Source organism: Pseudonocardia sp. GCM10023141, assembly GCF_042653605.1.
Window position 1 is genome coordinate 1 of record NZ_JBHSIR010000049.1, and the last position, 56,685, is coordinate 56,685.

The window sequence follows — 56,685 nt, forward strand, 5'->3', positions numbered from 1 at the left end:
CTCCCCGCTGCTACGCTCCCGTCAGCCGCGTAATCACACCCCGTGTCCACGTTCCGGGGGTAAGGCCCCCTGTCGGGCTCGGGTCCGTGCGCGAGTTGGGATGGATGGACCCGCGAGTTGGGATGGATGGACCCGCGAGTTGGGATGGATGGGCCGGCGAGTTGGGACGAACGGCCCGCGAGTTGGGACGGATCGACCCGCGAGTTGGGACGGATGGGCCCGTGAGTTGGGACGAACGGGTCGTGTCGGGTCGCGTTGGGTGGGGTGCCCCGGCTTTGTCGCCGGTCAGGTGCAGTTGGGTGGCGTGCCCCGGCTTGCCGCCGGTCAGGTGCGGGTGGGTGGCGTGCCCTGGCTTTCGTGCCGCCTCGCCGGCGGGGCAGATCTCCGAGAGGGGGTCGTGCCCTCCCGTCGACCTCCCAGAGGGCTATCACGCGACCGCCCCACGGGCAGGCTTTGGGAACAGTCCGACTGTGGGTCGTGGCTGCCCGCGGGGCGGTCGCGTGATCGGGCTTCGCCAGGTCGACGGGAGGGCACTTTGCACCCGGTGTGCGCGCTGCGCGCGCACGGCCGATACGACGCGCACAACGGCTCTGAGCTGCAGAAATACTTCTCGAAACACTGGATGTCGAACATATGTTCGAGTATGATTTGGGGTATGTCCAGCACGGTCGCCGATGCGCATCGCCTCCTTCGCGAGGCGACCGTTGCGCTGCGATCCGTGGTCGAGAACGGCAGTGATGACGAGCGACTCGCCGCCTTGCGGGTCGGTGAAGGGGTCGGGCGGCAGCTCACCGTGTTGACGGTCGACACCGTGGCCGAGCTGCAGCGGCGGGATGCGTTCGTCGAGCGCGGCTACAAGTCGGTCAACCGGGCCCTGGTGGATCAGCTCGGGTTCGAGTGGGCTGAGGCCCGACGCCATACCGTCGCCGTGGAGCAGGTCTGCCCGCGCGTTTCCCTTGATGGCGCCACGCTGCCGGCGTTGTTGCCCGCCACCGCGGAAGCGTTCCACGCCGGACGCGCCACCTTGCGCCATGTCGAGGTGATCGCGAAGGTCCTCGCCAGCTCGGCCGCATCGCGGATCAGCGCCGCGGACCTCGCGGTCGTCGAGGCCGAGTTAGCCGCGACCGCGGCGGAGACGACGCCGGATCGGTTGTTCCGCCACGGAACCGAGCTGATCAATCTGCTGGATCAGGATGGCCCTGAGCCCGACGATCGCGATCCGGAACCCGTTGATGATCTGCAGATCCGGCCGCACAAGGACGGGTCTGGTGGCACCATCTCCGGGCGCTTTGACAGTGCGTTGAAGTTCGCCACCATCGCCGCGTTGCTCGACGCGAAGTCCAAGCCCCTCGGCAAGGAAGACCTCCGCACGATCGGGCAGCGTCAGGCCGATGCGCTCGCTGATGTTTGCGGGTTCGTGCTCGACCATGGCGACGTCCCGCAGCGGGGCGGGCACCGACCGCACGTCAACGTCACCATTTCCTTGCAGGACCTGGAGAACCGGGCCCACGCCGCGGTGCTCGAGTTCGGCGGCGCACTCACCGCCAAGGAGCTCCGGCTGCTGGCCTGCGACTCCGGGATCATCCCCACCGTCCTCGGTGGATCCAGCCAACTACTCGACATCGGCCGCTCCACCCGCACCATCCCCGACGCCATCCGCAAAGCGTTGATCATCCGCGATCAAGGGTGCGCGTGGCCGGGCTGCGACCGACCACCGTCCTGGTGCGACGGCCACCACATCCGCTACTGGGAACACGGCGGTGACACCAGCCTCGACAACTGCGTCCTGCTCTGCAAAGCCCACCACCGCCTGCAACACGACAGCGACTGGATCATCCGCATCCGTGACGGGCTACCCGAGTTCATCCCACCGGTCTGGATCGACCCGCAGCAGGTCCCGCGCCGAAACCCGGCCACCCATCTGCGGCGCGCGGCATGAACAAGGAGCGCGCTCTAGCTCACTCCGCCTCCTCCGCCCGCACCACCATCTCCTCCAGGAGGGGGCCGCCGAAGGTGGTGGCCATCGCGACGTCCGAGGCGTCGCGGCCGCGGCCGATCAGCACCCGGCCCATGCGCGGGGTGTTGTTGCGCGGGTCGAAGGTCCACCAGCGGTCGCCGAGCCACACCTCCATCCAGGCGGCGAAGTCCATGATGAACGGGTCGCGCTCCCCCTCCAGGTCGGGGAGGTAGCCGAAGACGTAGCGCGCCGGGATGTTCAGGGCGCGGCAGAACGAGATCGCGAGGTGGGTGAAGTCGCGGCAGACGCCCAGGCGCGTCTGGTTCACGTCCGCCGCGGTCGTCCAGGCGGTGGTGCTGCCGTACTGGAACTCCAGGTGGTCGTGCACGTGCTGGCAGATGGCCTGCACGCGGCGGTAGCCGGGGGGCATGCCGCCGAAGCGCGACCACGCCTCGTCGCCCAGCACGTCGGGCAGGCAGTAGCGGCTGGGCAGGATGTAGAGCAGCGTGGCGTCCGGTAGCGCGTCGGGCAGGATCTCCGGGGCGTCGAGGTCGACGTCCTCGGTGCCGTCGGGCACCACCGCGACGGCGTCGTAGCTGAAGCTGGATCGGCCCGCCGGAAGGATGGCGCGGGTACACGGATTGCCGTACAGGTCCGCGTACGTCCGCACGGACAGTGACGGATTCGACGTCCACCTCTCGTTCTCGATCGTGACATCGGTGGCGTCACTAGGTTGCACCTGGAAGATCACCGGCGTGTCCACCTCTGCCAGGTAGGTGAAGTCACATCCCACCCGAATTCGTCGCATCCGCGCACTCTGCCCGACGCGCGCTCCGCTGTCGTCCTGTTGACGCGCGCGAAACAAGTCCGATACATCCCGCGCCGATCCTGGTCCGGGAGGTGATGCGGCGAATGCCGAGCCGTGATCGTCCGGTCCGAACGACCCCTCGACCCGAAGCACCGTCCGAGCTGCTGTGGGCGCGCTACCGCAGTCCCGGGTTCTGGGACGAGATGCTGGTGGACGGGCGGGCCCGCCACGCGAGCGACGGCGTCGTCAGCTACCTCGCCTCGCTCGGCGTCGGGCTCCTGGAGCGCCAGCAGGCCGCCGAGCTGGCCGTCAAGGCCATGGGGATCACGTTCACCGTGTACTCCGACGCCGACAACAACGACCGCGCCTGGCCCTTCGACATCATCCCGCGGGTGCTCTCCACGCAGGAGTGGAGCGGGATCTCCGACGGGCTCGTGCAGCGGCTCACGGCGCTGAACATGTTCATCGACGACCTCTACGGCGACGCCCACTGCATCGCCGACAAGATCCTGCCCGCCGAGGTGCTCGCCGGCTCCCCGAACTTCCGGCCCGAATGCGTCGGCGCCCGGCCCCGCGGCGGGATCTGGGCGCACATCTGTGGCAGCGACCTCGTGCGCGACGGCGACGGCACGGTGTACGTGCTCGAGGACAACCTGCGGGTGCCCTCCGGGGTGTCCTACATGCTCGAGAACCGGATGGTCACCAAGCGGGTCTTCGCCGACCTGTTCCGCGACCTGGAGATCCACCCCGTCGACAGCTACCCCCACCGCCTGCACGAGATGCTGGCCGGGCTGTCCCCGCGCGGCACGGCCGACCGCCCCACCATCGCCGTGCTCACCCCCGGCATCCACAACTCCGCCTACTTCGAGCACGTGTTCCTCGCCGGGCAGATGGGCGCACACCTCGTCGAGGGCGGCGACCTCGTCGTCGACGCCGACGACTGCGTCCACATGCTCACCATCGACGGGCCGGTCCGCGTCGACGTGATCTACCGGCGCATCGACGACCTGTGGCTCGACCCCGAGTGCTTCCGGCCCGACTCCACGCTCGGCGTGCCCGGCCTCATGCGGGCGTGGCGCGCCGGCAACGTCGCCATCGCCAACGCGCCCGGCGCCGGGGTCGCCGACGACAAGGCCGTCTACGCCTACGTGCCGGCGCTGATCCGCTACTACCTCGGCGAGGAACCGAGGATCGCCAACGTACCCACGTTCCTCTGTGACGACGCGACGCACCGCAGCCACGTGCTCGCCAACCTCGACGAGCTGGTCGTCAAGCCCGCCAACGAGTCCGGCGGCTACGGCGTGTTCGTCGGGTCGGCGGCCACCGCCGCCGAGAAGGACGACCAGCGCCGCCGCATCGAGGCCGACCCGCGCAACTACGTGGCCCAGCCGATCCTCGCCCTGTCCACCGCGCCCACCCTGTGCGGCGGCCGGGTCGCGCCGCGCCACGTCGACCTGCGCCCGTTCATCCTCTCCGGCGAGCGCCCCTACGTGACGCAGGGCGGCCTCACCCGGGTCGCGCTGACCGAGGGATCGCTGGTGGTCAACAGCTCCCAGGGCGGCGGCAGCAAGGACACCTGGATCCTCGACCCGACCGTGCTCACGCACTCGAACCGAAGGGAACCCTGATGCTCCTCTCGCGGTTCGCGGAATCGCTGTACTGGGCCGGGCGCTACCTGGAGCGCGCCGAGGCGACGGCCCGCATGGTCAAGGTCCACACCGAGCTGTTCCTGGACCTGCCCAGCTCGGCGGGGGTGGGCTGGTGGCCGCTGCTGGCCGTCACCGGGGCCAGCGACGAGTTCCTCGGCCGCAACACCGGCACCGACGAGGAGGCCGTGATCGCGTTCCTCTCCGACGACCCGAAGAACCGCGGGTCGATCCTCGCGAGCATCGCCCAGGCCCGCGCCAACCTGCGGGTGAGCCGCGTCGTGCTGCCGCGCGCAGCGTGGGAGGTGGTCAACGACCTGCACGGGTGGGCCGTGTCCAGCTCCCGCGCGGCGATCGACCGCCGCAGCCGGTTCGACTGGATGGACGCCGTCATCGCCGACTGCCAACTGCTCACCGGCACGCTCGCCGGCACCATGAACGACGACGAGGCCTACGCGTTCCTGCAGATCGGCCGGCACATGGAACGCGCCGACATGACCATCCGGGTGCTCGACGTGCAGGCCGGCATCCTCATGGCGTCCGGCCTGTCCACGGCGGCCGACCAGGACGTGCCCTACGCCGACGTCACGTGGATGAGCGTGCTGCGCTCGCTGTCGGCCCACGAGATGTACCGGCGCATCGCAGGCGGTGGCATGTCGGGCCCGGAGGCACTGCGGTTCCTGCTGCAGGACCCGCGCTTCCCGCGGTCGGTGGAGTTCTGCCTCACCACGGTCTCGCGCGCGCTCGTGCGCCTGCCCCGCGCCAGCGCGGCCCTCGCATCGGGCACGCAGGTGCGGGCCCACCTGGGCAACCTCGTCATCCCGGACACGATGCTGCCCGGCGACCTGCACGACCTCGCCGACGACCTGGAGCTCGGCATCGGCGCGCTGCACGACGCGCTGGCCCGCAGCTACTTCCGCACCGCCGCGGCCGACGCCCTGGCCGAACCGGCCGAGGACACCGATCGCACGAGCCTGCCGGCGCAGGCCACCGCCGACGCCTCCTGACCCCGAGCACGACCCGAACACGACCCTGAAGGGGTGGGGCTTGGCTGTTCACGTCGCCCTCGAACACCGCACGACCTACGACTTCGACCGCCTCGTCCGGCTCTCCCCGCACGTCGTGCGCCTGCGCCCGGCACCGCACTGCCGCACCCCGATCCTGTCCTACTCGCTGCGGATCGAGCCGGCTGAGCACTTCATCAACTGGCAGCAGGACCCGTTCGGCAACCACCTGGCCCGGCTGGTGTTCCCGGAGCCCACCCGGCGGCTGTCGATCACCGTCGACCTCGTCGCGGACATGACCGTGATCAACCCGTTCGACTTCTTCGTCGACGAGGCCGCCGAGCACTACCCGTTCACCTACGAGCCCGACGTCGTGCGCGACCTCGCGCCCTACCTCGCGGCGCGGGAGCCCGGCCCGCTGCTCACCGCGTGGCTCGCGGACCTGTCGGCCACGCATGCCGGCAAGATCCCGATCAACGACTTCCTGGTGGGCATCAACCAGCGGCTGCAGTCCGACATCGGCTACCTGACGCGGATGGAGGTGGGCGTCCAGAACCCCGAGGAGACGCTGGAGCGCCGGCTGGGCTCGTGTCGCGACAGCGCCTGGCTGCTGGTCACGATCCTGCGACGGCTCGGGCTGGCGGCCCGGTTCGCGTCCGGCTACCTCGTGCAGCTCGTGGCCGACCAGAAGCCGGTCACCGGGCCGTCGGGGCCCACCGCCGACTTCACCGACCTGCACGCCTGGGCCGAGGTCTACCTCCCGGGCGCCGGCTGGATCGGACTCGACCCCACCTCGGGCCTGTTCGCGGGCGAGGGCCACATCCCGCTCGCCTGCACCCCGGAGCCGTCGTCCGCAGCCCCGGTCAGCGGCGCACTGGAGCCGGCCGAGGTCACGTTCTCGCACGTCAACGCGGTGCGCAGGCTCCGGGAGAGCCCGCGCGTCACCCTGCCCTACAGCGACGAGCAGTGGTCGGCCATCGACGCGCTGGGCACGGCCGTCGACGCCGAGCTCACCGCGGGCGACGTCCGGTTGACCCAGGGCGGCGAGCCGACGTTCGTCTCCGTCTCCGACATGGAATCGCCGGAGTGGACCGTCGCACCCGACGGGCCCGGCAAGCGCGAGCTGGCCTGGCGGCTGTCCGAACGGCTCGCCGAACGCTTCGCACCCGGCGGGTTCGTGCAGTTCGGGCAGGGCAAGTGGTACCCGGGTGAGCCGCTGCCGCGCTGGGAGATGCGCGTGCTGTGGCGCGCCGACGGGAAACCGCTGTGGCGCGATCCGGCGCTGCTGGTCGACCCGTGGACGAAGGGCAGCGCCACCGCCGAGGACGCCCATCGGCTCACGCTGGCGCTGGCGGCCCGGCTGGGCATCCCGGCCGAGTACTGCCTGCCCGCCTACGAGGACCCGCTCGACCGGCTCGCCGCCGAGGCCCTGCTCCCGGACGGTTCTCCACCGGGCCACGACCTCGATCCGACCGATCCCGCGCTCGCCGAGCCTGACGTCCGGGCGCGGATCATCGCCCAGCTCGACGCCCACCGCGGCGAGCCGAGCGGCTGGACGGTGTTCGTGCACCGCGTCCACACCGACGGCGGCGGCTGGGCCACCACCCGCTGGTCGCTGCGCCGCAAGCACCTCATGCTCCGACCCGGCGACTCCCCGCTGGGCCTGCGCCTGCCGCTGTCGTCGATGACGTGGCGGGCGGCACCACCGGAGCCGGAGCGCTCCACGTTCGACGAGCGCGCCGAGCTGGCGGTGCCCACCGGCGAAGCCACCCGGCCCGCGATCGTCGCGGCACCCGAGGACTCGCCGCCCACCGCACTCGCGGTGGAGGTGCGCGACGGGCGGCTGCACATCTTCCTGCCGCCGATGGAGTACCTCGAGCACGCCGTCGAGCTGCTGGGCGTCGTCGAGGCGGCGCTCGCCGAGACCGGGCTCGCCGCGGTGCTCGAGGGCTACGCGCCGCCGGGCGACCCGCGGCTGCTGCGCCTGGTCGTGGGCGCCGACCCCGGCGTCATCGAGGTCAACGTGCAGCCGGCCGCGAGCTGGCCCGAGCTGGTCACCATCACCACCGAGCTCTACGAGGAGGCCCGCCAGATCGGGCTGGGCACCGAGAAGTTCGACCTCGACGGCACCCACACCGGCACCGGCGGCGGCAACCACGTCACGCTCGGCGGGACGTCGGCACCGGACAGCCCGCTGCTGCGCAGGCCGGACCTGCTGCAGAGCATGGTGACGTTCTGGCAGCACCACCCGGCGCTGTCCTACCTGTTCTCCGGGCGCTTCATCGGTCCGACCAGCCAGTCCCCGCGCGTCGACGAGGGCCGCGACGAGACGCTCTACGAGCTGGAGATCGCCTTCGCCGAGTTGCAGCGCCACGGAGACGCCGCCGCGCCGTGGCTGCCCGACCGGCTGCTGCGCCACCTGCTCGTCGACATCACCGGCAACACCCACCGCGCCGAGTTCTGCATCGACAAGCTGTTCAGCCCCGGCACCGAACGCGGCCGCCTGGGACTGCTGGAGCTGCGCGCCTTCGAGATGCCCCCGCACCCACGGATGGGGCTGGTGCAGGCGCTGCTGGTGCGGGCGCTGGTCGCGCGGTTCTGGAAGGAGCCCTACTCCGGGCCGCTGGTGCGGTGGGGCACCGGGCTGCACGACCGGTTCCTGCTGCCCGCGTTCGTGGCCGCCGACATCGCCGAGGTCACCGCCGACCTGCGCCGCCACGACCTCCCGTTCGACCAGGCCTGGCTGGCGCCGTTCCTGGAGTTCCGGTTCCCGCTCATCGGCACCGCCACGGTCGAGGGCGTCACGATCGAGCTGCGCAGCGCGATCGAGCCGTGGCCCGTGCTCGGCGAGGAGGTGGGCCTCACCTCCCCCGCCCGCTACGTCGACTCGTCGGTGGAACGGCTGCAGGTGCTGGTGCGCGGCATGACCGCCGGGCGGCACGTCGTCACCGTCAACGGGGCGCGGGTGCCGCTGCAGCCGACGGCGACGGGAGGCGAGTTCGTGGCGGGCGTGCGCTATCGGGCCTGGCAGCCGCACTCGGCGCTGCACCCGACGATCGGCGTGCACGCCCCGCTGGTGTTCGACCTGGTCGACCGGTGGAACGGCCGGTCCCTGGGCGGCTGCACCTACCACGTCGTGCACCCGGGCGGCGTCAACTACGAGCGGTTCCCGGTCAACGCCAACGAGGCAGAGGCCCGCCGCGCCAGCCGGTTCCGCGCCGAGGGCCACACCCCCGGCCCCGTCGACGTGACCGGGCCCGCATTCGCGGCCGATCGCGAAGGTGGTGAGTACCCTTGCACCGTGGATCTCCGGCGGGCTGTCGTCCAGGCGGCGTCCGAGGCCCAGCCGGTGCCCGGGCGCGCCGGCTGACGTGACCTCCACCGCCGACCAGATCGGACTCCTCGCTGGCTACCGGCCGTTGCCGGGCGTCCGCGACGAGATGGTCGACGCCCATGGCCGGGTCCGCGAGGAATGGGCGCGGGTCGGGCACGTGCTCGACGGGCTGGGGCAGCGCGAGCTGGGCCGCCGCCGAGCCGAGGCCGCGCGGCTGCTCGCCGACGACGGCGTCAGCTACCAGCTGTCCGGCGGCACCGACATCGTGGCGCGCTGGGAGCTCGACCCGCTCCCCGTGCTGCTCAGCAGCGCCCAGTGGGCCGAGATCGAGCGGGGCGTGATCCAGCGCGCCGACCTGCTCAACATGATCCTCACCGATCTCTACGGACCGCGACAGCTGCTGCGCCGGGGCCTGGTGCCGCCCGAGCTGGTCTTCGGGCACCCCGGGTTCCTGCGGGAGGCCGACCAGATCCGCATCCCCGGCTCGCAGCAGCTGTTCACCTGCGCCGTCGACCTCGCGCGCGACGCCGACGGCACCTACTGGGCACTCTCGGACCGCACCCAGGCCCCCTCCGGCGACGGGTACGCGCTGGAGAACCGCGTGGTCGTCTCGCGGGTGTTCCCCAGCATGCACCGCGACGCCCAGGTGCACCGGCTCGCGCCGTTCTTCCGGACGCTGCGCTCGGCGCTGCAGTCGGCGGCGCCACCGCGGGTGGACGACCCCCGGATCGTCGTGCTGACGCCCGGACCGTGGAGCTCCTCGGCGTTCGAGCACGCCTACCTCGCCTCGTCGCTGGGGTACCCGATGGTCGAGGGCGCCGACCTCACCGTGCGCGACGGCCGGGTGTGGCTGCGCTCGCTCGGGCGCCTCGAACCCGTCGACGTCATCCTGCGCCGCGTCGACAGCGCCTACTGCGATCCGCTGGAGCTGCGCTCGGACTCGCTGCTCGGGGTGCCCGGGCTGGTGGAGGCCGCCCGGTTGGGCTCCGTGTCGGTCGTCAACACCCTCGGCAGCGGCGTGCTGGAGAACCCCGGGCTGCTCGCGCTGCTCCCCCGGCTGTCCGAGCAGCTGCTCGGCCAGCCGCTGCGGCTGCCGTCGGTGCCCACCTGGTGGTGCGGGGAACCCGACGGCAGGGCCCACGTGCTGGCCCACCTCGACCGGCTCGTCATCAAGTCGATCACGCGCGAGCCCGGCGCCGAGACGTTCGTGGGCTGGGAGCTCAGCGCCGGGGAGCGCGACGAGCTGCGCCGCCGGATCGAGGCGCGCCCCTACGGCTGGGTCGGCCAGGAGCGCCTCGACCTCGCCACCGTCCCCACCCTCACCCCAGACGGGTTGGTGCCGCGCCGGTCGGTGATGCGCACGTTCCTGGTGGCTCGCAACGACTCCTACGTCGCGATGCCGGGCGGGCTGGCCCGGGTCACCGCGGAGCGCGACGGCGCCTTCATCGCCGACAGCGGCGGTGCGCTCAGCAAGGACATCTGGGTGGTCGCGTCGGAGCCGGAGGACCTCGCCGGGTTCTGGCTGCAGCCGAGCACCCCCGTCACCGCGCCGGCCGCGTCCGACGAGGCGATGTCGTCGCGTGCTGCCGAGAACCTGTTCTGGATGGGCCGCTACGCCGAGCGCGCCGAGGCCGTGGTGCGGCTGCTGCGCGTCGTCGGCGACCGGCGCAACGACTTCCCGGCCGCGGCAGGCGGTGTGAACCCGGCCGGCGCGGCGACGCTGCGGTCGCTGCTCGCCGCGCTGACCCAGATCACCGGCACCCATCCCGGCTTCGCCGACGGCGGCACCGATGTCGAGGCGATCGATGTCGGCACCGAGTTGCACGCCCTCACCACCGACGCCGAACGTCCCGGCACGCTCGCCTTCGCCGTGCGCAAGCTGCGCGACGCCGCCTACCCCGTGCGCGACCAGCTCTCGGCCGACACCTGGCTCGTGATGGGCGCGCTCGAGCGGGAGCTGCTCGAACCGGCCGAACCCGCGGGACCCGCACCCGGACCGCTGGCGCGCGTGCTCACCAGCCTGCTCGCGCTCGCCGGGCTGGCAGGCGAGGCGATGGTGCGCGACCAGGGCTGGCACTTCCTCGACGCCGGTCGCCGCATCGAGCGCGCGCTGCAGCTGTGTGCGCTGCTGCGGGCCACCGTCACCGAAGCCCACGACACCGCCACCGACAGCCTGCTGTGGGAGTCGGTGCTCACCACCGCCGAGAGCGTGATCACCTACCGCCGCCGCTACCGCTCCCACGCGCAGCTCAGCACGCTGCTGGACCTGCTGCTGCTCGACGCCGACAACCCGCGCTCGCTCGCCCACCAGGTCGACCGGCTCACCGCGGACCTGGCCGCGGTCACCGAGCGCGACGGCGGCGACCGGCTCACCGAACCCGAGCGGTTGCTGCTGGAGTGCTCCACCGCGCTGCGCCTCGCCGATCTACTGGCCCTCACCGAGGGCGACGGGCCGGCGCGCCCCGACCTCGCGGCGTTCCTGGACCGCATGATCGACCTGCTGGAACGCGCGGGCGACGCGATCGACGCCGCGCACTTCACCCGCCTGCTCCCCCAGTACCCGCTGCCGGCCGCACCCGGGCCCGGCGAGACGCCCTACCTGCGGCTGGTCTGAGACATGGCGTACCGGGTCACCCACACCACGGAGTACCGCTACGCGTCCACGGTGTCGTCGAGCTTCGGCGAGATCGTGATGCTGCCGCGTGAGCTGCCGCGCCAGCACTGCGTCAGCAGCGCGCTGACGATCCAGCCGCAGCCCCACGACCTGCGGGAACGGCTCGACTTCTTCGGCAACCGCACCGTCTACTTCGCGGTGCTCGATCCCCACACCCGCCTCGCGGTCACGGCCACGAGCCTGGTGCGGGTCACGCCGGAAGCCTCCGACCGGCCCGCCGGACCGCCGTGGGAGCAGGCCAGGGAGCACCTCAGTGGCGAACCGGGCGACAGCGACGCCGCCGACGCCTTCGACGCCCGCCAGTTCGCGCTCGACTCCCCACAGGCCGCCGCGTCACCGGCACTGGCCGCGTACGCCGCGCCGTCGTTCACCCCGGGACGTCCGGTGCTCGACGCCGCCGCCGAACTGTCGTCGCGCATCCACGGCGACTTCGCCTACCTGCCCGGCGTCACCCGGGTCACCACCACCATCGACGAGGTGCTCGAGCGAAGGGCCGGGGTGTGCCAGGACTTCGCGCACGTCGCCATCGGCTGCCTGCGGTCGGTCGGCCTGGCGGCGCGCTACGTCAGCGGCTACCTCGAGACCACCCCGCCGCCGGGCCGGGAACGGCTCGTCGGCGCTGACGAGTCGCACGCGTGGCTCTCGGTCTTCGTGCCCGGCACCGGGTGGGTCGATCTCGACCCGACCAACAACAAGGTCGTGGACGGCCGCTACGTCACCACCGCGTGGGGGCGCGACTACACCGACGTGCCCCCGCTGAAGGGCGTGATCTTCACCGAGGGCGCCAAGCACGATCTCAAGGTCAGCGTGGATGTCGAAGCCGTGGACGGGTAGTCATCTAGCATGCTCTCCTTCCGCTGTCCCCGCTGTGCCCAGCTCGTCTTCTTCGAGAACACCACCTGCCTGCGCTGCGGGCTCCCGCTGGGCTTCGACCCCGGCAGGTTGGAGCTGGTGAACGCCGAGGGGGCGCTGCACTGCGCGAACCAGCGGGAGGCGGCCTGCAACTGGCTGGTGACCGAGGCGGGCACGCTGTGCCGCTCCTGCGTGCTCACCCGCACCCGCCCCGACGACGCCGACCTCGCCGCGATGGCCGCCTTCGCCACCGCCGAGTCCGCGAAGCGACGGCTCGTGTTCCAGCTGCTCGACCTGGGCCTGCCGCTGCGGTCGTGGGAGGACGAGCCCGGCGGGCTGGCCTACGACCTGCTCTCCAGCCGCGACAGCCCCGTGATCACCGGCCACGTCGACGGCGTGATCACCATCGACCTCGCCGAGTCCGACGATCCGCACCGCGAGCAGATCCGCCAGGACATGGGCGAGCCCTACCGCACGATGCTGGGTCACCTGCGCCACGAGACCGGCCACTACTACTGGCCGGTGCTCGTGGAGCGCAGGGGCAAGCTCGACGCCTTCCGCGCGCTGTTCGGCGACGAGCGCGCGGACTACGGCGACGCGCTGGACCGGCACTACGCTGAGGGCGCGCCCACGGGCTGGGAGAACAGCTACGTCAGCGCCTACGCCACCATGCACCCCTGGGAGGACTGGGCCGAGACGTTCGCCCAGTACCTGCACATCCGCGACACCCTGCAGACGGCCGCGGCGTTCGGGATGCGGGTGGAGGTGGCGGAGGAGGCCCTGTCGGCCGAGCCCGCCGTCGACGTCGACGGCGAGCCGTTCGAGGCGATACTGGCCGACTGGCTGCCGCTGACCTACGCGCTCAACGCCGTCAACCGCAGCATGGGCCGCGACGACCTCTACCCCTTCGTGCTCAGCGCCGCGGTCGTCCACAAGCTGACCTGGGTGCACCGGCTCACGGTCACGCCGGCATGAGGGCGTCGAGCACCGGGATGAGCTGCTCCTCCTCGTAGGTCAGATGCGCCTCCAGCGCGTCGACGAGCCGGTCGACCTCGGCGAGCAGCCGGGTCGGGTCGGCGGCAGGGGCGTCGAGCACGGCCTGCAGCTGCGCGAGCAGCGCGGCGATGCGCTCGTGCTCGCCGGAGAGCCGGTCGATCGTCGGCGCCAGCTCCGGACAGCTGCGCGCGAGCGCCGGGAACATCGCGATGTCCTCACCGCCGTGGTGATTGCTCAGGCCCTGGCACAGGGTCAGGCAGTTGACCCGCAGCTGGGTGCCGAGCCCGGCACCGGACGCGGCGACCTCCGCGCGGATCAGCGCGAGCTCCCGGCGGAAGGCGTCGTGCAGCAGCGCCAACCCGCGTCCCGGGGTGGTACGGGCGGTGGGCTGCGGCGGCCCCGGCACCGCGTAGAGCGCGACGACGGGCAGCGTGCGCCCGGAGCGGACCTCGTACTGGCCCCAGCCGGGATCGGCCTCGACCGCGCGCGCGAACAGCCGGTCCCGCTCGGCCCCGGTGATGACGGCCGCGTCGGCGGCGTAGTGGAACGCGCCGGACTCGACCTGGACCCGGGGGTCGGCCAGCACGTTGTGGAACCAGGCCGGGTGCCGCGGCGCCCCGCCTGCGGAGCCGATCACCAGCGTCCGCTCGGCGCCGTCGGGCAGGTAGCCCAGCGGCACCGTGTGCGGGCGGCCCGTCCGGGCGCCGGTCGAGGTGAGCAGGAGCAGGCGAGCGCCCTCGAGCCACCCTCCGACCCGGCCCTCATTGGCGCGGAACTCGTTGATGACCTGCTGCGTGAAATCGAACGTCATAGGTTGCTTTCTCCTGTGGGTAGGTTTTTCGGGCATGCCGAAGAACCGCCCCGTGGGCGGCACGGCACAAATCGAGGAAAGAGGGTCAGGCGCGCCGAAATGCCGGCTGGTGGCGAATATTCGCCTGGCAGCGGCGATGACGGCGCGCGTGATCGACGGGATACGACACCGTCGGGAGGAAAGGAGAACATCGCGCGTAGCGCGGCAGGAATGCGATGCGGCGGCCCACGGGCCGACCCGGCGATCACGCCGTGGCCGGGTGCCTCAATCGCTCGTGGCGCAAGGCCGACCCGGCAGTCATGACGCCGACACTATCGGCGGATCAGCCACAGGGCAATGCAATGAGCGGCACTGGATCGAGCCGCGCTGGATCGAGCGGCTCAGCCCTGCAGGTCCTTGATCGGCGACCGGCCGTAGCGCTCCCGGTACAGCGCGGCGAAGCGGCCGTGGTGGGCGAAGCCCCACCGCGTGGCGATGTCGGCCACCGTTGCGCCGGTCGTGGGGTCGGCGGTGACCAGGTCGCGGTGCGCGCGGGCGAGGCGCACCTCGCGCACGTACGACATCGGGGTGGTCTCGAGGTGGCGGCGGAAGGCGTCCTGCAGGCTGCGCGGGCCGACCCGGGCCGCGGCGGCGATCTCCGCGAGTCCGATCGGGTCGCCGGCATGGTCGTCGACGAAGGCGGTGGCCCGGCGCACCGCGCTCGCGTCAGCGTTGCCCGGCCGGATCGGGTCGTCGGCCATCGTGGTGTTGGGGAAGGTCTCCAGCACGGTGGCGGCCAGCAGCCGCATCGTCTGGGAGTGGATCAGCGGGCTGCTGTAGGCCATCTCGTTGCCGCAGAAGTCGCGCGTGAGGTACCGGACGAGGTTCTGCCAGTTGGCCGCCCGCGTCGGCGAGACCGCCTTGGACAGCGCGAACCGGACCCCGCCCCGCGCACGCTGTCCCATGACCTCGGCGGCGACGCGGTCGACCACGTCCAGGTCCAGTCGCACCAACCCGGCCTGGAAGTCGTCCCAGTTGATGACCATGGGCGCGAGGGGATCCAGCATGAACAGCTCGCCCTTGGCCGGGCTCAGCTCCTCGCGCCCCGTCGAGAGGCGCAACCGGCCGCTGAACATCTGCCCCATCAGCAGGTAGCCGAACGGCTCGGTGTCGACCCGGCAGTTCATCGAGTGCTCGTAGCGGGCGACGAAGAAGTTGCCGCCGTCGGTGAGGTGGTGGCGGAACCGGAACCGGTCCTGGCTGCCCGACAGCGTGACGGAGTGGTCGACGTACGTGGCCCGGAGATAGCCATGAGCCTCGTCGGGATCAGCAGTGTCGATGCTGATCCGCTGCGGCGACGTCGACGGCTCCATCTCCCACCTCCGGGCGGGTTTTGACACACGGTAGTCCGGCGGTCACCGTACGACGATCCTCGCCTCCTGGATAGTGCCGAGGCGCGCTCAACTCCGGGGGACGGTTGTCCGTTTGGCGACGCTGGGTGTCCAGAAAGCGCGGACCCGACCCGTCACGTTGCGCCGAACGTGGGCCATGTCCTGTACTACTCAAGTACTCCCAACTGGAGCTGGCTCCACCTGAACCGAGAGAAGCCCGCCATGTGCACAGGCAATGGACGGCCGCAGCACCCCCAGCCACCGGCGCGTCCCGGAAAGGGCCGCTGAGCGCACCCGAACCCCAGCGCCGAACCCGCGCCGCTGACCCCGCACTCGCCGATCCGGCCGGGCCGGGTCAGCGGCGCGCCGCGTCCCGGGTTGCTGTGTCCCGGGGTGCTGTGTCCCGGGGTGCTGGGGCGAGTGCCTGCTCCGCGTGCTGCCGGGGCAGGGGCAGCGCGACCGGGAGGCTGTCGACCGCCTCTGCGACGGGCTCCGCCGCCTCTTGGGCGCCGGCGAGCATGTGCGCGGCCACCCACTGGTAGACCGCGATCCAGGACGAGCTCAGCGAACCCGAGTACGTGGATCCGGCGACGTCGCGCACGGCGCGGGTCAGCGCGTGGCCGATGTAGAGGTAGTGCTCGGGAAGCACCCCGTAGTTGACGTGCGCGGCCCCCAGCCGGCGCAGCGTCGCCTCCATCTCGGCAGTGTCGAACTGCTCCAGGTAGGCGATCGCACCCAGCAGGGTGTCGGTCATCTTCTGCATCTGCTCCGACATGTCTGCGGGGAACATCGCCCGCGTGTTGGGAGCCATCTCGAACAGGTGCTCGTAGAACACCTCGGCGAGCGTGACCGGCCTGCTGGCCACGGCGCGACACGATGCCCGCACGGCCGCGATCGTCGCCGGTGACGGGCGCCGGATGCCGCTGGCCGGCAACGTCTCGGCCGCCGGCTCCACGAACGCGGGCGCCACCGTCGCCGCCTGCTGGTGGTACGGGTCCGAGCCGGGTTGCCTGACCACTTCGCTGCCTCTCCTCGACCACATCGAACACAGCCCGGTGCACCCTGGATCGGCGACACCGGCTTCCCCGCGTATCGAACGCGAAGCCGCAGGCGTTGCAGGAAATTCGTGACGTATCGCGCAACGGCTGCCGCGATCGGGTCCGATGTGCCCCCACTGACATCTGTCACCCGTGTCGGGTGACGGGTGATCCCCGCGGTCCGGGGGCCGCGACGCGAGACTCGGTGCATGACGACGCCGACCGCCACCGTCCCCGCCGAGCTGAACCGCGTGATCACGCTGCTGCTGACGAACCTCGGCCTCAGCGCGGTGCTCGCGGCGCTCTTCGCGATCTTCCACAACACCCTGCTCGACCACCAGATGGGCCGACTCGCACCGGCACCCGGCACGGACGTCGACGCGGTGCGCACGGGGCTGAGCGTCGGGCTGTGGTCGCGGGTGATCACGGTGCTCGTGGTCGCGGTGGTCTACGTCTTCCTCATCCGCCAGCTGCGGGCCGGCAAGCGCCGGGCGTTCGTGCGGGTGCTGATCCTCTCGGTGGCCAGCCTGGCCGGCATCGCCTACCTGGCGCTGTCGGGGCAGTACCCGTGGTGGGTGGTCATCGAGCAGATCGTGCAGGCGCTGGTGCTGGTGGCGCTCCTGTGGGCCGTGACGCGACCGGTGGTGCGGGGGCACTTCACACCGGTGAAGCCTTTGCGCTGAGGAGACGCTCAGGCGCACCCAGTACCGTTGGTGGGTGTGAGCCTTCAGCACAGCACCACCCTGCTGTCCATCATGCCGGAATGGTTGAACCCGGAGTTCCTGCTCTCGGGCCTGACGCCGACCGTGGTCACGGTGCTCTGTGTGATCATCTTCGTGGAGAGCAGCATCTTCCCGGTCCTGCCCGGCGACTCGCTGCTGTTCACCGCCGGGCTGTTCATCGCCAACGGCACGCTGCAGGCGCCGCTGTGGCTCGTGTGCGTGCTCGTCACCCTCGCCGCGCTGCTGGGCAACGCGCTGGGCTACGGCATCGGCTACAAGGCCGGGCCGGCGCTGTTCAAACGACCGGACTCGCGGTTCTTCAAGCAGGAGTACGTGGACAAGACCCACGCGTTCCTGGAGAAGCACGGCCCCAAGGCGATCATCCTGGCGCGCTTCGTGCCGTTCGTCCGCACGTTCATCACCTGGATCGCCGGCATCGGCCGGATGGACCCCAAGCGCTACTTCACCTACACCGTGATCGGCGGTGTCCTCTGGGCCGCCGGCATCACCGTGCTGGGCTCGGTGCTGGGCAACATCCCGTTCATCCGCAACAACGTCGACGCGATCTTCATCGTGATCGTGCTGGTCAGCGTGCTGCCCATCCTCTTCGAGTACCTCAAGGCCCGCCGCGAGCGCAAGGCGCACACCGCGGCGCCCGAGAACGCCGCCGAGGTCACCCAGCGGATCCCGCGCGTCGACGGCGAGGCCACCCAGCAGCTCCCCCGCGTCGAGGGCTGAGCCCCCGTTGATCCCCGTCGAGCTCCCCCCGAACCTCATCACGCACTTCTACCGGGGTGGCGCCAACATCGCAGCGCTGCGCCGCACGAGCACCGACAACGCGTTCCAGCCCGAGGAGTGGCTGGCCGCCACCGTCGGCCGGATGGGCGAGACGGGCACCGGGCTGAGCCGGTTGGCCACCGGGGAGCTGCTGCGCGACCTCGTGATCGCCGATCCCGGCCGCTGGGTCGGGCCTGATCACGGCGCCCGTCCCGATGCCGGGGACGTGGGCGTGCTCGTGAAGCTGCTCGACGCCGGGCAGCGGCTGCCGGTGCACGTGCATCCCGACCGCGCGTTCGCGCGCAGCCACCTCGACTGCCCGTACGGCAAGACCGAGGCGTGGTTCGTGCTCGACGCCGACGCGGCTGCCGATGGCGCTGTCTACCTGGGCTGGAACTCCGACGTCGACCGCGCCGACCTCGACCGGGCCCGTGACGAGCAGGACAGCGACTGGATGCTGGCGCGGATGAACCGCATCCCGGTCTCCCGGGGCGACGGCATCCTGGTGCCCGCCGGCACCGCGCACGCCATCGGTGCGGGGGTGTTCGTGGCCGAGGCGCAGGAGCCCACCGACTTCTCCATCCTGCTCGAGTGGTCGATCACCACCGCCACCCGCGACGAGTCGCACCTCGGGCTCGGCTTCGACCGCGTCATGCCGGCGGTGTCGCTGCAGCGGATGGAGCCCGACGAGATCGCGGCGCTGACCCTGATCACCGACCTGGATGCCCGCTCCGCCGAGCCGATCTCGCTGCTGCCCGCACCGGCCGACCCGTTCTTCCGGCTCGCGCTCGTGGCACCCGCCGGCGCGCCGGTGGCCGTCGACGCGGGGTTCACGGTGGCGCTCGTACTGGCCGGCACGGGCACGGCGCGGGGCACCGGCGCGATCGAACTGGCGGCCGGTGGCCTCTACGCCGTGCCCCACGCCTTCGGTGACTGGACGGTCACCGGCGAGGTCTCCCTGCTGCTGGGCAGGCCGGGCGTCGGCTGGCCGCGGACGCTCGGCGATCCCGGTGGTGCGACCGTGGCGTCGAGCCGGTAGACCAGGCTCGGTTGGCGCGGCCGTCCAGATCACGGTATCTGCGGACGAGATCGACGTGGTGGCGGCTTTCGGGCCGCAGATCCGCCACCACGTCGATCTCGTGGGCAATCCCGCGCACATCCGGGGCCGCGAGTGCCCTCCCGGCACGGCCTCTACAACCGTGACGCCACCAGCGCCGTGACGTCCACGAGCCGGTTGGAGTAGCCCCACTCGTTGTCGTACCAGCCCACGATCTTGACCTGGTTGCCGATCACCTTGGTCAACCCGGCGTCGAAGATGCACGAGTGCGGGTCGGTCACGATGTCCGACGACACGATCGGGTCCTCGGTGTAGAGCAGGATCCCCTTCAACGGACCCTCCGCCGCCGCCTTCATCGCCGCGTTCACCTCCTCGGCGGTGGTCTCCCGACCCACGATCGCCGTCAGGTCGGTGGCCGAACCCGTGGGGATCGGCACCCGCAACGCGAACCCGTCGAGCTTGCCCTTCAGGTGCGGCAACACCAGCGAGATCGCCTTCGCCGCACCCGTCGACGTGGGCACGATGTTCAACGCCGCCGCCCGCGCCCGCCGCAGGTCCTTGTGCGGGCCGTCCTGCAGGTTCTGATCCTGGGTGTAGGCATGGATCGTGGTCATCAGACCCTGCTCGATCCCCACCAGGTCATCGAGCACCTTGGTCATCGGCGCCAGGCAGTTCGTCGTGCACGAGGCGTTGGACACGATGTCCTGCGACCCGTCGTAGTCACCATCGTTGACACCCTTGACGACCGTGAGGTCCTCACCGGTGGCGGGCGCGGAGATCACCACCTTCTTCGCACCGGCCTCCAGGTGCTTGGCCGCCGCCTCCCGCTTGGTGAAGATGCCGGTGGACTCCACCACGACGTCGACGCCGAGGTCCTTCCACGGCAGCTCCGCGGGGTCGCGCACCGCGAGACCCTTGAAACCCTTGCCGTCGACGATGATCTCGTCCTCGGTCGAGGACACGGTGTAGGGCAGCCTGCCCAGGATCGAGTCGTACCTGAGCAGGTGCGCCAGCGTCGCGTTGTCGGTGATGTCGTTCACCGCCACGATCTCGATGTCACTGGTACCTGCCGCGCGCTGCGCGGCCACCGCCCGCCAGAAGTTGCGCCCGATCCGTCCGAAACCGTTGACCCCTACGCGTACCGTCACGCCCGCTCCCACGCGCTCGTCGAACCGATCCTGCGCACCGAGTGGTCACTGGCGTCGAGCACCAGCGACTCGGTCGTGGCCGTGCGGCCGTCCACCCGTACCCCCGCGACCATGGCGCCGTCGGTGATCCCGGTCATCACGAAGTAGGCCTCGCCGCCCGCAACGAGGTCCCCGGCCGTCAACACCTGGTCCAGGTCGAAGCCGGCCGCGGCGGCTGCCGCGCGCTCGGCCTCGCTGCGCGGGTGCAGCCGCGCCTGCAGCACGCCGCCGAGGCAGGTGACGGCGCAGGCGGTGATGATGCCTTCCGGGGTGCCGCCGACACCGAGCAGCAGGTCCACGCCGGTGCCCTGGGCCGCGGCCTCCAGGGCCGCCACGACGTCGCCGTCGGAGATCAGCCGCACGCGCGCACCCGTTGCGCAGACCTCGCGCACCAGGTCGGTGTGGCGGGGCCGGTCCAGCACGCACACCGTGATCCCGGACGGCGTCACGCCCCGGGCCCGCGCGACGGCCTGCACGTTGTAGGCCACGGGCGCGGTGATGTCGACGACGTCGGCCGCCTCGCGGCCCGCCACCAGCTTCTCCATGTAGAACACCGCGGGCGGGTCGAGCATCGTGCCGCGCGGGCTGGCGGCGAGCACCGCGACCGCGCCGCGCATCCCCTTCGCCGTCAGCGTGGTGCCGTCGACGGGGTCGACGGCGATGTCGAACGCCGGCCCGTCGCCCGTGCCGACGCGCTCGCCGTTGTGCAGCATCGGCGCCTCGTCCTTCTCCCCCTCCCCGATCACGATCGTCGCGTCGATCGGTACGACGGCCAGCGCCGAGCGCATGGCGTCGACGGCGGCCTGGTCGGCCGCCTCCTTGTCCGATCTCCCCACCCAGTGCGCGGCCGCGACCGCCGCGGCCTCCGTGACCGCGACGAGCCTCATCGCCAGATCCGTGTCCGCCGCCGCTACCACTGTCATGCCGTCCTCCGCTCGTCCCACCAACGCCCGTGCACCTCTCGGCACAGCTGTGCCGAGAGGTCGTGCTCTCCCGTGTACGCGGGCCGCACCGCGGCCGCGCCGTCGAACCGCTGGTCCACGGTGTAGTCGTTGGTGACGACCACGACCGGCAGCCCCGCCGCGCACGCCGACCGCAGGCCGATCGCGGAGTCCTCGACCGCCAGCGCCGCCGTCGGCGCGAGCCCCAGCCCGCGCAGGGCCAGCAGGTAGGCCTCGGGGTCGGGCTTGAGCGCGGCCACAGCGTCCCCGGTGATCATGACCTCGACGACGTCGGGGCCCAGCAGCCGCGCGATCAGCGGCTCCACCCACGCCCGGCGCCCGGTGGTCGCCACGGCGATCCGGATCCCGGCGGCGCGCAGGTCGGCCACCAGCTCCGGCACCCCCGGGCGAGCGGTGACCGCACCGGCCGCCACCCGCTCGCGGAACAGCGCCGTCTTGGTGCGGTGCACCTCCTCGGCGATCCGCTCGGCCTCGGCGCCGTAGCCCTGCGCGCGCAGGTACGTCGCGACCCGGCGGCTCCCGCCGGTCACCTCCAGCAACGACCCGTACTCGGCGGCGTCCCAGGTGAAGTCCAGGCCGTGCCGGGCGAAGGCGTCGTTGAACGCGGGCCGGTGGCCGTCGCGCTCGGTGTCCGCGAGGGTCCCGTCGACATCGAAGATCACAGCAGCCAGCTCGTCCACGTGCCGAGTGTCGATGTCGCGGCGGGGCGCTCCATCCCCCGCGGGGGTGGTGCACGGTGGCGTCCCGCGCCGCGGCCGGGCGATCACCCCCGCCGGTTCCCCCCGGGAGGGGGTGCCCGTCGCGCGCGGGCGGGCGACCCTCGCTGGTCTACCCTTGACGGAGGTCGTGCATGGACGCGCTGCGGCAACGCACCCGGCGGATCTTCGCGCCCGGGCGCGGGATACTCGGCCTCGACACCGCCGCCGCGACGCTGGCCACCCGGTTCCGCGACGTCGCGCTCGTGCCGACGCGACCCACCACCGACGCCTATCGCGCGATGGTGCTCGACACACCCGACCTCGCGGCCACCACGAGCTGCGTCGTGCTCGGACCCGACGACGTCGCCGACTCCCACCGGGTCGTCCCGTTGCTGGAGGCCGGCATCCTCGTCGGGGTCCGGGCCGACACCGGCTGCGAGTCCCTGACCGGGCACGATCACGACCTGGTCACCAGCGGCCTCGACGGGCTCGCCGCGCGGCTGGTCCGGATGCGGGAGCTCGGCGTCACCACCGCGGTCTGGAGCGTCTGCGCCGCCGCCACGGCCACCACCGGCTCGCTGCGGGCACTGACCGCCAACAGCCACGCCGCCGCGCGCTTCGCCTACACCTGCCAGCGCCTCGGCATCGTCCCGATCCTGCGGGTCGGCACCCGCACGACCGGGGCCTCGCACGCGCGGCGCCGCGCCGTGGTGGGCGCCGCGCTGCTCAGCGTCTGCGTGGCACTCGACGAACTGGACGTCGACATCGCGGCCACGGTGATCAGCCCCAGCCACGAGATCGACGGGCTCGAGCACCCGCCGCAGAGCGCGCTCGCCCTGCTGCCGCCGCAGCTGGGTGGCGTGGCGCTGGCCGGCGGGCCGTCCGACGCGATCGCCGCGGTGTGCGCCGCTCGCCCGCCGTGGCCCGTCACGTTCTACCTGGGCCAGGAGGCCACGCTGCCCGCGCTGCGGGCCTGGCGCGGCCAGGCCGCCTCCGTGCGAGCCGGGCAGCGGGCGCTGCACGCCGGGCTGGCCGTCGCGTCCCACGCGCTGGCTCCCCCGCCGCACCGGGCACACCGACCTCATCTCACCGCCGTCGCTCATTCCTGATCACGAGAGGACACGCATGTCACGGATCGCCGTCGTCGCGCTGGGAGGCAACGCCTTCACCCGCGAGGACCAGCAGGGCACCTACGCCGAGCAGGCGCACAACGCCAGGGCCATGGCCCAGACGGTGCACGCGTTGCGACGCACCGGATGGGACGTGGTTGTCGTGCACGGCAACGGCCCGCAGGTCGGCAGCCTCGCCATCCAGCAGGAGGAGGGCGCGCAGATCGTCCCGCCGCAGCCGCTGTCGGCGCTGGGTGCGATGTCGCAGGGCCAGCTGGGCAGCCTGATCACGATGTCGCTGCACCAGACCGCACCGCGTGCGGGCGTGGAGGTCGCCACGGTCGTGACCCACGTCGCCGTCTCGCTCGACGACCCCGCGTTCACCCGGCCCAGCAAGCCGATCGGGCCGTTCTTCACCGCCGAGCAGGTGCCGGAGATGGTGGAGACCCGCGGCTGGACGATGGCCGAGGACGCCGGCCGCGGCCATCGCCGGGTCGTGCCCTCCCCCGAGCCGAAGGCCATCATCGAGGCGCGCACCATCCAGGCGCTCGTCGACATCGGCGTGGTCGTGATCGCCGCGGGCGGTGGCGGCGTCCCGGTTGTGGACACCGGCAACGGCTACACCGGCGTCGATGCCGTGGTGGACAAGGACTACGCGGCCCAGCAGCTCGCCAACCAGCTGGGTGCGGAGGCGCTGGTGCTCGTCACCGGCGTCGTCCACGTCGCCGTGGACTTCGGCACCCCCCAGCAGCGCAGCATCACCGAGATCGACGTGGCCGAGGCCGAGCGGCACCTGGCGGACGGCCAGTTCCCGGAGGGCAGCATGGGCCCGAAGATGCGGGCCGGGATCCGGTTCCTGCACGGTGGCGGCTCCACCGTGGTGGTGACCACGCCCGAGTACGCGGCGTCGGCACTGGCCACCGTCCCCGGTCTGGACGGCCGGGTCGGCACCCGGATCGTGGCGGGCGCGCTCTCCCGTTCCTGATGCCGGCACACCGAGGGGCCCGCAGGCAGTATGCCTGCGGGCCCCTCGGTGTTTCAGACGGTGCTCAGACCTCGCTGCTGGCCGGGGCCGAGGCCACCAGCTTTCCGACGATGATGCTGGCGACATATCCGTAGAGCCCACCGATGATGAACGAGATGAGCATGACGGTGAACGGTCCGGTGGGCAGCGAGAAATCAGTACCCGATGCCTTGGTGAGCAGACCGAAACCGGCCGTGGTCGCGAAACCGAAGACGCCGCCGGGTACAAAGTCGAACAGCGGGATGAAGGCACCGAGGATCAGCACGGCGGTGGCCGCACCGACCACGATCCCGACCATGACCGGGCCGCTGACCAGGCCGATGACGATCAGCGCGACCGTCGCCCAGATGATGCCCCAGATGTTCCCCGCCAGGGACTTCTTGAGTCCTGCCGTGTCCCCGCCGGCCGCGAAGAAGCTCGCGGCACCGATGAACGTGGCCGGGACGAACAGTCCGAGCCCGGCCAGTGGCCCGACGTACAGATAGGTCAGGACGGCGCCGATGACGCCGACGACGATGGCGAGCGCAACAGGGAGCTTCACGAATTGGCCCTTCGGTTGAGGAGTGGTGCCCATTGACCGGTGTCGTACAACGTCGCCCACGCACCCGTCAACTATGAGAGATGAATATCAACCATAGATGACACCCTGTCAAGAACCGATCTCCCGCATCCCCGTAAAGGGCAAGTTACAGATTCGCCGGAACGAGCGCAGATCCGCAATGCTTGACCTTTTACTGTGGATTTCCCAGGAAATCACTGGCCGAAAGGTCAAGCATCGGCCGGACGGCCCGCGATCGCGGCCACCGCGGCCTCGGCGACGGCCGAGCAGGACAGCCCCAGGTGCTGGGCCACCTCCAGGCCGGGACCGCTCGCACCGAACCGGTCCAGACCCACCACGACGTCGTGCGGACCGGCCAGCGCCCGCCAGCCGATCGTGACACCGGCCTCGACCCACACCACCGGGACCTCCGGACGCCGGTAGCTCCCGTCGCGCAGCGCCGCGTCGAGCCGCTCCCGCCACAGCACCGAGACGACTCGCGCCTCCACGCCCCGCGCCGCCAGCAGCTCGGCTGCCACGAGCGCGAGGGAGACCTCGGAACCGCTGGCCGCGAGCACGACGTCCGGTTCGGCCACGGCGCGCACCGTCCGGGCACCGAACCGGCGGGTCTCGTCCAGACCGGCCCCACCCAGCACCGGCAGGTCCTGGCGGCTGAGCACCAGCGCCGTCGGGCCGTCAAGATTGGCCGCGGCCAACTGCCAGGCCAGCGCCGTCTCGGCCGCGTCGGCCGGGCGCAGCACGGTCAGCCCGGGGATGAGCCGCAGCGACTCGACGTGCTCCACCGGCTGATGCGTCGGGCCGTCCTCGCCCACGTGCACGGAGTCGTGGGTGAAGATGTGGATCACGGGGGTGCGCATCAGCGCGGCGAGGCGCAGCGCCGGGCGCAGGTAGTCGGCGAACACCAGGAACGTGCTGCCGAACGGGCGCAGGCCGCCGTGCAGCGCGATCCCGTTCATCGCCGCGGCCATGGCGTGCTCACGGATTCCGAAGTGGATGGTGCGGCCGGCGAAGTCGTCAGCACCGACGTCACCGCCGGGGATCGCGGTGTTCGTGGACGCCGCGAGGTCGGCCGAACCACCGACCAGCGCCGGGTAGGTGGCGGCGAGCGCGGTCAGCGCGGCGCCCGAGGCCTTGCGGGTGGCGGTCCGCTTCCCGCCGGCCTCGGCGGCGTCAGCCAGCGGGGTGAGCACGTCCAGGTTGGGGGCGGCCGGCACCCGGTCCAGCGGGAACGCCGCAGCGAGCCCCGGTTCGCTCGCAGCCCACTGCGCGTGGACCTCCTGCCAGCGCGCCCGCTCCTGAGCACCGGCGGCCGCGCGCTCGGCGCCGGCGAGCCGGACCGCCGTGGGCACGTGGAAGGCGGTGTCGGGCCAGCCGAACCGGCCCCGCATCGCCGCGATCGCCTCGGCGCCCAGTGGGGATCCGTGCGCGGCCGAGGTGCCCTCGACGGCACCCGCCCCGTAGCCGATCGTCGTCTTGACCACGATGAACGTGGGCCGGTCCGTACTGGCCGACGCCTCCGTGAACGCCCGGTCCAGCGCCGCGAGGTCGTTGCCGTCGTCGACCCAGAGGGTGCGCCAGCCGTAGGCCGCGAACCGCGCCGCGGCGTCGTCACCGCAGCTGCGACTCGCCGGGCCGTCGATCGTCACGTCGTTGTCGTCGAAGATCACCGTGAGCCGACCCAGACGCAACCGGCCGGCGAGCGAGGCCGCCTCGTGGCTGATGCCCTCCATGAGATCACCGTCGCCGGCGAGCACCCAGGTGCGGTGCCCGACGACCTCGTGGGCGTCGGTGTTGCAGCGGGCGGCGAGCATCCGCTCCGCCAACGCCATGCCCACCGCGTTCGCGAGCCCCTGACCGAGCGGCCCGGTGGTGGTCTCGACGCCGGGGGTGTGCCCGACCTCGGGGTGGCCCGGCGTGCGCGAGCCGAGCTGGCGGAACCGGCGCAGCTCGTCGAGGGGCAGGTCGTAGCCGAACACGTGCAGCAGGCCGTAGAGCAGCATCGACCCGTGCCCCGCCGAGAGCACGAAGCGGTCCCGGTCGGGCCAGTCCGGCTTCGCCGGGTCGTGGCGCAGGTGCCGCGACCACAGCACCCACGCCGCGGACGCCGTGCCGAGCGGCAGCCCGGGGTGCCCGCTGTTGGCGGCCTGCACGGCGTCCGCGGCGAGGAAGCGCAGCGTCGCGACCGCGAGCTCGTCGATGTCGGCGGGGCGGATCTCCTGATCGCGCGTGGCCCGATCGTCGGCAGCGGGGAGATCCGCGGGCGGCACCGACGCGTCCAGCGTCGGATGCGGTGAAGCAGGCATCGCACCTCCTGGTGATGGAAGGACCGACGCTAGGTCCGCAAGAGGGGACGGCGTCCCCCCCGCTGTGGGGGTCCTCCGGGGTAAACCGGCCGGATCCGGCGGAATCGGCCCTATGGTCGGCGACGTGACCGATGCACTGGAACCCGGCTTCGCGCTACTCGGCCCTGTCGGGGCACGCCCCATGATGGGAATGGTCAGCCCCGAACGGGAGAACGCGCTGCTGCTCGGGATCATCGAGGCGGTCTCGACCGGCCCCGAGGTCGAGCCGGTCGCCGCCGCCGTCGCGGCGTTGATCACCGACGCCACCGCCACCGACGTGTGCTTCGTGCACGTGCTCGACGACAACGGGCACTCCCTCACCCTGACCGGCGCCACCCCGCCGTTCGACGACCACGTCGGCCGGATCCGGCTGCCGATCGGCTCCGGCGTCACGGGCTGGGTGGCGAGCCACCACGAGCCCGTCGTGATCGTCGAGAACAAGGAGCTCGACCCCCGCTACCTGCCGCTCCCGGCACTGCGCGGCACCGAGTTCACCTCGATGGTCTCGGTGCCGATGGCCACCGGCCCGGCCGGGCTCGTGGGCGTGCTCAACGTCCACACCGTGGCCCGCCGCGCCTTCACCGACCGCGACGTGCGCCTGCTCATGGTGATCGGCAGGCTGCTGGCGGGCGCGCTGCACCAGGCCCGCACCCACCGCAAGCTCGCCGCCCGCGAGCGCATGCACGAGCGCTTCACCGAGCAGGTGATCGCGGCGCAGGAGACCGAGCGCCGCCGCCTCGCAGGTGACATCCACGACGGGATCTCCCAGCGCCTCGTCACGCTGTCCTACCACCTCGACGCCGCCGGGCACCTGCTCCGCGAGTCTCCCGACGATGCCGCCGAACAGCTGGGCGTCGCGCGGGAGCTCGTCGACCTCACCCTCGACGAGGCCCGCGCCGCCATCGGCGGGCTGCGACCGCCCGTCCTCGACGACCTGGGCCTCGCCGGCGCGCTGGCGAGCCTGGCCCGGTCGGTGCCGCGGGTGGAGTCGGGGCTCGACCTCGAGGACGTCCGGCTGCCGGAGCACATCGAGATCGCGCTCTACCGGATCGCCCAGGAGTGCCTGCAGAACATCGTCAAGCACGCGCAGGCCACCAGCGCGGACCTGCACTTCGGGGTGCGCGACGGCCGGGTCCGGCTCGAGGTCACCGATGACGGGGTGGGGTTCGACGCGGCAGGCGATGACGTGTCGTCGGGGTACGGGATGCAGTCGATGACCGAGCGGGCCGAGCTGGTCGGTGGCACGTTGCAGGTCACCTCGCGGCCGGGGGGTGGCACCACGGTGGTGGCCACGGTGCCGCTGCCGGCGAGCTGAGGGCCCCAGCGCCGACCTGCAGATGGCAGGAAAGCCACTTTCCCGCAACGTCGTTGCGGCAAAGTGGCTTTCCTGCCATCGCCGCGCGAAGGCGGCCTACCAGCGGGACCTACCGGGAAGCGCACCCGACACCCCCGCGCCGGCCCCGTTGCGAGAGCCCGCCGCGCCGGGCGAGTGATCAACGCCCACAGGTTCCGGTTCGATCATGAGCCAGTGCGCGCTCGACCACCGGCACGAAGATCAACGCCCACTGGGTCATGGTCAACACCGAACCAGTGGGCGTTGATCACCCCACCCGCACCTCAGCGCCCCACACCGGGCCCTCCTGTGCGCCTCGGCGAGCATGATCCGCGCGAGCCGCACCGCAGCGTCATCGACAGGGCCGTGGCGTGCGGCTCGCGCACCCCGGGGTGGTTGTGGCACGACCCCCTCCTGTTGATCTGCCGGCCCGGCGAGGGCGCCGTAGCGCGGGGCACATGGCGGCCGCAGGCCATGACGGACTTCCTGCAACGGGATCGCTGCAACCAGACGGTGCCCTACGCCGGCTGCAACTCCGACCGCCTGCGCACGGCCGCGGCGTTGGCCGCCACCCGCTCCGCCAGCGCGGCCTGGCCGGCCCCGACCCGGGCCGGGTCCCCGGCCCATGCGGCGAGCGCCGGGTCCACGAGCGCGCGGCCGAAGGAGAACGTCAGCGGCCACGGCGTCGGGAGGTGCTGCATCGCGGCCAGGTTGGCGGTGGCCCGCTCGGGGGCCTGCCCGCCGGACAGGAACGCGACGCCCGCCAGGTCGGTCGGCAGTGCGCGCAGCACATCCACTGTGGACTCCGCTACCTGCTCGGGCGTCGACCTTTCGGCGTGGTCGACGCCTTCGATCACCATGTTCGGCTTGAGGACGATGCCCGCGAGGTCGACGGCCAGCTCCGCCAGCTCGGTGAGGAGCACGCCATGGACCTCGGCGGTGACCTCGGCGCAGCGGTGGCGGGAGTGGTCGCCCGTCATCAGCACCTCGGGCTCGACGATCGGCACGATGCCGGCCTGCTGGCACGCCGCGGCGTAGCGGGCCAGCGCGTGGGCGTTGACCCGGATCGCGGCGCGCGTCGGCAGCCGGTCGGCGATCGTGATGACCGCACGCCACTTCGCGAAGGCCGCGCCGAGCTCGGCGTAGCCGTCGAGCCGCTCGGCGAGCCCGTCGAGGCCCTCGGTGATGGTCTCCCCCGGCCGCCCGGTGAACGGCTTCGCACCGGTGTCGACCTTGATGCCGGGCAGGATGCCCAGCGCCAGCACGGCCTCGGCGAACGGTCGGCCGTCGGAGAAGTGCTGGTGCAGCGTCTCGTCGGCGAAGATGATCCCGGAGACGCCGTCGACGAGGCCCGGCGTGCTCGCGAGCAGCTCACGGTACTGCCTGCGGTGCTCCGCGGTCGGTTCGACGCCCGCCCCCACCAGCCGCGACGACATGGTCGCGATGCTCTCGTCGGCGGCGAGAACGCCCTTGCCCGGACCCACCATGCGCGCGGCGATCTGCCTACATGTGCTCATGGGCGGCGACGGTAGGAGCGGGTGGGGCGAGCGCACCTCACCCGCGCGGTGGACGTTCCGGGTGAGCCGATAATACTTAAGTGAACACCTAATGATCGGCCCATATCTCTCCATAGACAGGTTGAGAATCAGGCTGCAAGCTTTGCCCCATGAGCGATCGATGGAATGCGGGTGTGATCCCGTATGCAGAGATGGGTTACTGGCAGCCGGACTACGTGCCGAAGGACACGGACGTCCTGTGCGCATTCCGGATCACCCCGCAGGACGGGGTGCCGCCGGAAGAGGCAGGAGCCGCCGTTGCGGGCGAGTCCTCCACCGCCACCTGGACGGTCGTGTGGACCGACCGGCTGACGGCGCACGAGCACTACCAGGCCAAGTGCTACAAGGTCGAGGCCGTTCCGGGGTCCCCCGGCCAGTGGATCGCCTGGATCGCCTACGAGCTCGACCTGTTCGAGGAGGGTTCCATCGCGAACCTCACCTCGTCCATCATCGGCAACGTTTTCGGATTCAAGGCCCTCAAGGCACTGCGCCTCGAGGACATGCGCATTCCCACGCATTACATCAAGACGTTCCAGGGGCCGGCCCACGGCATCGTGATGGAACGCGAATACCTCGGCAAGTACGGTCGCCCGCTGCTGGGCGCCACCACGAAGCCGAAGCTCGGCCTCTCGGCGCGCAACTACGGCCGCGTCGTCTACGAAGCACTGCGCGGCGGGCTGGACTTCACCAAGGACGACGAGAACATCAACTCGCAGCCGTTCATGCGGTGGCGCGACCGGTTCCTGTTCTGCATGGAGGCGGTCAACCGGGCGCAGGCCGCCACGGGTGAGACCAAGGGCCACTACCTCAACGTCACCGCCGGGACGATGGAGGACATGTACGAGCGCGCGGAGTTCGCGAGCGAGCTCGGCTCCGTCATCGTCATGATCGACCTGACGGTCGGCTACACCGCCATCCAGTCGATGTCGAAGTGGGCGCGGCGCAACGGCGTGATCCTGCACCTGCACCGCGCGGGCCACGGCACGTACACCCGCCAGAAGACCCACGGCGTCAGCTTCCGCGTGATCTCCAAGTGGATGCGGCTCGCCGGCGTCGACCACATCCACGCCGGCACGGTCGTCGGCAAGCTCGAGGGTGACCCGCACATGGTCGCCGGCTTCTACGACACCCTGCGGCTGGAGAGCGTCAAGGCCAACCCGCAGCACGGCATCTACTTCGACCAGGACTGGGCATCCATGCCCGGTGTGCTGCCGGTCGCGTCGGGCGGCATCCACGCCGGCCAGATGCACCAGCTCATCCACCACCTGGGCGAGGACGTCATCCTGCAGTTCGGCGGCGGCACCATCGGGCACCCGATGGGCATCTCAGCGGGCGCCGAGGCCAACCGCGTCGCGACCGAAGCGATGATCAAGGCCCGCAACGAGGGCCGCGACTACCTCGCCGAGGGCGACGACATCCTCAAGAAGGCGGCCAAGAGCTGCCGTGCGCTCGACGTCGCGCTCGCGACCTGGGGCGACATCTCGTTCGACTACGAGTCGACCGACACGCCCGACACCGTCGCCACCCCGACCCTCGCCTGAGCAGGAGCCTCACGATGCGGATCACCCAGGGCACCTTCTCCTACCTGCCCGACTTCACCGACGCCGAGATCACCACGCAGATCGAGTACTGCCTCGAGAACAACTGGCCGCTCTCGGTCGAGTACACCGACGACCCCCACCCGCGCAACACGTACTGGGAGATGTGGGGGCTGCCGATGTTCGACCTCAAGGACGCCGCCGGCGTGATGCTCGAGGTCAACGCGTGCCGCACGGCCCACCCGGACTGCTACGTCAAGCTCAACGCCTACGACGCGCGGCTCGGACGGCAGACCACGGCCCTGTCGTTCATCGTGCAGCGGCCCGACCCGGAGCCGGGCTTCCACCTGACCCGCCAGGAGGGCGCCAACCGGCGCATCTCCTACACCACCACCGCCTACGTGACCCAGCGTCCGGTCGGCGAGCGGTACCCGGCTTCGTGACATGAGAGCCGCCTTCGGGACCACAGGCGGTCGGGAGTCGCTGCCGGACGAGCCGGCTTCCGACCTGTTACCCGCCGGGGCGGTGGTCGATCTGGCCGCCGTCCGGCGGGACGCGGGGATCGACGACGTGCTCGCGGCGCTGGACCGCGAGCTCGTCGGGCTCACCGCGGTCAAGACGCGCATCGCCGAGATCGCGGCGTTGCTGCTGGTGGACCGCACCCGCGCCCGGTTCGGCATCACCGCACCGCAGCCGACGCTGCACATGAGCTTCACCGGCAGCCCCGGCACCGGCAAGACGACCGTCGCACTGCGGATGGCCGACCTGCTGCACAAGCTGGGCTACCTGCGCCGCGGCCACCTGGTCACGGTCACGCGCGACGACCTCGTCGGCCAGTACGTCGGGCACACCGCGCCCAAGACCCAGGACGTGCTCAAGCGCGCGATGGGCGGCGTGCTGTTCATCGACGAGGCCTACTACCTGCACAAGGAGGGCAACGAGCGCGACTACGGCAGCGAGGTCATCGAGATCCTGCTGCAGGTGATGGAGAAGCACCGCGACGACCTCGTGGTGATCCTCGCCGGCTACGAGGACCGGATGGCCACGTTCTTCGCGGCCAACCCCGGGATGCAGAGCCGGATCACCCACCACATCACGTTCCCCGACTACTCCGTCGAGGAACTGGAGCAGATCAGCGTGCTGATGGCGGGCGAGCTGGGCTACCGGTTCTCCCCCGAGGCAGCGCAGGCCCTGCGCAGCTACCTGGGCCACCGCATCGACCAGCCGTGGTTCGCCAACGCCCGCAGCGTGCGCAACGCGGTGGAGCGGGCCCGGCTGCGGCAGGCCCGGCGGCTGGTGGACCAGCCCGATCCGCGGGTGGGTCTGGCGGCGCTGACGACGCTGGAGGCCTCCGACCTGCTGGCGAGCCGGGTGTTCGACACGGTGGCCTGACAGCCGCCGCTCCCGGCGACGATCTTCCAGCGGGGTGACATCACTGACGTCCAACGTCAGCGGTGTCACCCCGCTGGACGTCCGGGGACCTACCGCGACGCCCGGTAGAAGGTGTGGCTGCCCAGCGGCGTGGTGCCCCGACCCGTCTCCGTCACATCCACCAGGCCCGCCTCCGTCAGCAGCGCCGGTATCGACGCCGGCTGCCCGTGCCCGTGCCCGTGGCCGTGCCCCTCTCCCCCACGCCGGCGCCCCAGGCTCAGCAGCCGTCCGACGAGCCCGTCACGCGGGTCGCCGTTCAGGTCGAGCACGTGCAGCCGCCCGCCCGGCGCGAGCACCCTGCGGACCTCGCGCAGCGCCGTCACCTGCTCCGGACCCGGCAGGTGGTGGAGCATGAACGACGACAGGACGCGGTCGACGCTGCCGTCGGCGTAGGGCAGCCGATCGGCGTAGCCCCGGTCCAGGCGCACGGTGAGCTGGTCGCGGGTGGCCTTGCGCCGCGCGAGCGCCAGCGCGTCGGCGTCGGGGTCGAGCCCGATCGCCGAGATGTCCGGTACGGCGTGCTTGGCCAGCAGCAGGAGCGCGGCCGTGCCGCAGCCGATCTCCAGCACCGTGGCACCGGGTTCGATCCCGGCCTGTGCCACGAGCTGCCAGTGCAGCTCGTGCGTGCCGAGCAACCGGCTGAGCGGGTCGTAGAACCGCAGCCACGTCGGGCTCGGCAGGGCCCGCAGGTAGGTGCGGTTCTCAGTGGTGGTCACGTGGTTCTCCAAGAGACGATGTTCGGGACGTTGCTGCTAGCCTTTACCCCACCCCACCTGCTCACAAGAGACGAAACGCGGGTTGAATGGAACGATCTTCGGGTCAGCGGCACAACCCGCAGGGCGTGCCGGTGCTCGACTACGTGCGCACCGCCGGGCTGCCCGCGATCTCGGTGCGGCGCTGGGCCGCGGGGCACGGTCGGGCACCGGTGCAGGGAACGCACGCGCACGACTTCCTCGTGCTCCTCTACGTGGAACGCGGCGACGACGTCCTGCACGTCGACGGTCGCGACTGGGCGCTCACGGCGGGCGACGCGTTCGTCATCGCCCCCGGCGCGGTCGTCACGGACGACACCCGACCCGAGTCCGCCGACCGGGTCATCTGGGCCGTCGTCTTCCCGGCCGACACCGTCGACCCGTCCGCGGCGGGATCACTCGTCTCCTGGCAGGCCCATCCCCTGCTGGCGCCCTTCGCCGACCAGCACCGCGGGGGCGGGCAGCGCCTGCCGGTGCCACCGGAGGATCGCCCGACCTGGCTCGCCCACCTCGCCGACCTCGACACCGAACTGCGCGGCCGCCAGGACGGGTACGTCGAGGCCGCGCGCTCCCACCTCACGCTGCTGTTGGTGCGCCTGAGCAGGCTGCGCATCGACGAGCCGGGAGGCCTCGACGTCGAACCGCTGATCGCGGCGGTCTTCACCGCGATCGAGAACCGCTACCACGAGCAGATCTCGCTGCGCGACGTCGCCGCGGCGGTGGGCCTGACACCGGGGCACGTCACCACCGTCGTCCGGCAACGCACCGGACGCACCGTGCAGCAGTGGATCACCGAGCGGCGGCTGCGCGAGGCCAGGCGACTACTGGCCGACACCGACCTCACGATCGCCGAGGTCGGCCACCGGGTCGGCTACGACGACGCCGGCTACTTCGGGCGCCGGTTCCGCACCGCCCACGGCGTCGCGGCGGCGGCGTGGCGGCGGGCCGGCACCGCGATGGCCTGAACCGGTTGCTCCCGTGTTGCACGGGCGCCACAGGAAGTTTCACATGATGGAGTACATCCACTATAGTGGATGAATGACCGATCTCCTCAGCAGCCCGGCCTCGGTGCACCCGGCCATCCCGACGGACTCGTCGGCCATTGCTGGTCTCATCATGGACCTGCAGAGCGTGGGCCTTCGCATCGAGACCGAACTCGAGACGTCCCGCAAGGGCGGTGCCGGGCCCACCGACTCGGGGATGCTCTGGATCGAAGGGGTTCCGGTCACCGTCCCGCCCAGCACCACGTCCCCGTACTCGCTCAAAGCAGAGGACGGCGGCCAGGGCATCTACCGCGACGGTGTGAAGCTCGCCTCAGTTGCCGGCACCCGTCGCCCCCGCTTCTACGACCTCACCACCGCCGACGGCGTCCCGTACCACCAGATCGCGCTGCTGCACCTGGACTCGCTCGCCTCCACCGTCGTGCAGGCCTGCAACTACTGGGGCAACTCCGACCAGTGCGGCTTCTGCGGCATCGGCATCTCGCTGGCCGCGGGCGACACCATCGCCAAGAAGACCCCCGCCATGCTCGCCGAGGTGGCCGTGGCCGCCAAGGAGCTCGACGGCGCGGTCGACGCGACGCTCACCACCGGCTCGTCGGTGGCCCCCGACCGCGGCGCGCTGTACGTCGCGAAGTGCGGCCAGGCCGTCAAGGAGGCCGCCGGACTGCCCGTCGAGGTGCAGTTCGAGCCGCCGCGCGACCTGTCGACCATCGATCAGGTCCACGACATGGGCGTCGACGCGCTCGGCATCCACATCGAGTCCTTCGACCCCGCCGTGCTCGCCAAGGTGGCGCCCGGCAAGTTCCGCACCGGCATCGAGACCTACTTCCGCACGTGGGAGTACGCGGTCAAGAAGTTCGGCGAGGGCCGGGTCTCCACCTACGTCATCCTGGGCATGGGCGAGGACCCGGAGCTGACGATCGCGGCGTGCAAGCGGGCCGTCGACATCGGCGTCTACCCGTTCGTCGTGCCGCTGCGTCCCGTCGCGGGCTCGCTCATGGAGAACGTGCCCGCGCCGTCGCGCGAGTACACCGAGCCGATCTACCGCAAGGTCGCGGGCTTCCTGGCCGAGCGCGGCCTCGGCGCCGAGACGGCGGTGGCCGGTTGCGCCCGCTGCCAGGCGTGCTCGTCGCTCAACCTCGTGCAGCAGGCCGGCAGCGCCGCACCGTGCGGGCCCACCGGCACCCGCTCGGCCCAGCCGCTGCTGCAGATCGCGAAGCGCCCGGCCTGACCCGTCAGCTCGGGTAGGGGGTGGTGGCGCGCGCGGTGCGCAGTGCCACCGCCCACCAGGCGAGCTGGTCGAGCATCGACTTGGCGTAGGTCGGCGCGTCGGCGTCGAGCGGGCTGCCGTCCTGCCATCCGGTGAAGTACTTCGGGAACGCCAGCCCGTCCCGCACCGTCACGGCGTGCAGCTCGGTGAGCACGTTCTCGAGGTGTCGGCGACCCACGATGCGACGACCGGGCCGAACCGGCCCTCCCGGACGCTGCCGATGAGGACGACCAGTCGGGGGTGTCTCGTTCATGCCTCCGGCCTGCGCCGCCGGTGGCGACCACGACCGGACCGCAGCCAGGCTGGCCCCCGCGGGGCCACCCTCATGGCACGGCATTCGCCGTACGATTTCCGGTATGGGAACGCCGTTGGGCGACTTCGTCCGGGCCAAGCGGGACTCGATCCGACCGGAGTCGATCGGCCTGCCCCGCCGCGACCGCTCCCGCGCCCCCGGCCTGCGGCGCTCGGACCTGGCCACCCGGTCGGGGATCAGCGTCGAGTACCTCACGCGCATCGAGCAGGGCCGCGACCGGCACCCGTCCGGCTCCGTGCTCAACGCGCTGGCCGACGGGCTGAGCCTCGACACCACCGAACGCGAGCACCTGCGGTACCTGGCCAAGATCACCGGTGGTGCCTGCGCCGCGCAGCCGCACCCGGCCCCGCCGCCGCGCACCGTGCGACCCGCCGCGCTCGCAACGCTCCGGCTGCTGGAGCCGGGCGTCGCGATGATCACCAACCGGGCCGGTGACGTGCTCGCGCACACCACCGGGTTCGCGCTGCTCCTGCGCGGCGCCGGGCTGCTGGAGGCCGCCGAACCCAACCTGACGCGCTACGTCTTCACCGACCCGCGGGCCCGCACCCTGTTCCCCGACTGGGACCGCGTCGCCGACGAGCAGGCCTTCGACCTGGGACTGGGCCCCTCCCTGCAGAGCTCCCTCTGGTTGCGGACCCAGCTCGCGCCCGTCGCCGGACCCGAGTTCACCCGGCGCCTCGACCGGCCCATCCCGCCGGTGCGCAACGCTCTGCGGCTGCGGCACCCGACGGCGGGGGAACTGCGCTGGGATCGGGAGACGCTGGAACTGCGTGGCGCCGACGCCCAGCAGGTCGTGGTGTTCCTGGCGGCGGACGAGGACACGGCCCGGGGCTTCGAGCGGTTGCGTGGGGGGTTGCGGGCTGTGGTGTGAGGTGCTCGGTTCGGGGTTGCCGCGAGTTGGGATGGATGGCCCCGTGGGTCGGGACAGATTGACCCTGAGCCGGTGGGCCATCACCACCGACCCCCGCAACGAACGGCACTTTCGTACACCAGGAATGGACGAACGCGCCGTTCGTGCGGGGCGAAGTCCGCGCCCCGGCACCGCCCTCGGTCCGGTGTCCGGCTGATCAGGTCGAGGAACTCCGCGACGGCGCGTAGCTGCGGCCGGGCCGACGCGGGATCGCCCGGGTCGATCTCACCTCCGCGAAATCCGGATCGGCCGGTTCGGGCAGCCACAATCGTAGATCAGCAGCATGTACTGCACGTGCCCTCCACTCGCCTGATCACGGCCTGTCGACGAGACGACGAACGGGTCGACCGTATCTCGACAGCCGCGCTCAGGCGGAGCGCGTCGAACCGCCGGTGCCCCGTTCGAGCGCCCAGCGCGCGGCGGTGTCGAGCAGGTAGCCCAGCAGGCCGATCACGAGGATCACGGCCATCACCTTGTCGTAGGCGAGCTGGTCACGGGAGTTGAGGATCTCGTAGCCCAGCCCGGACGTGACGCCCAGCATCTCCGCCGGCACCAGCACCACCCAGCCGATCCCCAGCGCCAGCCGCAGTCCGGTGAGCACGTGCGGGCGCACGGCCGGCAGTACCACGGAGGTCAGCGACTCCAGCGGGGTCGCGCCCAGCGAGCGTGCGGCCAGCAGGAAGCCGGGGTCGATGGAGCGCACCCCGGCGGCGGTGTTGAGCACCACCGGCCAGATCGCGGCCGCCGCGACGAGGAAGAACACCGGCCGGTGCCCGATCCCGAACAGCCCGATCGCGACGGGCGCCCACGACAGCGGCGAGACCATGCGCAGGAACTGGAACACCGGACGCGTCGCCGAGTCCAGCACCGGTCGCGAGCCCACCGCGAGGCCGATGCCCAGGCCGAGCACACCCGCGATCAGCAGCCCGACGAGCAGCCGCCACAGGCTGGTGGCGATGTCGTCGAGCAGGACCCCGCTCGCCGCGAGGTCGACGATCGCCGGGACGGCGCGCTGCGGTGCGAAGGCGCGCAGCAGGGAATCGGGCCCGGCCGCGATGGTGGTGCACAACCACCACAGCGCCACCGCCACGACGACGGCGAGCACGGGCGCCCAGCCGGTCGAGGCGCTGCGGTTCCGGACGCTGCGGGTGGTCGTCGAGGTCACGGCTGGTTCCCCTCTTCGGTACGGGTGAGCGAGGCGGGCAGGCCGAACGCGCCGGGCCCGCCGAGCGCCGCCATGCTGCGCAGCACGAACCGGTCGTCCACGAGGTCGGCGTGCACCGCGGCCGGGTCGATGCCGGTGAGGAACCCCGTGGGCCCGTCGACGACGGTCTCGCGCATCGCGCGCACCAGCGCCTCGGTGTAGCCGGGGAACGGGTACGGGGCGAAGCCGATGCGCTCGCCGTGCCAGTCAGGGTGCTGCGCCGGGCCCGGCGTGCGATCGAGCGCCTTCGTGATCGCCGGCAGCGGCTGCGGCAGGTAGCGACCGTCCTTGAGGACCTTCGCGGCGTCGGCCCGGTGTCCACCGAGCCACAGCTGGGCACCCGCGACGGCGTCGGTCACGGCCTGCACGGTCTCCGGCACGGAGTCGATCAGCTCCTGGCGCACGACCACCACGCAGCAGGCGTGGTCGCGCCACGCGTCACCGACGAACCGGAGCACGCGGCCCACCTTGTTGATCTCCGCGGCGGCATTGAACGGGTCGGCCACGATGTAGCCGCCGATGGTGGCCGTGCTCAGCGCCGGCAGCATGTCCGACGGGCTCATGACGACCAGCTGCACCGTGCGCTCGCGCACCGACGGCGCCGTGCGCACCACCGGGGTGAGCCCGGCCGCGCGCAGCATCTGCTGCAGCACCACGTTGTGGATCGACCACCAGAACGGGATCGCGACCGACTTCCCCGCGAGGTCACCGATCTCCCGGACGCTCGGGTGCACGGTGAGCGCGGACCCGTTGGTGTGGTTCCACGCCAGCAGCCGTACCCGCGCGCCGAGCGCGTAGCGCAGCTGCACCGCGAACGGCATCAGCAGGTGCACGACGTCCAGCTCGCCGACCGTGAACGCCTGCGCGAGCGACTCCCAACCGCGGAACAGCACCGGCCGGGCCATGTCGATCCCGGCCGCGGCGAAGCGGCCCTGCGCGTGCGCGACGAGCAGCGGGGACGCGTCGGTGATCGGCAGGTAACCGATCCGCGGTGCCACGCCGGTGCGGGCCGTCGCCCGCGGCGCGCGGACGAGGTCGACGACCCCGGCGACGCCGCCGCCCGTCCCGGCAGCCAGCCCGACCGCGGCGCCGGCACGCAGCAGCGTTCGCCGATCGAACGCCATCAGGACACCGCGGCCACGCCGAGCTGGGACCGGTACCCGGCCAGCAGGGTGGCCTGCAGCGGGTGCGCCGCCAGGTCGCGGTGATCGGCGGGCGCCGTGCTGTGCCAGTGCCCGGCCGCGGCGCCGCTGCCGTCGAGCAGCGTGACCTCGGTGGCCAGGTAGAGCGCCTCGTCGACGTCGTGGGTGACGAGCACCAGCGTGAGCCCCAGCCGCTCCACCATGTCGCGCAGCCACGTCTGCAGACCGCGGCGGGTGGCCGGGTCCAGCGCGCTGAACGGCTCGTCGAGCAGCAGCACATCGGGGCGGACCGCGACGACCCGCGCGATCGCCACCCGCTGCGCCTGCCCGCCGGAGAGCTGTGCCGGGCGCGCGGCGGCCAGCTCGGCCAGGCCGAACACGTCCAGCAGCTCGTCGACGTGCGCCGACTCGAAGCGGGCCCGGTTGGCGCGGAAGCGCCCGCCGAGCGCGATGTTGTCGCGCACGCTCAGCCACGGCAGCAGCAGCGGTTGCTGGAAAACGGTGCCCACCACCGCGCCGCCGGGCCTGCTCACCTCCCCGGCGTCGAGCTGCTCGAGCCCGGCCAGCACGCGCAGCAGCGTCGACTTCCCGCTGCCGCTGTGGCCCAGCACGACCAGCCTGCTGTCCTGCGCGACCTCGAGGTCGAGCCCGTCGAGCACGGCGGTGTTGCCGTAGCGCTTGGTGGCGCCGGTCAGGCGCAGCGCGACAGTTCCCACCGGAGCTGTCCTTCCGTCGGGGACTGGACGGGCAGGAACGCGGCCTCGCGCAACCGCCTGCTCACGTCGCTGGTGGCCATGAACCCGGCACCGCCGGACGTGGTGGACTCCAGCCGGGTGGCCTCCCCGGCGGCGCCCGCGGCGTCGAGCCGCAGTTGCAGCAGCTCGGCCCGGCCGGGCTCGGCGGGGTCGGCGGCCCAGGCGTGCAGCCGCTCCCGCACCGACCGCACCCGCGCCGCGACGAAGGCGACGTCGCCCGCCAGGTCGGCGTTGATCCCGACGGCGTGCTCGGCGGCCCCCTCGACCGCACGCGCGGCCAGGCCCGCGCAGAACGCGGTCTGCGACAGCAGGAACGCCGGCCGGATAACGCGGACGAACCCCGGCAGGTCGGTCGACAGGATCGCGTCGGGCCCGACCTCGACGCCGTCGAGGCGCACCGACGACGACGCCGTCGCGCTGAGCGCGAGCAGCTCCGGAGCGGGCTTGACCTGCACGCCCGGGTCGCCCAGACCGATGCGCACCACCGCGCGGCCGCCATCGGGCAGCCGGGCGGGCAGCACGACCACCGCGTCGGGGAACAGGTTCGACGCCCACCGGATCGGGCCGTCCAGGCGCAGCCCGGTGCCGGCCGGGGTCGCCAGTACGGGCACCGGCTCGATGCCCGCGACGTCGCGCAGTGCGGGCGCCATCGCGGTGGAGCCGACGACCGTGCCGTCGGCCAGGCCGGGCCGGGGCGCCGCCTCCGGGGGCAGGAAGGCGAGCACCATCCGCTGCGCCCACAGCGAGAACGCGGAGCTCATGCACTCCCCGGCGATCGCCTCGACCAGCGCGACACCGGCATCGAGCCCGGTGTCGAGCAGACCGGCGGCGCCGAGGAACCGCAGGCCGTCGCGGAGATCGGCGTGTCCCCGGTCGACGTCACCTGCGGTGGCCCGGAACCGGTCGACGACGGGGGTCGGCGGAGCCTCGACAGCGGTGGTCACCGCGTGGTCCCACTAGCCGTGGTCGCAGTAGCCGACGTTCCCGGGGCCAGCGTGTGCAGCCGGTCGATCGGGGTGTCGACGGCCGCGCGGCCGCGGCGCACCACGTCCTCGTCGGCGCCGTCGTAGAAGCACAGGCACTTGACCATGTCCTCGCGCACGTAGGTGCGCAGGAAGCTGACCTCCGGCACGTCGGCGTAGCGCGGCGCCTTGGCCTTCTTGCGGGCCAGGTAGGAGTCCATGTCCAGCTCGGCGGGCAGGTCCCACTCGACGAGGTAGCCCGCGGTGGGCCGGGCCGCCTTGAGCTGCGCGAGGTCGGCGCCGACGAGCCGGACCTCGTCGGGACCGGTGATCTCGGCGGCGGCGGGGACCTCGGCGACGGTGAAGGCGGCCGCGACCGCTGCGTGCGCGCCGGCCTCGACGACGGCGAAGACACGGTCGTGGCCGCCGGTCACCTGCGCCTCCACCAGCTCGGCGCCCGCGGCGGCGGCGGCCTTGCCGACCTCGGTGAGCACGGCGTCGACGCCGTCGCGGTCGGTGCGGGCGGGGACGAGCTCGAACAGGTACAGCGACATGGCGGTCTCCTCGGATGGGCAGCACGGAAGGGCAGGGCGAGAGGGCAGGGCGAGAGGGGGTGCGGCGCGAGCGGGCAGCGCGGCACGCGGCCCACGAACGGGGCCGGGCGGGTGAGACCGATCCGGACGGGTCAGGCCACCTGCGACAGGGAACCCGGACACGCCGCGGTGGCGACCCTGAGCAGGTCGACATGGCGGCGCTTGACGAGAACGGCCGGGGTCACGAAAGGCAACGTAGCAGACAGACCGATCGGTCTACCAGGAATGAGACCTATGCTGGTCCGATGCGAACGGCCCAGCACACCGCCCTGCCCGCCGAGCGCCTGCTCGACGCCGCGGCCGCGCTGTTCGACCGGGAGGGGATCCGGGCCGTCGGCATCGAACGGCTCATCTCCGAGGCCGACGTCGCGCGGGCGAGCCTCTACCAGAACTTCGGCTCGAAGGACGGGCTGGTCGCGGCGTGGCTGCGCCGCCAGGACCAGCTCGACCGCGCCGGGTTCGCGCGCGCGACGCGCGGCAGCGCGCCGGCCGACCGGATCCGGGCCGTGTTCGAGCTCGCGGCCACCGGAGCCCGGCGCCGCCGCTACCGCGGTTGCCTCTACGTCAACGCGCTCACCGAGTTCCCCGATCCGCACCACCCCGTGCACCAGGCCGTCGCCGAGCACCGGGAGTGGTTGCGCCGCGAGCTGCACGAGACCCTGCAGGAGGCGGGCGCGCCGGATCCCGCCGCGCTGGCCGAGCGCATCCAGCTGCTCTACGACGGCGGGCTCGTCGGCACCAAGGCCGCCCACACCGCACGGCCGGTGCAGCTGGCCGCGGAGATGGCGGTGGAGCTGCTCACGCCGCGCGGCTGACCACCAGCTCCACGAGGTCCAGCAGGCGGTTGGCGTAGGCCCACTCGTTGTCGTACCAGCCGTAGACCTTCACCTGGTCGCCGTGGACGATCGTGTCGCGCGCGGAGATCACGCACGAGTGCGGGTCGCCCAGCACGTCGGAGCTGACGATCGGCGCGTCGGTGTAGCCGAGGATGCCGCGCAGCGGGCCGTCGGCGGCTGCCGAGCGGAACGCGGAGTTGACCTCCTCGGCCGTGACGCGCCGGTCGAGCGTGACGGTCAGGTCCGTGAGCGAGCCCGCGGGCACCGGCACCCGGATCGCGGCGCTCTGCACCTTCCCGGCGAGCTCCGGGATCACCAGGCCGAGGTCGTTGCCGGCACCCGTGGTGGCCGGCACGATGTTCTGCCCCGCGGCGCGGCCGCGGCGCACGTCGTGGTGGTTGGAGTCGAGCAGCTCCTGGTCGTTGGTGATCGCGTGGACCGTGGTCATCCAGCCCGACGTGATGCCGAACGCGTCGTGCAGCACCTTGGCGGTGACCGCGACGCAGTTGGTCGAGCAGGAGGCGTTGGAGATGACGGCGTGGCGCTCGGCGTCGAATCGGGACTCGTTGACACCCACGCAGATCGTGACGTCGGCGTGCGTCGTCGGCGCCGAGACGATCACCCGCCGGGCCCCGGCGACGAGGTGCCCGCCGGCCAGCTCGCGGCTGGTGAACAGCCCCGAGCAGTCGACCACGACGTCGATCCCGAGCTCGCCCCACGGCGCCATCGACGGGTGCCTGCTCGACACCAGTCGCAGTGACCGCTCCCCCACCTGCAGGTGGTCGTCCACCACCTTGATGTCCGCGTCGAGCCGGCCCTGCACGGTGTCGTACTCGAGCAGGTATCCCATCGTCGCCGGCCGGCCGAGGTCGTTGATCGCCACGATGTCGAGGTCGGAGCCGCGCGCCACCGCGGCGCGCAGGAAATGCCGGCCGATGCGGCCGAAACCACTGATCGCGATGCGTGCGCCACCCATGTCGACTGCCTCTCGTCGGTGATCCGACGGACTCAACACGCTGCGGCAACCGGCCGCGCCCCCACTGCGGGGGGTCGACGGGGTGATGCCTGACCAGCAGAATCATCTATAGTGTTCGCATATCTATTTTGTGAAACATCTCGAGAGGACCGCCCCGATGCCCCAGCTCGTCCTGCCTGCCGACGTCCAGGTGATCAACGTCGGACTGCCGATGTTCGCCGACGCGGTACGGGAGCAGGGCCGTCCCGTGCAGCACGTCGACTGGCGGATCCCCGCCGACGGCGACCTCGCCGCGGTGCACGCGCTCACCCACCTCTACGGCGACGCGAGCGTCGCGATCGACGAGGCCAACACCGAGGTCGTACGCCGGCTCAACGAGGGTGTGCCGCAGCTCGTCACCGTGTCGCCCGCGGGCGAGACGGTGCCCGGGTTCGAGGGTCGGATGCTGCTGCACTGCGGGCCGACGCTGCCCTACGCGGAGCACTGCGACCCGCTGCAGCGCTCGATGCGCGCCGCGGTGGTGGCCGAGGGCTGGGCCGCCGACGTCGCGGAGGCACAGCGGCTGCTCCTCGCGGGCGACGTGGCGCTCGACGCCGCCAACCACCACGACACCGTCGTGCCGATGGCGAGCGCGATCGGGCCGTCGCAGCCGGTGCTCGTGGTCGACAACCGCGAGGGCGGCACCCGCGCCTACTCCTCGGTCAACCAGGGCCCCGGCGAGGTGGCGTGGTTCGGCCGCGACACCGACGCCGCGATCGCCCGGCTGCGCTTCCTGGCCGAGATCGGGGGGCCTGCGATCAAGCAGATCCTCGACGAGGCCGGCCAGCTCGACATCCTCGCGATCGCCGCGCAGGGCATCACCATGGGCGACGACCTGCACATGCGCACCCAGGCCGCCACCAACCTGCTCACCCGCACCTGGCTGCCGCAGATCACGTCCCTGCCCGACGCCGTGCGCGCCCCGTTCGGCGCCTACCTCGCCGGCAACCACCTGTTCTTCCTCAACCTCGCCATGGCGGCGGCGAAGTCGCTGCAGCTGTGGGCCGAGCAGGTGCAGGGCTCCAGCATCGTCACGACGATGTCGCGCAACGGCACCACGTTCGGCATCAAGCTCGCGGGCTCGCCGGACTGGCACATCACCGAGGCCCCGCCGGTGGGCGAGGCGCTCTACTACTCCGGGTACGGCCCCGAGACCAGCGCCCGCGACATCGGCGACAGCGCGGTGCTGGAACTGACCGGAATGGGTGGGCCGGCCGCGGGTGGATCCGCCGCCGTCGCCGCGTTCCTCGGCGGCACGATGGCCGACGCCGCCGCCGCCACGGAGTCCTTCCAGGCGATCACCGCCGGCACCAGCACGCGGTTCACGCTGCCGCCGATGGGCTTCACCGGCACGCCACTGGGCGTGGACGTGCGCAAGGTGGTGGAGCTGGGCATCACCCCGAAGGTGACCACCGGCATCCTGCACATCAGTTCCGGGATCGGCCAGGTCGGAGCGGGTGTCGCCGCGGCGCCCGTCGCCTGTTTCGTGGATGCGCTGCAGGCACTCGCGTCCCGCACCGCTTCGACACTATAGTGACCGATCATCCTTCATCGTTGACGAATCGAGGTGGTGTGGTGGACGGGATCGCCGACATGGGTGGCACCGAGGGCTGGGGCCAGGTCAAGGCCCCGACCCGTGATGAGCCGGTCTTCGCCGAGCCGTGGGAGGGCCGCGCCTTCGCACTCACGCTGCTGGCGATGGGTCGGGTGTCGGGGCAGAACCTCGACGCGTTCCGGCACGCGCTGGGGCGGCTCGACCGCGACGCCTACCTCGAGGACGGTTACTACGGCCGGTGGCTCAACGCCGCCGAGCTGATGCTCACCGACTCCGCGATCATCGCGCCGGGCGCGGTCGACGCGCGCGTGCGGCGCAACCAGGGCGAGGACGTCGCGGACGCGCCGATCCCCGAGCCGAACAAGCCCGACTACGCCGCCACCGCGGCCGGCTCGCTGCGCACCGTCGAGGAGGCGCCCCGGTTCGCGGTGGGCGACGCCGTGCAGGCCCGGTCCACGCCGTCGGACGGCCCCACGAAGCTCCCCGCCTACATCCGGGGCCACACCGGCATCGTCGAGTCCCTCCAGCCCGCCCACCTGCTCCCCGACACGCACGCGGTGTTCCAGGGCGAGAACCCGCAGCACGTCTACACCGTGCGCTTCCGGTCGCGCGACCTGTGGGGCGAGTCCGCGGAGGACTTCACGGTCACCATCGAGATGTTCGACAGCTACCTGGAGAAGGCATGACCCACCCTGAACGGATCTCCCCGGCACTGCGGACCGAGGCGCTCGAGCAGCTGCTGACCGAGCGCGGGCTGGTGGACTCCGGGGTGATGGACAAGTTCATCGCCAACTACGAGACCAACGTCGGCCCGCTCAACGGTGCCAAGGTCGTCGCCAAGGCGTGGACCGACCCCGAGTACCGCGAGCGGCTGCTCGCCGACGGCACCGCGGCGATCAAGGAGCTCGGCTTCTCCGGGCCGCAGGGCGAGCACATCGTGGTCGTGGAGAACACACCCGCCGTGCACAACGTCACGGTCTGCACGCTGTGCTCGTGCTACCCGTGGCCCGTGCTCGGGCTGCCGCCGTCGTGGTACAAGGACCCGGCCTACCGGGCCCGGGTCGTGCGTGAGCCCCGCACCGTGCTGCACGAGATGGGTCTCGACCTGCCCGCCGAGACCGAGATCGTCGTGCGCGACTCCAGCAGCGAGGTGCGCTGGCTGGTGCTGCCCGAGCGGCCGGCAGGCACCGAGAACCTCTCCGAGGAGGAGCTCATCCCGCTGATCACCCGCGACGCGCTCGTCGGGGTGGCGAAGGTGACGGCGACGGTATGACCGCGCCACTCGCCATCGACGGGCCCGACGCACCACCGCGCGCCAACGGGGAGCTGGTCTTCTCCGCACCGTGGGAGAGCCGCGCGTTCGGGATGGCCGTCAGCCTGCATGAATCGGGAGCGTTCGCGTGGTCGCAGTTCCAGTCCCGGCTCGTGGCCCGGATCGCGGCCTGGGAACAGGCACCTCCGGCCGGGGAGTGCTGGACCTACTACGAGCACTGGCTCGGCGCGCTGGAGGACGTGCTGGTCGCCGAGGGCGCGGTCGGCACCGCCGAGGTCAGCTCCCGTGCCCACACGCTCGCCGAGCGTCCGGCGGGGTATGACCACGGGCACGACCACGGCAGCGATCATGACGGCGACGAGGGGCATGGACACGGGCACGGACACGGGCACCAGTGAGGTCGGCGCAAGACGGTGATCGATGTCGTGAACCCGAGTAGAGTCGCGCCATGAGCTCGACCCCACTCGAGGCTCACACGGTGCGTCTGCGGCTACTCGGCCCGTTCACTGTCAGCGGCGAGCTGACCGACCCGGTGCCCACCGGGAAGGCCCGCCGGGTACTGGCCGTGCTCGCGGCCCGCCGCGGCGAGTTCGTGCTGGTCTCCACACTCGTGGATGCCCTGTGGGAGGACGACGCCCCGGAACGCGCCGACCGCAACATCGCGGCCCTCATCTCGCGGATCCGCCGCGTGCTGGGCCGCGATCGCATCGACGGCACGGCCGCGGCGTACCGGCTCGTCGCCTCCGGCGTCACCGTCGACCTGCTCGACGCTGCCGAGCTCGTCTCCACCGCCGAGCTGGAGCTGCGCCACGGCCGGTTCGCGTTCGCGGCCACGAGCGCCGAGCAGGCCGTCAAGCTGCTCGACGCCGACGTCGCGATGGCGGGTGAGCACGAGGACCCGTGGGTGCTGGAGCTGCGCCGCGACGTACGGGGGCTGCTGCGCCGGGCCCGGGTGTGCTGGAGCGCCGCCGCGGTCGAGCTCGGTTCCTCCGACGTGGCCGTCGACGTCGCCTCGGCGGCGCTGCGCGACGACCCCTTCGACGAGGAGGCCTGCCGCACCGTGATGGTGGCCCACCAGCAGGCGGGCCGTTCCGGCTCGGCACTGGTGGTCTACCGGGCGCTGCGCGTGGCCATGTCCGAGCAGCTGGGCACCGACCCCTCCCCCGCCACGCAGGCGCTGTTCCTGTCGATCCTGCGCTCGGAGAGCCCCACCGGTGCCGGGCAGGCGGCCCGCATCGGCGTGGCGAGCGACTCCCGCGCCACCGGCACCCCGCTCATCGGCCGCGACGACGAGCTCGCCACCCTCGACGCGCTGTGGGCAGGCGCCACCACGGGCACCCCGGTGCTCGCGGTCGTCACCGGTGAGGCCGGGATCGGCAAGAGCGCGCTGGTCAACACGTTCGCCGCCGGGCCGCGGCGCACCGGGGCGTTCGTGCTCTCGGTCGGCTGCTTCGAGGCGGAGCGGTCGCTGTACCTGCAGCCGCTGGTGGAGGCCGTGCGGGGCGTCGTGCACCGGCTCGACGCCGCCGACGTGCGCGAGCTCGCCGGCTCCCGGCTGGGCACCCTCGCCGCGCTGCTGCCCGAGCTCACCGACATCGTCGGGCCCGCACCGTACGAGCGCGCCGGTCCCGAGCTGGAGCACCGGCGCAGCCTCGACGCGCTCGTCGGGTTCTTCGACCGGCTCAGCGTGCGCCAGCCCGTGCTGCTGCTCGTCGAGGACGCCCAGCACGCCGGCCAGTCCACCATCGAGGCGCTGCACCTGCTGGTCGGGCACTGGGCAGGCAGCCGCGCGATGGTCGTCGTCACCGAGCGCACGTCCGAGGACGAGCCGGTCACCGCGACGCTGCGCGGCGTCGCCGAGCACATCGAGCTCGGCCCGCTGACCTACACCGACTCCACCCAGCTCGTCCGCCGCTCGGGTCTGGCCTACGACCCCGAGCAGCTCTACTCGTGGACGGGCGGCTCCCCGCTGTTCCTGACCGAGCTGCTGCGCCACCCCACGCGGGCCAAGTCCAGCGGTGCCGTCGAGGTGCCCAACTCGCTGCAGGAGGCCGTCGCCGCCCGCATCGCCCACGTCGGCGACGACACGGCGCTGCTGCTCGCGCTGGGCGCGGTGCTCGGCGTCGCGTTCGCGCTCGATGACGTGGCCGTGCTCGGGCACCTCGACGTCGAGGACTGCGCCCGGCGCGCCGGGCGCGCGCTGCGGGCCGGGCTGCTCGTGGCGCAGGGCGACCAGTTCCGCTTCGCCAACGACATCGTGCGGCAGGTGGCCTACGACGCCGTGCCGGCCCCGGTCCAGGTCAGCAGGCACCGGCGGGCCGCGGCGCTGCTCGAGGCCCGGCCCGAGGCCGCTGCCCGCCACCTCGCGGCCGCGGGCGACGGCGACGCCGCCGCGCGCGCCTGGATGGTGGCCGCGCACGCCGCGCACCTCGTCTTCGCCAACGTCGAGGCCGAGCAGTTGCTCGACCAGGCCGTCGGGGCCGCCGCCACGCAGGAGGTGCTCGCTGAGACGCTGCTGCGGCGCGGGCAGGCCCGCTCCGACCTCGGCAACTACGTCGACGCCGGCAACGACCACGAGGCGGCCCTCGCCGTCGCACGCGAGCTGGGTGATCCCGAGCTCGAGGCCAGGGTGCTCGAACAGCTGGGCTGGACCGCGCTCTACGCCCGTGACGCGATGAAGGCCGTCGACCTCGCCGAGCAGGCCACCGAGCTGGCCGCATCGGCCGCCGCGGCACCCGGCGCCCTGCCCAGTGCCACGCTGCTGCTGGGCCGCGTCCGGCACTGGGACGGCGACTACGCCGGCGCCGACGCCGCCTACGAGCAGGTGCTCTCGGCGGCCGGGCAGGCCGATCCGGGCGAGACCACCACCGCGATGGCACTGGCCTACCGCGGGGCGTTGCTGCAGCACCAGGACCGCTTCGCCGAGGCCAAGTCCACGCTCGCGAGGGCCGCGGTGCTGTGCAGGCGCACGGGCCAGTTCCGGCCGCTGCTGCAGACGTTGTTCTTCACCGCGCTGGCCCGCGGCGACACCGGCGACTTCGCCGGTGCGCTGCAGTCCCTCGACAACGCCCGCCGGCTGATCGACGCCGACAAGGTGGGGTTCTACCGGGCCGGGATCGAGACCACCACGTCCTGGCTGTGGCAGGAGCTGGGGCAGGTCGAGCGGGCCCGCGAGCACGCCGAGGCCGCCGTCGAGCTGGCCCACCGCGGTGGCGGGGCGCTGGAGCTGGAGCAGGAGCTGCACGCCCTGCTCGCGGTGGCCGACTGCGACCTGCTGCTGGGCAGGCCCGACGATGCCGCTGCCGCGGTCGAGGCCGCGGCGCCGATGCTGGAGCGCTCGCTGCCGTTCCGGCCGCGGGCGGCGATGCGGCTGATGGAGATGCGGGCCCGGTGGGATCCCGCGCAGTCCGAGGCGCTGCTGGAACAGGCCCGCACCTACTCGTCCACGAAGTACGAGGCGCTGGCACTGCACGGCCTCGGCCGCCTGGAGGAGGCCGCCGCGGTGGCGGCTGCCACCGGTTCCGACCTGCTCATCGGGCAGCTCGGCAGCGCGGCGCAACGCACGGCGGCCACGTCGCGGATCGCCGCGTCGCTGCCCACCAAGCTGCGCACGTCGTTCGTCAGGACGGGTCGGCTGTCGCTCCCCTCGGCGCGCCACCACCGGCTGCCGTAGCCGCCTCGATCTCCTTGATCGCGCTGAGCCATGCCTCCCGGTCGTCGAACGAGCGGGACTCCCCGGGCATCACCGTGACCACGAACTGGTCCTCGCGGGCCCACTCGTCGATCGAGGCCTCGACGACGATGCCGGTGGCGAGGTGCACTGCCACCCGGCGGCCGCCGGCGAGCTGCGCGACGTCGGCCGGGCCGTCGAGGACGGCCCAGTCCGCGCCGGCGGTACGGGCGGCCTGCACCGCCTCCTCGCGGCGCCGGGCCGTGGCGGCCGCCGTGATCTCGCGGTCGCGCATGCCGCACGCCACCGCCACGAGCAGGTCGACGGGCACTGCGACGCCGCCGGGGCAGGCGACCTCGAGCACCTCATCAGGTGCCGTCTCGAACGCCATCAGCCCGGCCACGTCGACGTCGCGGCGGCGCAGTTCCTCGACCACCGCCTGGATGGCGGCGAGGCCGCGCTGGTACGCGGTGGGGTCGGCGAGCAACGTCGGATAGAGCCGGTCCTCGGCCGCGCGCCAGCGGGCGCGCGCGATCATCGGACTGCCGGCCACCTGCGTCATCGCGTCCCCCACACCCTCAGACCGCCGGCCCCTGCGCGCGCGGCGGCGGCGCCCAGTTCTGCCGGTGGCTGCCCGGCATCGCCCGCATGATCTTGCTGCGCAGCGACCACGGCATCAGCGCGTAGGTCGGCGCGAAGATCCGCAGCCAGAAGACCTCCTTGAGGCCCTTCGGCGGCCGCGGCGCGCGCCCGTTCTGTGCCTTCGCCAGCTTCTGGTGCGCAGCGACGAGCAGGTAGTGCTCGGAGTTGCTGCGGAGCCAGGGAAAGAATCCTGCCACCGGCTCAGCCCTTCTTCTTGGCTTCGTTGACGCCGTTGGTGGCGGCGACGACGATCGGCTCGTTGAGCGCGCCGATGGCGGGAGAGTAGACGTTCTCCATCGTCGACAGGTCATGCAGCGTCATGCCGAAGCGGATGGCCTGCGCGAGGAAGTCCGCGCGCTCCTTGATGCCCTCGCCGCCGCCGATCATCTGCGCGCCGATCAGGCGCAGCGTGCCGGGCTCGGCCAGCAACTTCACCTTGATGGTCTTGACGCCCGGGTAGTAGCGGGCGCGCGAGATGCCCTGGGCCACACCCAGCACGTACGGGATGCCCAGCGCGGTGGCGGTGGTCTCGCCGAACGACGCCCCACCGATCACCCACTTGCCGGCAGGCGTGCCCCACGGCACGTAGACGGCCCGGTAGGCGCGGTCGCCACCACCGGCGTTGGTGCCCGCCGTCTTGCCCTGCGCGTACGCGTGCGAGCCGGTCAGGCCCTGCAGCGGGGTGCGGGTCAGGCCGTGCGGGATCTCGCAGGCGTCGCCCGCGGCCCAGACGTTGGGGGCCGAGGTCTTCATGTGGTCGTCGACGATGATGCCGCCGGTGGAGCCGAGCTTGAGCCCGGCCGCCGCGGCCAGCTTGTTCTCCGGCGTCTTGTGCGTGGAGATGACCACGAGGTCGGCGGCGATCTCGCCCCCGGAGGTCTTGACGCCCCGCACGTGGCCCTTGTCGTCGCCGAGGAACTCCTCGAGCGTCGTGTTGAAGTGCAGGTGCACGCCCAGCTCGCGCCAGGACTCCTCGACCGGCTCCATGATGTCCGCGTCGGCCATCATCGACAGCGCGTACGGGTTGGGGTCGATCAGGTGGGTCTCCACGCCGCGGTGCGCGAGCGCGGTGACCATCTCCAGGCCGAGCGGGCCGGCCTCGACGACCACCGCGCTCTTCGTCTCGGAGATGACCTTGTCCCACTCCATGGCCTTGCGGATGTTCTTGACGTAGTACAGCCCGGCCAGGTCGCCGCCCGGCACGCCGGGGTCGGCGTAGTTCCAGCCGGTGGCGATGATCAGGTTGTCGTAGGAGACATCGCCCTCGCCCGCCACCGTGACCGTCTTGGCCGCGGTGTCGATCGCGGTCACCTCGGTCTCGTAGTGCACGTCGATACCGGCGTCCACGTAGGCCTGCTTGCCGGCCAGGAAGAGGCGCTCGAAGTCGGGGATCTCGCCGCCGTGCACGTAGGGAATGCCGCAGGGGCTGTAGGCCACGTCCTCGTACTGCGTGTAGACGACGACGTCGGCGCCGGGATCGGACGCCTTCACCCCGCCCGCTGACCCGAGCCCGGCAGCTCCCCCACCGATGATCACAGTCTTGAGGGGCACGTCGGAACCTACTTCCAGAGTCGGGCGTTCACTATACGACACGTATTTCTACCATATTGCGATTCGGGACGGAACCGTCAGACGGCTGCTTTGCGCGCCGTGTCGAGCAATGCTTCCTCGGCGCGGTCGTACTCGTCGATCCGCGCCTGTGCGCGGACGTCCAGATCGACGGCGGACCGGCCCAGATCGTCCACCATGCGGGCCAGCGCGGCCGGCTCGGCACCACCTTCGGCCTTGCGGGAGAGCACGATCTGCCACGGGTCGAGCACATCGGACAGATCGGTGCCGGTCAGGCCCCAGGAATGGCCGACGTGCGCGAGCGCAGCATCGTCGATCATCGCGCCGGTGATCTCGCCACCCGGGATGCCGGCCCGCGCCGCCGCGCGCACCGTGTTGCCGACCACCACGTAGGCCGTGCGGTAGTCGACCCCGAGGCGCTGCACGAGGTGCTCGGCGAGGTCGGTGGCCTGGGTGTAGCCGCGGTCGAGCTCCTCGCGCATCCGCACGGCGTTGACCCGCAGCGTGCGCACCACGCCCGTCATCAGGCGGGTGATCTTGACGGCCAGCTCCAGCGCCCGCGGCACCTCGCCGTAGGCGAAGATCAGGTTGTCGCTGCGCGCCGACGGGCTCTTCGTCACGGCGAGGAAGCCGGTCAACCGTCCGATCAGGACGCCAGAGGCGCCGCGCACGATGGCCAGCGCGTACGGGTTGCGCTTGTTGGGCATCAGGATCGACGAGCGGGTGAACGAGTCGTCGAGGTCGACGAAGTCGAACTCGCTGGAGGAGAAGATCTCCAGGTCCTCCGAGAGCTTCGAGAAGTTGGACAGCAGGCTCGCCGCGGTGGCGAGGATGTGGACGAGCCCGTCGACCTGCCACATCGCGTCGCGCGTGTGCGGGATGACGCCCTCGAAGCCCAGCGCGGCGGCGATCGGGCCGCGGTCCTCCAGCAGCCGGGTGCCGTTGACGCAGCCGGCGCCGCCCGGGCTGCAGTCCACCCACTCCAGCTCGTCGAGCAGCCGCCGCGCGTCGCGGACCGCGGGGTAGACGAAGCTGAGCAGGTAGTGACCGAACGTCGAGGGCTGCGCCTGCTGCAGGTAGGTCTGGTCGGGCAGCAGCGTCTCGGCGTGCTCCGCGGCGCGCGCGGTGGCCTCGGTGGCGAAGCGCGCCGTCTCGGCGACCAGCTCCGTGAGCTGGCGACGCAGGTGCAGCCGCAGCGCGACGCGTGCGGCCTCCCGGCGGGGACGCCCGGCGTGCAGCCAGCCGGCCACGTCACCGATGCGGGAGACGAAGTACTTCTCGCGCGAGTTGTACGGCTCGCCGTTCATCGGGTCGTAGGGGAAGTCCTCCGGTGCGACCTTCGCGACCTCCAGCAGGAGCGTGAGCAGCGCCTTCTGCGCGTCCGGCGGCACGATGGAGCGCCGCGCCAGGTCGAGCACGTGCGCGAGGTCGGCGAGGTTGAGGCCGCGGTGCAGGAAGCTCGCGTCGGCGTTCTCGAGCGCGAACCCGGAGTCGATCAGTTCCGGTGCGGGACCGCCCTGGGGGAAGCCCTCCGGTCGGGTACGCCGGGTCATGTGGTGCCCTTCATGATGCTCGTCGTGGCGGGGAGGAGGCCGCCGGTGTGCCAGTAGAGAACCGGGCCCGACCCCGCTTCCAGCTGGTCGACGGCCGCCGAGAAGGCCTCGGCGCCGTAGGTCTCGTCGAGGAGCAGCCCCTCGGTGTGCAGGGCGAGCCGGGCCCGCTCGCGCTCGCGGCGCGTCGCCGTGCCGAAGCCGGGGCCGCGGGCGTCGATGATCTCGGGGGCGCGCGGCGCGGGTGTACCCAGCAGCGCCGCACAGCCGGCGGCCAGCTCCTGCACGTGCGCGGCGATCTCGGCGGGCGGGCGGCTGACGGAGACGCCGAGCACCGGCGTGTCCAGCCCGGCGGCAGCGAGCCCGGCCATCAGCCCGGCGCTGCTGCCGCCCGAGCCGACGGCCAGGACGATGAGGGCGGGCTCCTCGTCCAGCTGCTGGGCCAGCTCCACCGCGGCGGCGGCGAACCCGACAGCGCCCAGCGCCGTGGAGCCGCCGCGGGGCACGGCGTAGGGACGACGCCCGGCCGCCCGCAGCGTGGCGGCCCGCTCGGCCACCAGCACGTCGACGGCCTCGCGGTTCGTGTCGCCCGTCGGGATCAGGGTGGCGCCCGCGGCGACGGCCAGCGCGAGGTTGGGGGCGCCGGCAGGGTCTCCCCAGACCACCAGCTCGCAGTCCAGGCCGGCGGCACGGGCCGCCATGGCGGCGGCGGGGCAGAAGTTGGAACCGGGTCCCCCGCCCGTCACGAAGACATCGGCACCCTCGGCGCGGGCGGCGCCGAGCAGGAACTCCAGCGGCCGGGTCTTGTTGCCGGCGAGCCCGAAGCCGATCAGGTCGTCGCGCTTGAGCAGCAGCGGTCCGACGCCGAGCGCGGCCTCGAGGCGGTGGGCGCGGTGCAGGGGGGTGGGGAGCTGCGCGAGCGGGAACCGGGGTTGCAGGAAAGCCACTTTCCCGCAACCACGTTGCGGGAAAGTGGCTTTCCTGCCATCGGGAGAGCCGCTCACCCCGCACGCCCGGCGCGGGCCAGCACCGCGTCCACCATCGCCGCGGCGGCATCCACGGCCGGACCCGTCGCCCAGTCGCGCACCTCGGCCGCCGTGGCGACGCCGCGCTCCACCAGCCCCGTGGCCAGGTCGGTGCCCTCCTCGCGCAGCACCTCGTGCAGCACCTGCTGCGCCCGGTGCTTGCCGATCTTCGACGTGAGGCCGGCCAGCACCCGCTCCGAGCCCAGCCCGGCCCCGAACCGCGCGACGTTGGCCGCCATCGCGTCCGGGTGCACCTCCAGGCCGTCGACGAGCGCGAGCCCGATCCGCAGCGCCGCCCCGGCGAGCTGGCAGACCTCGGGCAGCGCGATCCACTCGGCCTTCCAGGCCCGGCCATCGCGCTCGTGACCCGCGACCATGCCCTCCACCAGCACCGCGGCGCTCGAGCGCGCCAGCCGGGCCAGCGTGTCGAGGTGCTCGCTGCCCTCGGGGTTGCGCTTGTGCGGCATCGTGATCGAGCTGACGGCGCCGCTCGGCGCGGCCTCGGCCAGCTCCCCGATCTCGGGGCGCGCCAGCTCGTAGACCTCGGTGCCGATGCGCGCGAGCGTGCCGCAGACCATCGCCAGCGTGCTGCCGAACTCCGCCACCCGGTCGCGCGAGGTGAGCCAGGAGACGCCCGGGTCGATCAGGCCCAGCTCGGCGCAGAACCGCGCGCGCAACGCCGGACCGTCGGCGCCGAAGAACGCCAGCGCACCCACCGCACCGGCGAGCTGTCCGACCTCCCACCGGTAGGAGCCCTCCGCGAGCCGGTCCAGGTGGCGGCCGACCTCGTCGGCCCAGGTCGCGACCTTGAACCCGAACGTGATGGGCGCGCCGGGCTGGCCGTGGGTGCGCCCCGCCATCACGGTGTCGCGGTGCTTCGCGGCCAGGTCCAGCAACCGCTCACGAAGCGCCGTCAGGTCGCGCTGCACCACGGCGCCGACGTCGCGCATGACGATGCCGAACCACGTGTCGGAGATGTCCTGCACCGTCGCCCCGACGTAGACGTGCTCGCGCACGTCGGCGGGGAGCACCCGTTGCAGGCCGCGGATCAGCCCGAGCGTCGAGTGCGACGTGACGCGGGTCTGCTCGGCGATGTACTCCAGGTCCAGCGACTCCACCCGCACGCCGCCGATCGCCTCGGCGGCCGCCGTCGGCACGATCCCGAGCGCGGACTGCGCGCGCGCGAGCGCGGCCAGTACGTCGAGCCAGGTCTGGAGCATCGCGCGCTCCTCGAACACCCCGTCGAGCTCCGGGGTGCCCCACAGGTGGGCGTACATGCGCGACGAGCTCAGACGGGTGCCCATGCCGGCTCCTCCTGCGCGACGAGGAGGTTCAGCGCCTCGCGGACGTGGTCGAGCGAGGAACCCCACGGCACCGACACCCAGCCGGGTCCGGACTCCACGTGCTCCTCCTGCAGGCAGCACTTCGTCAGCAGCCGCGTGCCCGGCACGACGGCACGCTTCTTCGGGCAGAAGTCGACGGTGGGCGGGTCCTCGCCATAGAAGTGGCGGTGGATCTGCTGCGAGCGCGCGCAGCCCAACAGCGTCCAGTCGACCTTCGGCGGGTGCTCGTCGAGGTAGGACACCTCGGCGCCGGGCACCTCGCCGCCGGAACCCCGGCACGGCAGCAGGTAGTGCTCGCTGGGCAGCGACGCGGCCATGTCGGCGAGGTTCGTCAGCTCCCCCACCAGCTCGATCGGCGGCAGCTCCTCGGAGACGGCCAGCACCCGGCGGGCCTGGTCGAGCAGCTTCGCGGGCTCCGGCGGCACCACCTCGTGCACGACCACCCGCAGCGGCTGGGGGTCGACGATGATGCTGACGTGGGCGTAGCGGCCCTGCACGGCCACCGCGTAGACGCCGGGCGC

General features: G+C 72.2%; 51 protein-coding genes (1 of these 51 only partly in view). 25 read left to right on the forward strand and 26 right to left on the reverse strand.

The features are described from left to right. Positions 1-544 precede the first annotated feature (544 nt). A complete protein-coding gene (locus ACFPFQ_RS27620; RefSeq protein ID WP_379623903.1) occupies positions 545-1,939 on the forward strand; it encodes an HNH endonuclease signature motif containing protein in 1,395 nt (464 codons plus the stop codon). A gap of 19 nt (positions 1,940-1,958) precedes the next feature. Here ACFPFQ_RS27620 and ACFPFQ_RS27625 read toward each other — a convergent pair whose 3' ends face one another. Beyond that, complete coding sequence (locus ACFPFQ_RS27625; RefSeq protein ID WP_379623905.1) at positions 1,959-2,765, reverse strand: transglutaminase-like domain-containing protein; 807 nt, start codon at positions 2,763-2,765, stop codon at positions 1,959-1,961. 203 nt (positions 2,766-2,968) lie between these two features. Between ACFPFQ_RS27625 and ACFPFQ_RS27630 the strand changes: the two genes are divergently transcribed. The 6 genes from ACFPFQ_RS27630 to ACFPFQ_RS27655 are packed head-to-tail and all read left to right on the forward strand — an operon-like array spanning position 2,969 to position 13,250. Then, the gene (locus ACFPFQ_RS27630) at positions 2,969-4,393 is read left to right on the forward strand and encodes a circularly permuted type 2 ATP-grasp protein (RefSeq protein ID WP_379624171.1); all 1,425 of its coding nucleotides are present in this window, start codon (positions 2,969-2,971) and stop codon (positions 4,391-4,393) included. Then, the gene (locus ACFPFQ_RS27635) at positions 4,393-5,418 is read left to right on the forward strand and encodes an alpha-E domain-containing protein (protein ID WP_379623907.1); all 1,026 of its coding nucleotides are present in this window, start codon (positions 4,393-4,395) and stop codon (positions 5,416-5,418) included. Before ACFPFQ_RS27630 ends, ACFPFQ_RS27635 begins: the two co-directional genes overlap by 1 nt. A gap of 40 nt (positions 5,419-5,458) precedes the next feature. Then, on the forward strand, positions 5,459-8,785 hold the full coding sequence (locus ACFPFQ_RS27640; RefSeq protein WP_379623909.1) for a DUF2126 domain-containing protein: 3,327 nt from the start codon (positions 5,459-5,461) through the stop codon (positions 8,783-8,785). A 1-nt stretch (position 8,786) separates the two neighbouring features. Continuing rightward, positions 8,787-11,363, forward strand: a complete 2,577-nt coding sequence (locus ACFPFQ_RS27645) for a circularly permuted type 2 ATP-grasp protein (protein WP_379623910.1) — start codon at positions 8,787-8,789, stop codon at positions 11,361-11,363. Positions 11,364-11,366: 3 nt separating this feature from the next. Next, positions 11,367-12,257, forward strand: coding sequence for a transglutaminase family protein (locus ACFPFQ_RS27650; RefSeq protein ID WP_379623912.1), 891 nt, complete (start codon positions 11,367-11,369; stop codon positions 12,255-12,257). Between the two features lie 9 nt (positions 12,258-12,266). After that, complete coding sequence (locus tag ACFPFQ_RS27655; RefSeq protein WP_379623914.1) at positions 12,267-13,250, forward strand: zinc-binding metallopeptidase family protein; 984 nt, start codon at positions 12,267-12,269, stop codon at positions 13,248-13,250. Here the strand turns inward: ACFPFQ_RS27655 and ACFPFQ_RS27660 are convergent. From ACFPFQ_RS27660 to ACFPFQ_RS27670, 3 genes are all read right to left on the reverse strand, one after another. Further along, complete coding sequence (locus tag ACFPFQ_RS27660) at positions 13,237-14,082, reverse strand: nitroreductase/quinone reductase family protein (protein ID WP_379623916.1); 846 nt, start codon at positions 14,080-14,082, stop codon at positions 13,237-13,239. The genes ACFPFQ_RS27655 and ACFPFQ_RS27660 overlap by 14 nt on opposite strands. A 380-nt stretch (positions 14,083-14,462) precedes the next feature. Next, positions 14,463-15,434: an AraC family transcriptional regulator gene (locus ACFPFQ_RS27665; RefSeq protein ID WP_379623918.1), complete on the reverse strand. Its 972-nt coding sequence runs from the start codon at positions 15,432-15,434 to the stop codon at positions 14,463-14,465. A gap of 373 nt (positions 15,435-15,807) precedes the next feature. Beyond that, the gene (locus ACFPFQ_RS27670) at positions 15,808-16,470 is read right to left on the reverse strand and encodes a globin domain-containing protein (protein WP_379623920.1); all 663 of its coding nucleotides are present in this window, start codon (positions 16,468-16,470) and stop codon (positions 15,808-15,810) included. A gap of 228 nt (positions 16,471-16,698) precedes the next feature. On the opposite strand from ACFPFQ_RS27670, the gene ACFPFQ_RS27675 reads away from it, so the two are divergent. The 3 genes from ACFPFQ_RS27675 to ACFPFQ_RS27685 all read left to right on the forward strand — a co-directional run bounded on the left by ACFPFQ_RS27675 (position 16,699) and on the right by ACFPFQ_RS27685 (position 19,027). Continuing rightward, positions 16,699-17,172 (forward strand): hypothetical protein, encoded by a 474-nt coding sequence (locus ACFPFQ_RS27675; protein WP_379623922.1) that lies wholly within the window; start codon positions 16,699-16,701, stop codon positions 17,170-17,172. Positions 17,173-17,244: 72 nt separating this feature from the next. After that, the gene (locus ACFPFQ_RS27680; RefSeq protein WP_379624173.1) at positions 17,245-17,949 is read left to right on the forward strand and encodes a DedA family protein; all 705 of its coding nucleotides are present in this window, start codon (positions 17,245-17,247) and stop codon (positions 17,947-17,949) included. 7 nt (positions 17,950-17,956) lie between these two features. Then, the gene (locus tag ACFPFQ_RS27685) at positions 17,957-19,027 is read left to right on the forward strand and encodes a mannose-6-phosphate isomerase (protein ID WP_379623924.1); all 1,071 of its coding nucleotides are present in this window, start codon (positions 17,957-17,959) and stop codon (positions 19,025-19,027) included. Between the two features lie 152 nt (positions 19,028-19,179). Here ACFPFQ_RS27685 and gap (ACFPFQ_RS27690) read toward each other — a convergent pair whose 3' ends face one another. From gap (ACFPFQ_RS27690) to ACFPFQ_RS27700, 3 genes are read right to left on the reverse strand one after another with little or no spacing between them, the layout of a single operon-like run. Continuing rightward, positions 19,180-20,193 (reverse strand): type I glyceraldehyde-3-phosphate dehydrogenase, encoded by a 1,014-nt coding sequence (gene gap, locus ACFPFQ_RS27690; protein ID WP_379623926.1) that lies wholly within the window; start codon positions 20,191-20,193, stop codon positions 19,180-19,182. Continuing rightward, entirely contained in the window at positions 20,190-21,155 is a 966-nt protein-coding gene (glpX, locus tag ACFPFQ_RS27695) for a class II fructose-bisphosphatase (protein ID WP_379623928.1), read from the reverse strand. Before glpX ends, gap (ACFPFQ_RS27690) begins: the two co-directional genes overlap by 4 nt. Continuing rightward, complete coding sequence (locus tag ACFPFQ_RS27700) at positions 21,152-21,874, reverse strand: HAD-IA family hydrolase (RefSeq protein ID WP_379623930.1); 723 nt, start codon at positions 21,872-21,874, stop codon at positions 21,152-21,154. Before ACFPFQ_RS27700 ends, glpX begins: the two co-directional genes overlap by 4 nt. Positions 21,875-22,044: 170 nt before the next feature. Between ACFPFQ_RS27700 and ACFPFQ_RS27705 the strand changes: the two genes are divergently transcribed. Both ACFPFQ_RS27705 and ACFPFQ_RS27710 read left to right on the forward strand, forming a co-directional pair. After that, positions 22,045-23,001 carry a class I fructose-bisphosphate aldolase gene (locus ACFPFQ_RS27705; RefSeq protein ID WP_379623932.1) on the forward strand — a complete coding sequence of 319 codons (957 nt, stop codon included), beginning with the start codon at positions 22,045-22,047 and terminating at the stop codon, positions 22,999-23,001. A gap of 16 nt (positions 23,002-23,017) precedes the next feature. Then, positions 23,018-23,986: a carbamate kinase gene (locus ACFPFQ_RS27710; protein WP_379623934.1), complete on the forward strand. Its 969-nt coding sequence runs from the start codon at positions 23,018-23,020 to the stop codon at positions 23,984-23,986. A gap of 64 nt (positions 23,987-24,050) precedes the next feature. Here the strand turns inward: ACFPFQ_RS27710 and ACFPFQ_RS27715 are convergent, their stop codons facing one another. Together ACFPFQ_RS27715 and tkt are read right to left on the reverse strand one after the other, a co-directional pair. Beyond that, on the reverse strand, positions 24,051-24,566 hold the full coding sequence (locus ACFPFQ_RS27715) for a DUF1097 domain-containing protein (RefSeq protein WP_379623936.1): 516 nt from the start codon (positions 24,564-24,566) through the stop codon (positions 24,051-24,053). A 227-nt stretch (positions 24,567-24,793) separates the two neighbouring features. Beyond that, positions 24,794-26,887: a transketolase gene (gene tkt, locus ACFPFQ_RS27720; protein WP_379623938.1), complete on the reverse strand. Its 2,094-nt coding sequence runs from the start codon at positions 26,885-26,887 to the stop codon at positions 24,794-24,796. Between the two features lie 124 nt (positions 26,888-27,011). Here tkt and ACFPFQ_RS27725 point away from each other — a divergent pair, with 124 nt between their 5' ends. After that, positions 27,012-28,241, forward strand: coding sequence for a histidine kinase (locus tag ACFPFQ_RS27725; protein ID WP_379623940.1), 1,230 nt, complete (start codon positions 27,012-27,014; stop codon positions 28,239-28,241). Positions 28,242-28,777: 536 nt separating this feature from the next. On the opposite strand, the gene ACFPFQ_RS27730 is transcribed toward ACFPFQ_RS27725, so the two are convergent. Beyond that, the gene (locus ACFPFQ_RS27730) at positions 28,778-29,776 is read right to left on the reverse strand and encodes a class I fructose-bisphosphate aldolase (protein ID WP_379623942.1); all 999 of its coding nucleotides are present in this window, start codon (positions 29,774-29,776) and stop codon (positions 28,778-28,780) included. Positions 29,777-29,925: 149 nt separating this feature from the next. On the opposite strand from ACFPFQ_RS27730, the gene ACFPFQ_RS27735 reads away from it, so the two are divergent. Genes ACFPFQ_RS27735 through cbbX form a run of 3 tightly spaced genes read left to right on the forward strand, consistent with a single transcriptional unit; the run spans position 29,926 to position 32,745 of the window. Then, positions 29,926-31,356: a form I ribulose bisphosphate carboxylase large subunit gene (locus tag ACFPFQ_RS27735; protein WP_379623944.1), complete on the forward strand. Its 1,431-nt coding sequence runs from the start codon at positions 29,926-29,928 to the stop codon at positions 31,354-31,356. A gap of 14 nt (positions 31,357-31,370) precedes the next feature. Then, positions 31,371-31,796, forward strand: coding sequence for a ribulose bisphosphate carboxylase small subunit (locus tag ACFPFQ_RS27740; protein ID WP_379623946.1), 426 nt, complete (start codon positions 31,371-31,373; stop codon positions 31,794-31,796). A gap of 1 nt (position 31,797) precedes the next feature. Beyond that, positions 31,798-32,745: a CbbX protein gene (cbbX, locus tag ACFPFQ_RS27745; protein WP_379623948.1), complete on the forward strand. Its 948-nt coding sequence runs from the start codon at positions 31,798-31,800 to the stop codon at positions 32,743-32,745. Between the two features lie 89 nt (positions 32,746-32,834). On the opposite strand, the gene ACFPFQ_RS27750 is transcribed toward cbbX, so the two are convergent. Next, on the reverse strand, positions 32,835-33,500 hold the full coding sequence (locus ACFPFQ_RS27750) for a class I SAM-dependent methyltransferase (protein WP_379623950.1): 666 nt from the start codon (positions 33,498-33,500) through the stop codon (positions 32,835-32,837). Between the two features lie 86 nt (positions 33,501-33,586). Between ACFPFQ_RS27750 and ACFPFQ_RS27755 the strand changes: the two genes are divergently transcribed. Both ACFPFQ_RS27755 and ACFPFQ_RS27760 read left to right on the forward strand, forming a co-directional pair. Continuing rightward, a complete protein-coding gene (locus ACFPFQ_RS27755; protein WP_379623952.1) occupies positions 33,587-34,501 on the forward strand; it encodes an AraC family transcriptional regulator in 915 nt (304 codons plus the stop codon). A 73-nt stretch (positions 34,502-34,574) separates the two neighbouring features. Continuing rightward, positions 34,575-35,768: an MSMEG_0568 family radical SAM protein gene (locus ACFPFQ_RS27760; protein WP_379623954.1), complete on the forward strand. Its 1,194-nt coding sequence runs from the start codon at positions 34,575-34,577 to the stop codon at positions 35,766-35,768. Positions 35,769-35,772: 4 nt separating this feature from the next. Here the strand turns inward: ACFPFQ_RS27760 and ACFPFQ_RS27765 are convergent, their stop codons facing one another. Next, entirely contained in the window at positions 35,773-35,985 is a 213-nt protein-coding gene (locus tag ACFPFQ_RS27765) for a hypothetical protein (RefSeq protein ID WP_379623956.1), read from the reverse strand. 178 nt (positions 35,986-36,163) lie between these two features. Between ACFPFQ_RS27765 and ACFPFQ_RS27770 the strand changes: the two genes are divergently transcribed. Then, on the forward strand, positions 36,164-36,991 hold the full coding sequence (locus ACFPFQ_RS27770) for a helix-turn-helix domain-containing protein (protein WP_379623958.1): 828 nt from the start codon (positions 36,164-36,166) through the stop codon (positions 36,989-36,991). 406 nt (positions 36,992-37,397) lie between these two features. On the opposite strand, the gene ACFPFQ_RS27775 is transcribed toward ACFPFQ_RS27770, so the two are convergent. The 6 genes from ACFPFQ_RS27775 to ACFPFQ_RS27800 form a co-directional block, all read right to left on the reverse strand. Continuing rightward, complete coding sequence (locus ACFPFQ_RS27775; protein WP_379623960.1) at positions 37,398-38,195, reverse strand: ABC transporter permease; 798 nt, start codon at positions 38,193-38,195, stop codon at positions 37,398-37,400. Then, positions 38,192-39,358 carry an ABC transporter substrate-binding protein gene (locus ACFPFQ_RS27780; RefSeq protein ID WP_379623962.1) on the reverse strand — a complete coding sequence of 389 codons (1,167 nt, stop codon included), beginning with the start codon at positions 39,356-39,358 and terminating at the stop codon, positions 38,192-38,194. Before ACFPFQ_RS27780 ends, ACFPFQ_RS27775 begins: the two co-directional genes overlap by 4 nt. After that, the gene (locus ACFPFQ_RS27785; protein ID WP_379623964.1) at positions 39,358-40,092 is read right to left on the reverse strand and encodes an ABC transporter ATP-binding protein; all 735 of its coding nucleotides are present in this window, start codon (positions 40,090-40,092) and stop codon (positions 39,358-39,360) included. The genes ACFPFQ_RS27780 and ACFPFQ_RS27785 overlap by 1 nt, the downstream gene beginning before the upstream one ends. After that, entirely contained in the window at positions 40,068-41,075 is a 1,008-nt protein-coding gene (locus ACFPFQ_RS27790) for a hypothetical protein (protein WP_379623966.1), read from the reverse strand. Before ACFPFQ_RS27790 ends, ACFPFQ_RS27785 begins: the two co-directional genes overlap by 25 nt. Beyond that, positions 41,072-41,647 (reverse strand): DUF4242 domain-containing protein, encoded by a 576-nt coding sequence (locus ACFPFQ_RS27795; RefSeq protein WP_379623968.1) that lies wholly within the window; start codon positions 41,645-41,647, stop codon positions 41,072-41,074. Before ACFPFQ_RS27795 ends, ACFPFQ_RS27790 begins: the two co-directional genes overlap by 4 nt. Before the next feature lie 131 nt (positions 41,648-41,778). Then, a complete protein-coding gene (locus ACFPFQ_RS27800; protein WP_379623970.1) occupies positions 41,779-41,871 on the reverse strand; it encodes a putative leader peptide in 93 nt (30 codons plus the stop codon). Between the two features lie 60 nt (positions 41,872-41,931). Here ACFPFQ_RS27800 and ACFPFQ_RS27805 point away from each other — a divergent pair, with 60 nt between their 5' ends. After that, positions 41,932-42,501 (forward strand): TetR/AcrR family transcriptional regulator, encoded by a 570-nt coding sequence (locus ACFPFQ_RS27805; protein WP_379623972.1) that lies wholly within the window; start codon positions 41,932-41,934, stop codon positions 42,499-42,501. On the opposite strand, the gene gap (ACFPFQ_RS27810) is transcribed toward ACFPFQ_RS27805, so the two are convergent. After that, on the reverse strand, positions 42,485-43,498 hold the full coding sequence (gap, locus tag ACFPFQ_RS27810; RefSeq protein ID WP_379623974.1) for a type I glyceraldehyde-3-phosphate dehydrogenase: 1,014 nt from the start codon (positions 43,496-43,498) through the stop codon (positions 42,485-42,487). The genes ACFPFQ_RS27805 and gap (ACFPFQ_RS27810) overlap by 17 nt on opposite strands. 157 nt (positions 43,499-43,655) lie before the next feature. Here gap (ACFPFQ_RS27810) and ACFPFQ_RS27815 point away from each other — a divergent pair, with 157 nt between their 5' ends. Genes ACFPFQ_RS27815 through ACFPFQ_RS27835 form a run of 5 tightly spaced genes read left to right on the forward strand, consistent with a single transcriptional unit; the run spans position 43,656 to position 50,038 of the window. Further along, positions 43,656-45,071 carry a DUF1116 domain-containing protein gene (locus tag ACFPFQ_RS27815; protein ID WP_379623976.1) on the forward strand — a complete coding sequence of 472 codons (1,416 nt, stop codon included), beginning with the start codon at positions 43,656-43,658 and terminating at the stop codon, positions 45,069-45,071. A gap of 20 nt (positions 45,072-45,091) precedes the next feature. Continuing rightward, on the forward strand, positions 45,092-45,778 hold the full coding sequence (gene nthB, locus ACFPFQ_RS27820; RefSeq protein WP_379623978.1) for a nitrile hydratase subunit beta: 687 nt from the start codon (positions 45,092-45,094) through the stop codon (positions 45,776-45,778). Beyond that, the gene (nthA, locus tag ACFPFQ_RS27825) at positions 45,775-46,365 is read left to right on the forward strand and encodes a nitrile hydratase subunit alpha (RefSeq protein WP_379623980.1); all 591 of its coding nucleotides are present in this window, start codon (positions 45,775-45,777) and stop codon (positions 46,363-46,365) included. Before nthB ends, nthA begins: the two co-directional genes overlap by 4 nt. Then, positions 46,362-46,763, forward strand: a complete 402-nt coding sequence (locus tag ACFPFQ_RS27830; protein WP_379623982.1) for a nitrile hydratase accessory protein — start codon at positions 46,362-46,364, stop codon at positions 46,761-46,763. Before nthA ends, ACFPFQ_RS27830 begins: the two co-directional genes overlap by 4 nt. 50 nt (positions 46,764-46,813) lie before the next feature. Beyond that, a complete protein-coding gene (locus ACFPFQ_RS27835) occupies positions 46,814-50,038 on the forward strand; it encodes an AAA family ATPase (RefSeq protein WP_379623984.1) in 3,225 nt (1,074 codons plus the stop codon). On the opposite strand, the gene ACFPFQ_RS27840 is transcribed toward ACFPFQ_RS27835, so the two are convergent. The 7 genes from ACFPFQ_RS27840 to ACFPFQ_RS27870 form a co-directional block, all read right to left on the reverse strand. Next, entirely contained in the window at positions 49,986-50,597 is a 612-nt protein-coding gene (locus ACFPFQ_RS27840) for a hypothetical protein (protein ID WP_379623986.1), read from the reverse strand. The genes ACFPFQ_RS27835 and ACFPFQ_RS27840 overlap by 53 nt on opposite strands. A 16-nt stretch (positions 50,598-50,613) precedes the next feature. After that, positions 50,614-50,874, reverse strand: a complete 261-nt coding sequence (locus tag ACFPFQ_RS27845) for a hypothetical protein (RefSeq protein WP_379623988.1) — start codon at positions 50,872-50,874, stop codon at positions 50,614-50,616. A 4-nt stretch (positions 50,875-50,878) separates the two neighbouring features. Continuing rightward, positions 50,879-52,228 (reverse strand): FAD-dependent oxidoreductase, encoded by a 1,350-nt coding sequence (locus ACFPFQ_RS27850; protein WP_379623990.1) that lies wholly within the window; start codon positions 52,226-52,228, stop codon positions 50,879-50,881. A gap of 77 nt (positions 52,229-52,305) precedes the next feature. Continuing rightward, positions 52,306-53,799: an argininosuccinate lyase gene (locus ACFPFQ_RS27855; protein ID WP_379623992.1), complete on the reverse strand. Its 1,494-nt coding sequence runs from the start codon at positions 53,797-53,799 to the stop codon at positions 52,306-52,308. Then, positions 53,796-54,743, reverse strand: coding sequence for a 1-aminocyclopropane-1-carboxylate deaminase/D-cysteine desulfhydrase (locus ACFPFQ_RS27860; RefSeq protein WP_379623994.1), 948 nt, complete (start codon positions 54,741-54,743; stop codon positions 53,796-53,798). The genes ACFPFQ_RS27855 and ACFPFQ_RS27860 overlap by 4 nt, the downstream gene beginning before the upstream one ends. A 53-nt stretch (positions 54,744-54,796) precedes the next feature. After that, positions 54,797-56,125: a class-II fumarase/aspartase family protein gene (locus tag ACFPFQ_RS27865; RefSeq protein WP_379623996.1), complete on the reverse strand. Its 1,329-nt coding sequence runs from the start codon at positions 56,123-56,125 to the stop codon at positions 54,797-54,799. Beyond that, positions 56,110-56,685, reverse strand: the 3' portion of a protein-coding gene (locus tag ACFPFQ_RS27870; RefSeq protein WP_379623998.1) for a DUF7714 family protein. Its footprint extends 318 nt past the window's final position; the window shows 576 of its 894 coding nt (coding positions 319-894); its start codon lies beyond the right edge, outside the window; it ends in the stop codon at positions 56,110-56,112. Before ACFPFQ_RS27870 ends, ACFPFQ_RS27865 begins: the two co-directional genes overlap by 16 nt.

Excerpts from the sequence above, each read along its gene's own strand:
- ACFPFQ_RS27805 (WP_379623972.1), top strand. The coding sequence starts at position 41,932 with ATGCGAACGGCCCAGCACACCGCCCTGCCCGCCGAGCGCCTGCTCGAC.
- ACFPFQ_RS27675 (WP_379623922.1), top strand. The coding sequence starts at position 16,699 with ATGACGACGCCGACCGCCACCGTCCCCGCCGAGCTGAACCGCGTGATC.
- ACFPFQ_RS27680 (WP_379624173.1), top strand. The coding sequence starts at position 17,245 with ATGCCGGAATGGTTGAACCCGGAGTTCCTGCTCTCGGGCCTGACGCCG.
- ACFPFQ_RS27730 (WP_379623942.1), bottom strand. The coding sequence starts at position 29,776 with ATGAGCACATGTAGGCAGATCGCCGCGCGCATGGTGGGTCCGGGCAAG.
- ACFPFQ_RS27855 (WP_379623992.1), bottom strand. The coding sequence starts at position 53,799 with ATGACCCGGCGTACCCGACCGGAGGGCTTCCCCCAGGGCGGTCCCGCA.
- ACFPFQ_RS27650 (WP_379623912.1), top strand. The coding sequence starts at position 11,367 with ATGGCGTACCGGGTCACCCACACCACGGAGTACCGCTACGCGTCCACG.
- ACFPFQ_RS27840 (WP_379623986.1), bottom strand. The coding sequence starts at position 50,597 with ATGACGCAGGTGGCCGGCAGTCCGATGATCGCGCGCGCCCGCTGGCGC.
- ACFPFQ_RS27835 (WP_379623984.1), top strand. The coding sequence starts at position 46,814 with ATGAGCTCGACCCCACTCGAGGCTCACACGGTGCGTCTGCGGCTACTC.
- ACFPFQ_RS27665 (WP_379623918.1), bottom strand. The coding sequence starts at position 15,434 with ATGGAGCCGTCGACGTCGCCGCAGCGGATCAGCATCGACACTGCTGAT.
- ACFPFQ_RS27770 (WP_379623958.1), top strand. The coding sequence starts at position 36,164 with ATGGGAACGCCGTTGGGCGACTTCGTCCGGGCCAAGCGGGACTCGATC.
- ACFPFQ_RS27625 (WP_379623905.1), bottom strand. The coding sequence starts at position 2,765 with ATGCGACGAATTCGGGTGGGATGTGACTTCACCTACCTGGCAGAGGTG.
- cbbX (WP_379623948.1), top strand. The coding sequence starts at position 31,798 with ATGAGAGCCGCCTTCGGGACCACAGGCGGTCGGGAGTCGCTGCCGGAC.
- ACFPFQ_RS27760 (WP_379623954.1), top strand. The coding sequence starts at position 34,575 with ATGACCGATCTCCTCAGCAGCCCGGCCTCGGTGCACCCGGCCATCCCG.
- ACFPFQ_RS27780 (WP_379623962.1), bottom strand. The coding sequence starts at position 39,358 with ATGGCGTTCGATCGGCGAACGCTGCTGCGTGCCGGCGCCGCGGTCGGG.
- ACFPFQ_RS27710 (WP_379623934.1), top strand. The coding sequence starts at position 23,018 with ATGTCACGGATCGCCGTCGTCGCGCTGGGAGGCAACGCCTTCACCCGC.
- ACFPFQ_RS27660 (WP_379623916.1), bottom strand. The coding sequence starts at position 14,082 with ATGACGTTCGATTTCACGCAGCAGGTCATCAACGAGTTCCGCGCCAAT.
- ACFPFQ_RS27655 (WP_379623914.1), top strand. The coding sequence starts at position 12,267 with ATGCTCTCCTTCCGCTGTCCCCGCTGTGCCCAGCTCGTCTTCTTCGAG.
- ACFPFQ_RS27630 (WP_379624171.1), top strand. The coding sequence starts at position 2,969 with ATGCTGGTGGACGGGCGGGCCCGCCACGCGAGCGACGGCGTCGTCAGC.
- ACFPFQ_RS27735 (WP_379623944.1), top strand. The coding sequence starts at position 29,926 with ATGAGCGATCGATGGAATGCGGGTGTGATCCCGTATGCAGAGATGGGT.
- ACFPFQ_RS27635 (WP_379623907.1), top strand. The coding sequence starts at position 4,393 with ATGCTCCTCTCGCGGTTCGCGGAATCGCTGTACTGGGCCGGGCGCTAC.
- ACFPFQ_RS27705 (WP_379623932.1), top strand. The coding sequence starts at position 22,045 with ATGGACGCGCTGCGGCAACGCACCCGGCGGATCTTCGCGCCCGGGCGC.
- gap (WP_379623974.1), bottom strand. The coding sequence starts at position 43,498 with ATGGGTGGCGCACGCATCGCGATCAGTGGTTTCGGCCGCATCGGCCGG.
- ACFPFQ_RS27740 (WP_379623946.1), top strand. The coding sequence starts at position 31,371 with ATGCGGATCACCCAGGGCACCTTCTCCTACCTGCCCGACTTCACCGAC.
- ACFPFQ_RS27815 (WP_379623976.1), top strand. The coding sequence starts at position 43,656 with ATGCCCCAGCTCGTCCTGCCTGCCGACGTCCAGGTGATCAACGTCGGA.
- ACFPFQ_RS27865 (WP_379623996.1), bottom strand. The coding sequence starts at position 56,125 with ATGGGCACCCGTCTGAGCTCGTCGCGCATGTACGCCCACCTGTGGGGC.
- ACFPFQ_RS27755 (WP_379623952.1), top strand. The coding sequence starts at position 33,587 with ATGGAACGATCTTCGGGTCAGCGGCACAACCCGCAGGGCGTGCCGGTG.
- ACFPFQ_RS27795 (WP_379623968.1), bottom strand. The coding sequence starts at position 41,647 with ATGTCGCTGTACCTGTTCGAGCTCGTCCCCGCCCGCACCGACCGCGAC.
- ACFPFQ_RS27830 (WP_379623982.1), top strand. The coding sequence starts at position 46,362 with ATGACCGCGCCACTCGCCATCGACGGGCCCGACGCACCACCGCGCGCC.
- nthA (WP_379623980.1), top strand. The coding sequence starts at position 45,775 with ATGACCCACCCTGAACGGATCTCCCCGGCACTGCGGACCGAGGCGCTC.
- glpX (WP_379623928.1), bottom strand. The coding sequence starts at position 21,155 with ATGACAGTGGTAGCGGCGGCGGACACGGATCTGGCGATGAGGCTCGTC.
- tkt (WP_379623938.1), bottom strand. The coding sequence starts at position 26,887 with ATGCCTGCTTCACCGCATCCGACGCTGGACGCGTCGGTGCCGCCCGCG.